This is a genomic window from Hydrogenophaga intermedia (assembly GCF_000723405.1).
GTDB lineage: Bacteria > Pseudomonadota > Gammaproteobacteria > Burkholderiales > Burkholderiaceae_C > Hydrogenophaga > Hydrogenophaga intermedia.
The window spans coordinates 222,610-275,688 of sequence record NZ_CCAE010000001.1; the positions used below are offsets into that span (position 1 = coordinate 222,610).

Annotated in this window: 54 protein-coding genes and 2 tRNA genes (1 of these 56 only partly in view); 23 read left to right on the forward strand and 33 right to left on the reverse strand. The window is 68.8% G+C overall.

Annotated elements, in window-relative coordinates; all coding sequences use genetic code 11:
* The 4 genes from BN948_RS01135 to yaaA form a co-directional block, all read right to left on the reverse strand.
* Nucleotides 1–166, reverse strand: the 5' end (the start) of a protein-coding gene (locus BN948_RS01135) for an RNA recognition motif domain-containing protein (RefSeq protein WP_272945530.1). 197 nt of this gene lie to the left of the window's left edge; the window shows 166 of its 363 coding nt (coding positions 1–166); the start codon lies at nucleotides 164–166; the stop codon falls past the left edge of the window.
* A gap of 172 nt (nucleotides 167–338) precedes the next feature.
* Entirely contained in the window at nucleotides 339–1,190 is an 852-nt protein-coding gene (gene queF / locus BN948_RS01140; protein WP_009517394.1) for an NADPH-dependent 7-cyano-7-deazaguanine reductase QueF, read from the reverse strand.
* Nucleotides 1,187–2,077 carry a 2OG-Fe(II) oxygenase gene (locus BN948_RS01145; RefSeq protein ID WP_009517393.1) on the reverse strand — a complete coding sequence of 297 codons (891 nt, stop codon included), beginning with the start codon at nucleotides 2,075–2,077 and terminating at the stop codon, nucleotides 1,187–1,189. The genes queF and BN948_RS01145 overlap by 4 nt, the downstream gene beginning before the upstream one ends.
* Nucleotides 2,078–2,091: 14 nt before the next feature.
* Nucleotides 2,092–2,868: a peroxide stress protein YaaA gene (yaaA, locus tag BN948_RS01150; RefSeq protein WP_009517392.1), complete on the reverse strand. Its 777-nt coding sequence runs from the start codon at nucleotides 2,866–2,868 to the stop codon at nucleotides 2,092–2,094.
* Nucleotides 2,869–3,028: 160 nt separating this feature from the next.
* Between yaaA and BN948_RS01155 the strand changes: the two genes are divergently transcribed.
* The 4 genes from BN948_RS01155 (at nucleotide 3,029) to BN948_RS01170 (ending at nucleotide 8,817) form a co-directional block, all read left to right on the forward strand.
* Entirely contained in the window at nucleotides 3,029–3,646 is a 618-nt protein-coding gene (locus BN948_RS01155) for a VOC family protein (protein WP_009517391.1), read from the forward strand.
* A 238-nt stretch (nucleotides 3,647–3,884) separates the two neighbouring features.
* Complete coding sequence (locus BN948_RS01160; protein WP_009517390.1) at nucleotides 3,885–5,624, forward strand: FAD-dependent oxidoreductase; 1,740 nt, start codon at nucleotides 3,885–3,887, stop codon at nucleotides 5,622–5,624.
* Entirely contained in the window at nucleotides 5,621–5,806 is a 186-nt protein-coding gene (locus tag BN948_RS01165) for a DUF2783 domain-containing protein (RefSeq protein WP_009517389.1), read from the forward strand. The genes BN948_RS01160 and BN948_RS01165 overlap by 4 nt, the downstream gene beginning before the upstream one ends.
* Before the next feature lie 107 nt (nucleotides 5,807–5,913).
* A complete protein-coding gene (locus BN948_RS01170) occupies nucleotides 5,914–8,817 on the forward strand; it encodes a valine--tRNA ligase (protein ID WP_009517388.1) in 2,904 nt (967 codons plus the stop codon).
* 3 nt (nucleotides 8,818–8,820) lie between these two features.
* On the opposite strand, the gene BN948_RS01175 is transcribed toward BN948_RS01170, so the two are convergent.
* From BN948_RS01175 to cysM, 4 genes are read right to left on the reverse strand one after another with little or no spacing between them, the layout of a single operon-like run.
* Nucleotides 8,821–9,879: an NAD(P)-dependent oxidoreductase gene (locus BN948_RS01175; RefSeq protein WP_009517387.1), complete on the reverse strand. Its 1,059-nt coding sequence runs from the start codon at nucleotides 9,877–9,879 to the stop codon at nucleotides 8,821–8,823.
* On the reverse strand, nucleotides 9,879–10,109 hold the full coding sequence (locus BN948_RS01180; protein ID WP_009517386.1) for a sulfurtransferase TusA family protein: 231 nt from the start codon (nucleotides 10,107–10,109) through the stop codon (nucleotides 9,879–9,881). The genes BN948_RS01175 and BN948_RS01180 overlap by 1 nt, the downstream gene beginning before the upstream one ends.
* Before the next feature lie 33 nt (nucleotides 10,110–10,142).
* Entirely contained in the window at nucleotides 10,143–10,688 is a 546-nt protein-coding gene (locus BN948_RS01185) for an NUDIX hydrolase (RefSeq protein WP_009517385.1), read from the reverse strand.
* Nucleotides 10,689–10,692: 4 nt separating this feature from the next.
* The gene (gene cysM, locus BN948_RS01190) at nucleotides 10,693–11,595 is read right to left on the reverse strand and encodes a cysteine synthase CysM (RefSeq protein WP_009517384.1); all 903 of its coding nucleotides are present in this window, start codon (nucleotides 11,593–11,595) and stop codon (nucleotides 10,693–10,695) included.
* 35 nt (nucleotides 11,596–11,630) lie between these two features.
* Here cysM and BN948_RS01195 point away from each other — a divergent pair.
* Nucleotides 11,631–11,715 (forward strand) — tRNA-Leu (locus BN948_RS01195).
* A gap of 64 nt (nucleotides 11,716–11,779) precedes the next feature.
* On the opposite strand, the gene BN948_RS01200 is transcribed toward BN948_RS01195, so the two are convergent.
* Nucleotides 11,780–12,700 (reverse strand): SDR family oxidoreductase, encoded by a 921-nt coding sequence (locus tag BN948_RS01200; RefSeq protein WP_009517383.1) that lies wholly within the window; start codon nucleotides 12,698–12,700, stop codon nucleotides 11,780–11,782.
* An 85-nt stretch (nucleotides 12,701–12,785) separates the two neighbouring features.
* On the opposite strand from BN948_RS01200, the gene BN948_RS01205 reads away from it, so the two are divergent.
* Nucleotides 12,786–13,817: a CDP-6-deoxy-delta-3,4-glucoseen reductase gene (locus tag BN948_RS01205; protein WP_009517382.1), complete on the forward strand. Its 1,032-nt coding sequence runs from the start codon at nucleotides 12,786–12,788 to the stop codon at nucleotides 13,815–13,817.
* Nucleotides 13,818–13,846: 29 nt separating this feature from the next.
* Nucleotides 13,847–14,818: a tripartite tricarboxylate transporter substrate binding protein gene (locus BN948_RS01210; protein ID WP_009517381.1), complete on the forward strand. Its 972-nt coding sequence runs from the start codon at nucleotides 13,847–13,849 to the stop codon at nucleotides 14,816–14,818.
* A gap of 65 nt (nucleotides 14,819–14,883) precedes the next feature.
* Here the strand turns inward: BN948_RS01210 and BN948_RS01215 are convergent, their stop codons facing one another.
* Genes BN948_RS01215 through BN948_RS01235 form a run of 5 tightly spaced genes read right to left on the reverse strand, consistent with a single transcriptional unit; the run spans nucleotide 14,884 to nucleotide 18,924 of the window.
* A complete protein-coding gene (locus BN948_RS01215) occupies nucleotides 14,884–15,480 on the reverse strand; it encodes an SCO family protein (protein ID WP_009517380.1) in 597 nt (198 codons plus the stop codon).
* Nucleotides 15,474–16,376, reverse strand: a complete 903-nt coding sequence (gene cyoE, locus BN948_RS01220; RefSeq protein ID WP_009517379.1) for a heme o synthase — start codon at nucleotides 16,374–16,376, stop codon at nucleotides 15,474–15,476. The genes BN948_RS01215 and cyoE overlap by 7 nt, the downstream gene beginning before the upstream one ends.
* Nucleotides 16,373–17,527, reverse strand: a complete 1,155-nt coding sequence (locus BN948_RS01225) for a COX15/CtaA family protein (protein WP_009517378.1) — start codon at nucleotides 17,525–17,527, stop codon at nucleotides 16,373–16,375. Before BN948_RS01225 ends, cyoE begins: the two co-directional genes overlap by 4 nt.
* 1 nt (nucleotide 17,528) lies before the next feature.
* The gene (locus tag BN948_RS01230; RefSeq protein WP_009517377.1) at nucleotides 17,529–18,206 is read right to left on the reverse strand and encodes an SCO family protein; all 678 of its coding nucleotides are present in this window, start codon (nucleotides 18,204–18,206) and stop codon (nucleotides 17,529–17,531) included.
* Nucleotides 18,187–18,924, reverse strand: a complete 738-nt coding sequence (locus BN948_RS01235) for an SURF1 family protein (protein WP_009517376.1) — start codon at nucleotides 18,922–18,924, stop codon at nucleotides 18,187–18,189. The genes BN948_RS01230 and BN948_RS01235 overlap by 20 nt, the downstream gene beginning before the upstream one ends.
* A gap of 89 nt (nucleotides 18,925–19,013) precedes the next feature.
* Between BN948_RS01235 and BN948_RS01240 the strand changes: the two genes are divergently transcribed.
* On the forward strand, nucleotides 19,014–19,259 hold the full coding sequence (locus BN948_RS01240; RefSeq protein ID WP_009517375.1) for a twin transmembrane helix small protein: 246 nt from the start codon (nucleotides 19,014–19,016) through the stop codon (nucleotides 19,257–19,259).
* Nucleotides 19,260–19,335: 76 nt separating this feature from the next.
* On the opposite strand, the gene BN948_RS01245 is transcribed toward BN948_RS01240, so the two are convergent.
* The 7 genes from BN948_RS01245 to BN948_RS01270 form a co-directional block, all read right to left on the reverse strand.
* Entirely contained in the window at nucleotides 19,336–20,217 is an 882-nt protein-coding gene (locus tag BN948_RS01245) for a cytochrome c oxidase subunit 3 (protein ID WP_009517374.1), read from the reverse strand.
* 64 nt (nucleotides 20,218–20,281) lie between these two features.
* On the reverse strand, nucleotides 20,282–20,482 hold the full coding sequence (locus BN948_RS01250; RefSeq protein WP_009517373.1) for a DUF2970 domain-containing protein: 201 nt from the start codon (nucleotides 20,480–20,482) through the stop codon (nucleotides 20,282–20,284).
* Nucleotides 20,483–20,487: 5 nt separating this feature from the next.
* Nucleotides 20,488–21,087, reverse strand: coding sequence for a cytochrome c oxidase assembly protein (locus BN948_RS01255; protein ID WP_009517372.1), 600 nt, complete (start codon nucleotides 21,085–21,087; stop codon nucleotides 20,488–20,490).
* Between the two features lie 16 nt (nucleotides 21,088–21,103).
* Entirely contained in the window at nucleotides 21,104–21,214 is a 111-nt protein-coding gene (locus tag BN948_RS27120; RefSeq protein ID WP_009517371.1) for a cytochrome oxidase small assembly protein, read from the reverse strand.
* Nucleotides 21,215–21,233: 19 nt separating this feature from the next.
* Nucleotides 21,234–22,859 (reverse strand): cytochrome c oxidase subunit I, encoded by a 1,626-nt coding sequence (ctaD, locus tag BN948_RS01260; RefSeq protein ID WP_009517370.1) that lies wholly within the window; start codon nucleotides 22,857–22,859, stop codon nucleotides 21,234–21,236.
* A gap of 39 nt (nucleotides 22,860–22,898) precedes the next feature.
* Nucleotides 22,899–24,176: a cytochrome c oxidase subunit II gene (coxB, locus tag BN948_RS01265; RefSeq protein WP_009517369.1), complete on the reverse strand. Its 1,278-nt coding sequence runs from the start codon at nucleotides 24,174–24,176 to the stop codon at nucleotides 22,899–22,901.
* Between the two features lie 96 nt (nucleotides 24,177–24,272).
* Nucleotides 24,273–25,184: a class I SAM-dependent methyltransferase gene (locus BN948_RS01270; protein ID WP_050980632.1), complete on the reverse strand. Its 912-nt coding sequence runs from the start codon at nucleotides 25,182–25,184 to the stop codon at nucleotides 24,273–24,275.
* A gap of 249 nt (nucleotides 25,185–25,433) precedes the next feature.
* Between BN948_RS01270 and BN948_RS01275 the strand changes: the two genes are divergently transcribed.
* The 3 genes from BN948_RS01275 (at nucleotide 25,434) to BN948_RS01285 (ending at nucleotide 26,947) form a co-directional block, all read left to right on the forward strand.
* On the forward strand, nucleotides 25,434–25,973 hold the full coding sequence (locus BN948_RS01275) for a ComF family protein (protein ID WP_236953868.1): 540 nt from the start codon (nucleotides 25,434–25,436) through the stop codon (nucleotides 25,971–25,973).
* Nucleotides 25,974–26,000: 27 nt separating this feature from the next.
* On the forward strand, nucleotides 26,001–26,474 hold the full coding sequence (gene trmL / locus BN948_RS01280; protein ID WP_009517365.1) for a tRNA (uridine(34)/cytosine(34)/5-carboxymethylaminomethyluridine(34)-2'-O)-methyltransferase TrmL: 474 nt from the start codon (nucleotides 26,001–26,003) through the stop codon (nucleotides 26,472–26,474).
* A gap of 65 nt (nucleotides 26,475–26,539) precedes the next feature.
* Nucleotides 26,540–26,947 carry a hypothetical protein gene (locus BN948_RS01285; RefSeq protein ID WP_035620022.1) on the forward strand — a complete coding sequence of 136 codons (408 nt, stop codon included), beginning with the start codon at nucleotides 26,540–26,542 and terminating at the stop codon, nucleotides 26,945–26,947.
* A 9-nt stretch (nucleotides 26,948–26,956) separates the two neighbouring features.
* Here BN948_RS01285 and BN948_RS01290 read toward each other — a convergent pair whose 3' ends face one another.
* From BN948_RS01290 to BN948_RS01300, 3 genes are read right to left on the reverse strand one after another with little or no spacing between them, the layout of a single operon-like run.
* On the reverse strand, nucleotides 26,957–27,412 hold the full coding sequence (locus tag BN948_RS01290; protein WP_009517363.1) for a MaoC family dehydratase: 456 nt from the start codon (nucleotides 27,410–27,412) through the stop codon (nucleotides 26,957–26,959).
* Between the two features lie 56 nt (nucleotides 27,413–27,468).
* The gene (locus BN948_RS01295) at nucleotides 27,469–28,077 is read right to left on the reverse strand and encodes a ParA family protein (protein WP_009517362.1); all 609 of its coding nucleotides are present in this window, start codon (nucleotides 28,075–28,077) and stop codon (nucleotides 27,469–27,471) included.
* A gap of 50 nt (nucleotides 28,078–28,127) precedes the next feature.
* Complete coding sequence (locus BN948_RS01300) at nucleotides 28,128–28,892, reverse strand: sulfite exporter TauE/SafE family protein (RefSeq protein ID WP_009517361.1); 765 nt, start codon at nucleotides 28,890–28,892, stop codon at nucleotides 28,128–28,130.
* A 16-nt stretch (nucleotides 28,893–28,908) separates the two neighbouring features.
* Here BN948_RS01300 and BN948_RS01305 point away from each other — a divergent pair, with 16 nt between their 5' ends.
* Nucleotides 28,909–29,547 carry a trimeric intracellular cation channel family protein gene (locus BN948_RS01305; RefSeq protein WP_009517360.1) on the forward strand — a complete coding sequence of 213 codons (639 nt, stop codon included), beginning with the start codon at nucleotides 28,909–28,911 and terminating at the stop codon, nucleotides 29,545–29,547.
* A gap of 20 nt (nucleotides 29,548–29,567) precedes the next feature.
* Entirely contained in the window at nucleotides 29,568–30,002 is a 435-nt protein-coding gene (locus tag BN948_RS01310; RefSeq protein WP_009517359.1) for a DUF1841 family protein, read from the forward strand.
* 51 nt (nucleotides 30,003–30,053) lie between these two features.
* On the opposite strand, the gene BN948_RS01315 is transcribed toward BN948_RS01310, so the two are convergent.
* On the reverse strand, nucleotides 30,054–30,722 hold the full coding sequence (locus BN948_RS01315) for a c-type cytochrome (RefSeq protein WP_009517358.1): 669 nt from the start codon (nucleotides 30,720–30,722) through the stop codon (nucleotides 30,054–30,056).
* A 127-nt stretch (nucleotides 30,723–30,849) separates the two neighbouring features.
* On the opposite strand from BN948_RS01315, the gene BN948_RS01320 reads away from it, so the two are divergent.
* The 6 genes from BN948_RS01320 to BN948_RS01345 all read left to right on the forward strand — a co-directional run bounded on the left by BN948_RS01320 (nucleotide 30,850) and on the right by BN948_RS01345 (nucleotide 39,851).
* Complete coding sequence (locus BN948_RS01320) at nucleotides 30,850–31,692, forward strand: AAA family ATPase (RefSeq protein ID WP_009517357.1); 843 nt, start codon at nucleotides 30,850–30,852, stop codon at nucleotides 31,690–31,692.
* A 1-nt stretch (nucleotide 31,693) separates the two neighbouring features.
* Nucleotides 31,694–32,287: a GNAT family N-acetyltransferase gene (locus BN948_RS01325; RefSeq protein ID WP_009517356.1), complete on the forward strand. Its 594-nt coding sequence runs from the start codon at nucleotides 31,694–31,696 to the stop codon at nucleotides 32,285–32,287.
* Nucleotides 32,288–32,303: 16 nt separating this feature from the next.
* Nucleotides 32,304–33,491 carry a vWA domain-containing protein gene (locus tag BN948_RS01330; RefSeq protein ID WP_009517355.1) on the forward strand — a complete coding sequence of 396 codons (1,188 nt, stop codon included), beginning with the start codon at nucleotides 32,304–32,306 and terminating at the stop codon, nucleotides 33,489–33,491.
* A gap of 106 nt (nucleotides 33,492–33,597) precedes the next feature.
* A complete protein-coding gene (locus BN948_RS01335) occupies nucleotides 33,598–35,580 on the forward strand; it encodes an autotransporter assembly complex protein TamA (RefSeq protein WP_162182736.1) in 1,983 nt (660 codons plus the stop codon).
* A 7-nt stretch (nucleotides 35,581–35,587) separates the two neighbouring features.
* Entirely contained in the window at nucleotides 35,588–39,721 is a 4,134-nt protein-coding gene (locus BN948_RS01340) for a translocation/assembly module TamB domain-containing protein (RefSeq protein ID WP_009517353.1), read from the forward strand.
* A gap of 55 nt (nucleotides 39,722–39,776) precedes the next feature.
* Nucleotides 39,777–39,851, forward strand: a tRNA-Arg gene (locus BN948_RS01345).
* A 34-nt stretch (nucleotides 39,852–39,885) separates the two neighbouring features.
* Here BN948_RS01345 and BN948_RS01350 read toward each other — a convergent pair.
* Nucleotides 39,886–41,076, reverse strand: coding sequence for an ATP-binding protein (locus BN948_RS01350; RefSeq protein WP_009517352.1), 1,191 nt, complete (start codon nucleotides 41,074–41,076; stop codon nucleotides 39,886–39,888).
* Nucleotides 41,077–41,265: 189 nt separating this feature from the next.
* On the opposite strand from BN948_RS01350, the gene BN948_RS01355 reads away from it, so the two are divergent.
* Nucleotides 41,266–41,694, forward strand: coding sequence for a VOC family protein (locus BN948_RS01355; protein ID WP_009517350.1), 429 nt, complete (start codon nucleotides 41,266–41,268; stop codon nucleotides 41,692–41,694).
* 85 nt (nucleotides 41,695–41,779) lie between these two features.
* Here BN948_RS01355 and BN948_RS01360 read toward each other — a convergent pair whose 3' ends face one another.
* From BN948_RS01360 to BN948_RS01370, 3 genes are all read right to left on the reverse strand, one after another.
* A complete protein-coding gene (locus tag BN948_RS01360) occupies nucleotides 41,780–43,033 on the reverse strand; it encodes a nucleoside recognition domain-containing protein (RefSeq protein ID WP_009517750.1) in 1,254 nt (417 codons plus the stop codon).
* A 36-nt stretch (nucleotides 43,034–43,069) separates the two neighbouring features.
* Complete coding sequence (locus tag BN948_RS01365) at nucleotides 43,070–43,531, reverse strand: twin-arginine translocation signal domain-containing protein (protein WP_009517751.1); 462 nt, start codon at nucleotides 43,529–43,531, stop codon at nucleotides 43,070–43,072.
* A 64-nt stretch (nucleotides 43,532–43,595) separates the two neighbouring features.
* Nucleotides 43,596–45,203 (reverse strand): ABC transporter permease, encoded by a 1,608-nt coding sequence (locus tag BN948_RS01370; protein ID WP_009517752.1) that lies wholly within the window; start codon nucleotides 45,201–45,203, stop codon nucleotides 43,596–43,598.
* 88 nt (nucleotides 45,204–45,291) lie between these two features.
* Between BN948_RS01370 and BN948_RS01375 the strand changes: the two genes are divergently transcribed.
* A complete protein-coding gene (locus tag BN948_RS01375; protein ID WP_050980642.1) occupies nucleotides 45,292–46,404 on the forward strand; it encodes an ABC transporter ATP-binding protein in 1,113 nt (370 codons plus the stop codon).
* Here the strand turns inward: BN948_RS01375 and BN948_RS01380 are convergent.
* The 3 genes from BN948_RS01380 to BN948_RS01390 all read right to left on the reverse strand — a co-directional run bounded on the left by BN948_RS01380 (nucleotide 46,366) and on the right by BN948_RS01390 (nucleotide 48,632).
* The gene (locus BN948_RS01380) at nucleotides 46,366–47,661 is read right to left on the reverse strand and encodes a PepSY-associated TM helix domain-containing protein (RefSeq protein ID WP_009517754.1); all 1,296 of its coding nucleotides are present in this window, start codon (nucleotides 47,659–47,661) and stop codon (nucleotides 46,366–46,368) included. The genes BN948_RS01375 and BN948_RS01380 overlap by 39 nt on opposite strands.
* A 22-nt stretch (nucleotides 47,662–47,683) precedes the next feature.
* Complete coding sequence (locus BN948_RS01385; protein WP_009517755.1) at nucleotides 47,684–48,178, reverse strand: copper chaperone PCu(A)C; 495 nt, start codon at nucleotides 48,176–48,178, stop codon at nucleotides 47,684–47,686.
* 67 nt (nucleotides 48,179–48,245) lie between these two features.
* A complete protein-coding gene (locus BN948_RS01390; RefSeq protein ID WP_009517756.1) occupies nucleotides 48,246–48,632 on the reverse strand; it encodes a DUF2946 domain-containing protein in 387 nt (128 codons plus the stop codon).
* Nucleotides 48,633–48,741: 109 nt separating this feature from the next.
* Here BN948_RS01390 and BN948_RS01395 point away from each other — a divergent pair, with 109 nt between their 5' ends.
* Nucleotides 48,742–49,386, forward strand: coding sequence for a glutathione S-transferase (locus tag BN948_RS01395; protein ID WP_009517757.1), 645 nt, complete (start codon nucleotides 48,742–48,744; stop codon nucleotides 49,384–49,386).
* 16 nt (nucleotides 49,387–49,402) lie between these two features.
* Here BN948_RS01395 and BN948_RS01400 read toward each other — a convergent pair whose 3' ends face one another.
* The gene (locus BN948_RS01400; RefSeq protein ID WP_009517758.1) at nucleotides 49,403–51,565 is read right to left on the reverse strand and encodes a PQQ-dependent dehydrogenase, methanol/ethanol family; all 2,163 of its coding nucleotides are present in this window, start codon (nucleotides 51,563–51,565) and stop codon (nucleotides 49,403–49,405) included.
* Between the two features lie 243 nt (nucleotides 51,566–51,808).
* Between BN948_RS01400 and BN948_RS01405 the strand changes: the two genes are divergently transcribed.
* On the forward strand, nucleotides 51,809–53,005 hold the full coding sequence (locus tag BN948_RS01405; protein WP_035620025.1) for a helix-turn-helix domain-containing protein: 1,197 nt from the start codon (nucleotides 51,809–51,811) through the stop codon (nucleotides 53,003–53,005).
* The last annotated feature ends 74 nt before the right edge of the window (nucleotides 53,006–53,079 follow it).

The window sequence follows — 53,079 nt, forward strand, 5'->3', positions numbered from 1 at the left end:
TGGCGGAGGCCACGTTGCCGAATTCGGAGAAGTTGTGACGAAGCGAGTCGTCGTTGACGGAGTAGGGCAGGTTGCCCACGTACAGTTTGCTGCTCATGACTGAGCCTTTCAGAGAAGCGGGCCGGCCTGCAATGGCACAAGCGCCGCGAGAGAGGGTGGTTGCCACGTGAAAGTGGGCCACCTGAGAAGACCGCCAACCCGCGAGGGACCGAACGGTCAGTGATCGGCCACGCGAGGTGGCGAAGCGGGCGATCCTACGCGGGATGCCCCGAATCACCTAAGGGTTTCGGTGAATCCACGATCGGACTGACCAGCGGTAGCACCGCCCGCCACGGTGTTCACTGTCGCGCGGTGCGCACATTGGCCGGCGGCTGCTGCGGGTGACTGCTGCGCCAGGGGTTGATGTCGAGCCCGCCACGGCGCGTGTAGCGCGCGTAAACGCTCAGCTTCGCGGGCTTGCAGCGCGTCCACACGTCCATGTAGATGCGCTCCACGCACTGCTCGTGGAATTCGTTGTGGTTGCGAAAGCTCACCAGGTACTGCAACAGGCCCGCCTGGTCGATCTGCGGGCCGCTGTACGTGATCTGCACGCTGCCCCAGTCGGGCTGGCCGGTGACGAGGCAGTTGCTCTTGAGCAGGTGGCTCACCAGGGTTTCGTTCACCGGCTGCTCATCGAAGGCGGCGGTGAGCAGCTCGGGCGCGGGCTGGTAGCGCGTGCACTCCACGTCGAGCCGGTCCAGGCTCAGGCCGTCGAGTTCGTGAATGGGTTCGGCGTCGAAGCGCTCGGGCGACAGCAGCTTCACGCCCACGCCCGCCTGCACCGGCCCGCCGTGCCACACCGCCGTGCCGAGGTCGGCGCGCAGCCGCGCCTGCACCGCCTCGGCGCTGTCGAAAGCCGAGTTGTTGAAGCTGTTGAGGTAGAGCTTGAAGGACTTGCTCTCCACGATGTGCGTGCTCTCGCAGGGCACGGTGATGTGCGCGATGGCCACCTGCGGCTTGCCGCGCGGGTTCAGCCAGGACAGCTCGTAGGCGGTCCACAGGTCGCAGCCCATGAAGGGCACGCTGCCGACGATGCCGATCTCGCGCCGCTTGGCCTCGCGCGGCAAGGGGAAGATGAGCGAGGGGTCGTAGCGATCGACGTAGGCCGAGGCCTTGCCGAGCTGGGATTGTTCGGGGGTGTTGGCGTTCATTGGAATTCGCGTTCGCGCAACCATTTGGTGGCGACCCACTTCTCGCCCTCGAGCACCGGCGCGCCGCCGTGCAGGCTGCGCGTGGTGGGGTGCGGGCGGTCGTAGCTGAAAAAGACGGCGGAGCCTTTCACGGGCGCGACCTCCAGCCCCACGTCGGGGAAGGTGGTGCCGCCGCCGCGCGCGGGCTCATTGAGGTACATCACCAGCGTGGCCACGCGCTGGCCGCCGCGCTTGAGGATGGTGGGCGTGCCGGCTTCCTTGGGGTCGAAGTAGTCGTAGTGCGGCTTGTACTCGGCACCCGGGCGGTAGTGCAGCACCTGCAGGCCCTCGCCGTTTTCCACCGGCCAGCCCACCAGCCGCGCGATGCGCCGTTCCACCGCCGTCACCTCGGGCGTCTGCCCGCGCGTGAAGAACATGCCGCTGCTGGTGCGGTCGGCGTTGAGTTCCTCGCCGCCAGTGGCCGTCTGCACCGTGAGCGAGCGCGCGAGCTTGGGTTTGGCCGATTCGATGATCGCATCGCACTCCTCGGCGCTGAGCAGGTTGCCCAGCACTACCACGCGCGGATGGTTCATGTGCGTGATGATGTCCACCCAGCGGTCGCCCGCGTCGATGCGGCGCGGCGAGCCCGAGGTGTCGATGACGGGCACGGCGGAGCCCTGGCCCAGCGCGCCCTGCACGGCCTCGCGCACCTCGGGAGCGGCTTGCGAGAGCGCGTCGGGCGAGACGGTGGACAGGTGCTCCAGCAGCGTCTGTTCGAGCGCGGCCTCGGCCACACCAGCGTTCCAGCCGGCGTCGAGCATGGACTTGAGCACGGACTCGGGCGTGCAGCCGGCGCTGGCCTGTTCGATGATCCAGCGGCGCAATTCAGGCGTGACGGTCTGGGACATGGCGCTCTCCCCTGTCAGGGCTTGGCCTCGCGCCGGAACACCAGGCGATCGGGTCCGGAGGCGTCGGCGGTAAAACGGTAGCCTTCCAGGTCGAAGGCCTTGAGTTGTTCGGGCGTGCTGGCGCGGTGCTGTACGGCCCAGCGCACCATGAGCCCGCGCGCGCGCTTGGCCATGAAGCTGATGACCTTGTAACCCGCGGGCTTGCGTTCCTCGAACGCGCAAGTCACCACACGCGGGCGCAGCGCCTTCAGGTCCACGGCCTTGAAGTACTCCTCGCTGGCCAGGTTGATGACCACGGGGCTCTTGTCGGCCAGGGCGCGCTCGTTGAGGTAGTCGGCGATGCGGCTGCCCCAGAAGGCGTAGAGGCTGGCGCCAGCTTTCGTCTTCAGGCGCGTGCCCATTTCCAGCCGGTAGGGCTGCATCCAGTCGAGCGGGCGCAGCACGCCGTACAGGCCGCTGAGGATGCACAGATGCGCCTGCAGCCAGTCGAGTTCCTCGGCCGACAGGGTTTTGGCGTCCAGCCCGCCGTAGACGTCGCCGTCGAAGGCCAATACCGCCTGCTTGGAATTCTTTGCCGTGAACTTGGGGCTCCAGGCCTCGTAGCGCGCGGCGTTGAGCGAGGCGAGCTTGTCCGACAGGTCCATGAGGGTGCCGATCTGCTGCGGCGTCTTGCGCTTGAGCACATCGATCAACTCGACCGATTGCTCGACGAACAGCGGCTGCGTGTGCGCCTTCACATGGGGGGGCGTCTCGTAATCGAGCGCCTTGGCGGGCGAGATCAGGAATAGCATGGATGAACGGTGGAACCGGGCCGGGCCGATGGAGACCGCAATTATCGCGAAGCCCTACCCGGGCACCCCACCTCAAGGCCTTCGGCACCACCCGGCGAATTACGTTTGGAGAAATGCGTTTCGCTATGGTAAATTTCAGAGACCGTTCAAGGAGACAGCCATGACGTCCGTGAAACCCCAGGCCGGCCTGCCCGCGCCGGCCCCGATCCAGCAGTTGCATCACTACGCCTACCGCGCCCGCGACGCGGAGGAAACGCGGCATTTCTACGAGGACATCCTGGGCCTGCCGCTGTACCACATCATCCAGAGCGACTACGTGCCGAGCACGGGTGAGTACTGCCCGTACACGCACTTCTTCTTCCGCCTGCAGGACGGCTCGTTCATCGCTTTTTTCGACCTGGGCGACGACGAAGCGGCGCTGCCGAGCCCGAACACGCCGAAGTGGGTGAACCACATCAGTTTCCGGGTGAACACCACCGGTGAGCTGGAGAACACGAAGGCGCGCCTTGAGGCGCACGGGATCGAGGTGCTGGGGGTGACGGACCACCACATCTTCAAGAGCATTTACTTCTTCGACCCGAACGGGATCCGTCTGGAGTTGACGGCTCAGTTGGCTGACGAGTTCCAGATGCTGCAGGAGAGCAAGACGGCGCATGCGCGGCTGGGTGAATGGAACGCACGCAAGGAGCAGTGGCGCAAGGAGCGAGCCGAGGGCAAGGGTGCTGCGCCGCTGAAGCCGCAGCAGAACGATCGGCCGGAGGTGGGGGCGAAGGTCTAGGCGCTCCCGGGTTTTCTCCGGCGGCACCGGGCACTTGAGCGGTCCGCACGCCAAGGTGTTGGCAGCTCGCGGACGCTGGGTGCCTTGTGTAGCGAAATAAAGGAGGAGGACCGGGCAAAGCCCGGTCCGGGGGACATTCGCGGAACAAGGCACCCAGTGGCCGCGAGCCAGCGAGGTGTCACGAGCGAAATGAAGCGCGACGAACGAAACGACAACCGATGACAACGAGGACCGGAAGATGTCGCTGAACACATACAAGGACGTGGCCCACACCAACGGCTACGAGTTCACCCAGGGCGGCGGCTACGAACTGCCCAGCTACCCCTTCGTTCCCCCGCCTGAAATCGGCGGCAAGACACCCGCGAAACACCCCATCGTCATCGTCGGCGGCGGCATCACCGGCCTCACCCTCGCCTGCTCCCTCGCCCGTCTGGGCGTCAAGGCCATCCTGCTCGATGAGGACGACACCGTCGGCGTCAAGGGCGCCTCCTCTCGCGGCATCTGCTACACGCAGAAGTCGCTCGAGATCTTCGAACGCCTGGGCGTGTACGAACACATCGCCGCCAAAGGCACGCAATGGAGCGTGGGCCGCACCTTCGCCGGCGACGACGAGGTCTACAGCTTCGACCTGCGCCAGCAAGGCAGCTTCAACCTCAGCCAGCAGCCGCCCTTCATCAACATCCAGCAGTTCTACATCGAGGCTTTCCTGGTCGACCGCATCCGGCAACTCGGCCATGTGGAACTGCGCTGGCGCAACCGGCTCACCGGCTTCGAGCAGAACGAGCGCACCGCCACGCTCACCGTGGAAACGCCCGCGGGCGACTACCGCATCGAGGCCGAGCACGTCATCGACGCCACCGGCAGCAACAGCCCCTTGCGCAAGTGGCTGAACGTGCCTTTCGACAGCAAACGCGGCGACGACCGCTGGTGCATCGCCGACGTGCGCTTCAGCACCCGCCCGCCAACCGAGCGCCACACCTGGATCGAAGCGCCCTTCAACGAGAACCGCGCCGTCTGGCAGCACCTGATGGCCGACGACGTCTGGCGCATCGACTACCAGATGGCGCCCAACGCCGACCCGGCCCACGTGAGCCGCGAGGACGTGGTGCGCGAGCGCCTGGCGCGCCAGTTCGGCGCTGGTGTGGAGGTGGAGATCGTGTGGGTGGGCCCCTACGCCTACCGCAGCGAGTGCGTGCACAGCATGCGCAGCGGCCGCGTGTACTTCATGGGCGACTCGGCCAAGGTGGTCAGCCCCTTTGGCGCTCGCGGTGGCAACACCGGCGTGGCCGACGCCGACAACCTGGCCTGGAAGCTCGCCGCCGTGCAACGTGGCCAGGCCGCGCCCGCGCTGCTCGACAGCTACGAGGACGAGCGCCTGGAAGCCGCGCGCGAGAACGTGCGCGTCACCAACCGCACCGCGCGCTTCCTGCGCCCAGCCGACGGCATCGAGCGCGTGTACCGCGACGCCGCCATCGCCCTGGCCAAGCGCCACCCGTTCGCACGCGCCCTGGTCAACACCGGTCGCATGGCCGTGGCCAACCCGTACACGCGTTCGCGCATCTGCCAATACACGCCGGGCAGCGCAGCCGGTCAGTCGGTGCAGAACGTCGAATTCCGCTGGGCCAACGGCCGAACCGGGCGAATGAACCAGTTGCTGGACTGGGCCGGTGGCGATCTGCTCTTGCTGTGCTTCGGGGCGTTGAGCGCCGCCGCACTGCGCCGCCTGCGCGAGGTGCTGGCCACCACGCCGCTGCGCGCGTTGCAGGTGCCGGCCGGCCGCGAGTCGGCCCAGGCCGACGAGCACGTTCGGGATCCGAAAGGCCACCTGCGCGGTGCCTGTGGCCTGCCCGCAGGCGACGAACCCGCCTGGGCCCTGGTGCGCCCCGACGGATACCTCGCCGCCAGCGGCGACACCATCGACGGCCGTCTGGTGCAGGCCATCGGCCTCACCCTCGGTCTCACCGGAGTGCACGCATGATCACCACCCCCAACTGGCAGGACGCCGACACCTTCTACGAACAACTGCTCGACGCGCAAGTGAACCTGTCGCCCGAGCAGCAACAGGCCTTCTGCGCGCGCCTGGTCCTGCTGCTGGCCAACCAGGTGGGCGACGCCGCCGTGTTGACCGAGTGCATCCAGGCGGCCCGCGAGGCCGGCTGAGCACACCCCGACGACCCATGTCCCAGGGGGCGCCGGGCTAAAATGCCCGCTTCCCCCGTCATCTCCAACGGCATCCCACGGGATGCCGTTGCCATTACTGGCACCCCATGACCGACACCGTGCAGCAACCCGGCCTGGCCTCGCTGGCCAAGTCCTTCGAACCCGCCCCCATCGAAGCCCGCTGGGGCCCCTGGTGGGAGCAGCGCGGCGTCGGCAAGGCCGGGTTCCGCGGCACGGGCGAGGCCAAGGCCGGCGCACCCGCGTTCAGCATCCAGCTGCCGCCGCCGAACGTGACCGGCACCCTGCACATGGGCCACGCGTTCAACCAGACCATCATGGACAGCCTGACGCGCTACCACCGCATGATGGGCGCGAACACCCTGTGGGTCCCGGGCACCGACCACGCCGGCATTGCCACGCAGATCGTCGTCGAGCGGCAACTGCAAGAACAGAAGATCAGCCGTCACGACCTCGGCCGCGAGGCCTTCACGAAGAAGGTCTGGGAGTGGAAGGAGAAAAGCGGCAACACGATCACCACGCAAATGCGCCGCATGGGCGACACCGTGGATTGGTCGCGCGAGTACTTCACCATGGACGACAAGCTCTCGTCGGTGGTCACCGAGACCTTCGTGCGCCTGTACGAGCAGGGCCTCATCTACCGCGGCAAACGCCTGGTCAACTGGGACCCGGTGCTCAAATCGGCGGTGAGCGACCTCGAGGTCGAGTCGGTCGAGTCCGAAGGCAAGATGCACTACATCTGCTACCCGTTTGTGGACGGGCCGCAGATGATCGATGGCCAGTTGACGCGCGGCATGACCATCGCCACCACGCGCCCCGAGACCATGCTGGCCGACGGCGCCCTGGCCGTGCACCCCGAGGACGATCGTTACCGCCACCTCGTCGGCAAATATGTCGATCTGCCGCTGTGCGACCGCCAGATCCCCATCATCGCGGACGACTTCGTGGACCGCGAGTTCGGCTCGGGCTGCGTGAAGATCACCGGCGCGCACGACTTCAACGACTACGCCTGCGCGCTGCGGCACAACATCCCGCTTATCACCATCTTCACGCTGGACGCGAAGGTGAACGAGAACGGCCCCAAGGCCTACCAAGGCCTGGACCGCTTCGACGCCCGCAAGGCCGTGGTGGCCGACCTGGAGACCCAGGGCTTCCTGCTGGAAGTGAAGCCGCACAAGCTCATGCTGCCGATCTGCGCGCGCACCGGCCAGGTGGTGGAGCCCATGCTCACGGACCAGTGGTTCGTGGCCATGACGAAAGTCAGCGACAAGGATCCGACGGGCAAGAGCATTGCGCAGAAGGCGATCGATGCGGTCGATTCGGGTGAAGTGAAGTTCGTGCCCGAGAACTGGGTCAACACCTACGACCAGTGGATGAAGAACATCCAGGACTGGTGCATCAGCCGCCAACTCTGGTGGGGCCACCAGATCCCCGCCTGGTACGACGAGGACGGCAAGATCTACGTGGCGCGCAACGAGGCCGACGCCAAAGCCCAGGCACCGGGCAAGACGCTCACTCGCGACCCCGATGTGCTCGACACCTGGTACTCGTCTGCGCTCGTGCCCTTCAGCACCATGGGCTGGCCGGATCAGAAGAGCGGCCCCACCGAGGACTACGACGTCTACCTGCCCAGCAGCGTGCTGGTCACAGGCTACGACATCATTTTCTTCTGGGTCGCGCGCATGATCATGATGACGACCCACTTCACCGGTCGCGTGCCCTTCCGCCACGTCTACATCCACGGTCTGGTGCGTGACGCGCAGGGGCGCAAGATGAGCAAGAGCGAAGGCAACGTGCTCGACCCGGTTGACCTGATCGACGGCATCGCGCTGGCGCCGCTGCTGGACAAGCGCACCACCGGCCTGCGCAAGCCCGAGACCGCGCCGCGCGTGCGCAAGGACACCGAGAAGGAGTTCCCCGAGGGCATTCCCGCCTACGGCGCCGACGCGCTGCGCTTCACCTTCGCCGCGCTGGCCTCGCTGGGCCGCAGCATCAACTTCGACAGCAAGCGCTGCGAGGGCTACCGCAACTTCTGCAACAAGCTCTGGAACGCCACGCGTTTCGTGCTGATGAACTGCGAAGGGCAGGACTGCGGGCTGCAGGAGCACACCAAGGAAGAGTGCGCCGTCGGCCAGCCCTTCCACGGCTACCTGAGCTTCAGCCAGGCAGACCGCTGGATTTCGTCGACCCTGCAGCGCACCGAGGCCAGCGTGGCCCAGGGCTTCGCCGAGTACCGCCTCGACAACGTCGCCAACGCCCTCTACGACTTCGTGTGGAACGAGTTCTGCGACTGGTACCTGGAGATCGCCAAGGTGCAGATCCAGACCGGCGACGCCGCACAGCAGCGCGCCACGCGCCGCACGCTTATCCGCACGCTGGAGGCCATCCAGCGCCTGGCGCACCCCATCATTCCCTTCATCACCGAAGAGCTGTGGCAGAAGGTGGCGCCAGTGGCCGGCCGCGCGGGCGAGTCGGTGGCCCTGGCCGCCTACCCCGTGAGCCAGCCCGAGCGCGTCGACGAGGCCGCCGAGGCGCACGTCGTTCGTCTGAAGAAGCTGGTGGACGCCTGCCGCACGCTGCGCGGCGAGATGGGCGTGTCCCCGGCACAGCGCCTGCCGCTGTACACCGTGGGCGACGCCGAGTTCCTGCGCGCTGCCGCGCCGGTGCTGCAGGCCCTGGCCAAGCTGGCCGAAGTGCGCGTGTTCGACGACGAGGCCGCCTGGGCCCAGGCCGCGGGCGCGGCACCGGTGGCCGTGGTGGGCGAGGCGCGCCTGTGCCTGTTCATGGAAATCGACGTGGCGGCCGAGAAGGCTCGCCTGGGCAAGGAAGCCGCGCGCCTGCAGGGCGAGATCACCAAGGCCCAGGGCAAGCTCGGCAACGAGGGCTTCGTGGCGCGCGCGCCAGCGGCGGTGATCGATCAGGAGAAGCAGCGCCTGGCCGACTTCGGCGCCACGCTGGAAAAAGTGCAGGCCCAGCTCGCGCGACTGGGCTGAGGCTCAGTCTCTGGAGAGGGCCGCGAGCGAGGCCCATTGTGAAGGTGAGGCCGACTGCGGCGGGTCGCCCGACTCCGGGAAGCCCAGGCTGTCGAGCATCGCGAAATCGCTGCTGCCGGGCTCGCGGCGGGCATCGTCGGGCGACAGCGTTTCGTGGATGCGGTGCGCCAGGTACCAACTGGCGCGCAGCTTGGCCTCGCGCGTGTGCGAGCCCAGACGCGGCGTGAGGTGCAGGTTGGGAATGCCGTACAGTGGCGAGCCCGGCGCTGCGAACTGCGCGTTCGCGCCGTCGAGCAGGCAGGCGTCGATGCGGCCGTCGCACAAGGCCAGTGCCAAGGCCTCGGGCTCGAACAGCGCGCTGCGGCTCACGCCGACCCAGAGCTGGCCGGTCTTGCAGTGGTTGAGCAGGCGCTCGTTGATCCAGCCCTTGAAACGCGAGGCGTAGACCATCTGCAGCGAGATGGCGTCGGAGCGCTCGAGCAGTTCCTGCAGGGGCACGGGCTCCACGTGCAGCTTGTCCCACAGCTCGGCGGCGTGGTGCACGGCCGGGTCGTAGCCCAGCACGCGCACGCCCAGGCTGCGCAGCATCGGCGCCAGCGTGTGCGCCACAGGCGCCAGGCCCAACAAGCCCACGGTGCTGCCCGCGAGTTCGCGGCCCATGCGCACCTGGCCCAGCTTGCGGCCCAGCAAGGCGCTCACCATGCCCCGGCGGTAGAGCATGAGCAGCCCGTAGAGAAGGTATTCGGCGTTGGAGCGCACCGTGGCGCTGCGCGCCTGCAGCACGCGCACGTGGCGCTGCGCGCAGGCGTTGAGGTCGGTGTTGTCGCTGGAGATCTGCATGCGCGCGACCATCATCAGGTTCGGCGCATGGTCGAGGAATTCCTGGGAGACCACCACGTGGGGTGGCAGCACCACCGCGCGGGCGTCGGCCAGCGCGCGGCGCAACTCGGCCGGGTCGTCGGCCAGCTCGGGCAGGTAGACCACGTCATGGCGTTCCTGCAGCCACGCCAGGGCTTCGGGCACCAGCGGATCAACGAGCAGGACGTCCATGGGGGTGGGCATCAGCGGCGCTTGAGCACCGAGATGAAATCGCCGCCCGCCGTTTCCTGGTGGACGAGCAGGTTGCCGGTCTGCTTGGCGAAGGCCTGGAAATCGCGCACCGAGCCGGCGTCGGTGGCCACCACCTTGAGCGTCTGGCCGCTGTGCATCTCGGCGAGGGCTTTCTTGGCCTTCAGGATGGGCAGCGGGCAGTTCAGGCCCCGGGCGTCGAGTTCTCGGTCAGCGGCGATCATGGAAGCAGGGCTCCGTGAGGGAAACGGCGCATTTTAGGCTGCGTCGGCCTTTGGTGTGTCGTCAAGGAATTGGGGCTGATGGCCCTGTGACAAAAGCCACTGGGCCAGGGCCAGTCCCGTCCCGGCTCGCCAACAGCGCACCGCCGCTGGCGCCAGCAGCCGGTACTCCGACAGCTCGGGTGAGAGGCGCACCATGCCCCGACAGCGGGCGTGGTAGCTGATGATGACCTGGTTCATGCGCTGGAAGTCGTGCACGGCCACCAGGCTCAGGGACTCGGTCTCCAGCGAGGTTTCCTCGGCGATCTCGCGACGGATGCCGTCCTCGGGCGTTTCGCCGGCTTCCATGAAACCGGTGATCAGGCCGAAGAAGCGACCCGGCCAGGCGGCGTTGCGAGCCAGCAGGATCTGCCCATCGAGCTCGACGATGGCCGCGAGCACCGGCGTGGGGTTGTTCCAGTGGGTGTAGTCGCAGGCCGGGCAGCGCAGGCGCCGCTTGTCGCCGCCGTCCTCGGCCTGCACGATCTCGCGCAGCGCGGTGGCGCACTGCGGGCAATAGCGGAATGCGCCGTCGCCGCTCACGGGCTCAGGCGGGGAAGACGCCGGTGGACAAATACCGGTCGCCGCGGTCGCAGACCACGAAGACGATGGTGGCGTTCTCCACCTGGCGCGAGACCTGCAAGGCCGTCCAGAGCGCACCGGCAGCGGAGATGCCGCCGAAGATGCCTTCCTCGCGCGCCATGCGCCGGGCCATGTCCTCGGCATCGGCCTGCGACACGTAGATCATCTCGTCGACCGCCTTGGGGTCGTAGATCTTGGGCAGGTACTCCTCGGGCCACTTGCGGATGCCGGGGATGCGCGAGCCCTCACTGGGCTGCGCGCCGACGATGCGCACGGCCGGGTTCTTTTCCTTGAGAAAGCGCGAGACACCGGTGATGGTGCCGGTGGTGCCCATGGCGCTGACGAAGTGGGTGATGCGCCCGCCGGTCTGTTCCCACAACTCGGGGCCGGTGGTCTCGTAGTGGATGCGCGGATTGTCCGGGTTGGCGAACTGGTCGAGCACGAGGCCCTTGCCCTCGGCCTGCATCTTGTCGGCCAGGTCGCGCGCGGATTCCATGCCACCGCTCTTGGGCGTGAGGATGAGTTCGGCCCCGAAGGCCTTCATGGTCTGGGCGCGCTCGATGGAGAGGTCCTCCGGCATGATGAGCACCATGCGGTAGCCCTTGATCGCCGCGGCCATGGCCAGGGCGATGCCGGTGTTGCCGGAGGTGGCTTCGATCAGCGTGTCGCCGGGCTTGATTTCGCCACGCTCTTCGGCCCGGCGGATCATGGACAGCGCGGGCCGGTCTTTCACCGAACCGGCTGGGTTGTTGCCTTCGAGCTTGGCCAGGATGACGTTGCCGCGCGGGCCGTTCTCGGCAGCGCCGATGCGCTGCAGCGCCACCAGGGGCGTGCGGCCGATGGCATCTTCGATGGTGGGGTATTGCATGGCGCCACTGTGCCATAATCCGCGCCCTTGCTCGGGCCGAAGTGGCGGAATCGGTAGACGCAGCGGATTCAAAATCCGCCGCCGCAAGGTGTGCCGGTTCGAGTCCGGCCTTCGGCACCACCCTGGCAAGACCTTTCACAACAACCCGCCTCGCGCGGGCTTTTTTGTTGGCCCGAGGGCGATCTCAGGCGCGCAGGCCGTCGGCCACGCGGGGGTAGCGCAGCCGCAAGCCCAGTTCGGTCTTCATGCGCTCATTGCGCAGCCGGCGCGATTCGCTCATGAAGCTCAGCAGCACCAGGGGCAACTGGTCGTTCGCGGTGTCGCGCGGCACACGCGGCGGCCGGGGCAGGCCGTAGAGATCGGCCGCGAGGTCGAAGTAATCGCCCATCTTCAGCTCGCTGTCGTCCACCACGTTGACCACGCGCTGCGCTCGGCCGCGCCACAGGGCGAGTGCGCAAGCGCGCGCCAGGTCATCGGCGTGAATGTGGCTGGTGTAAACGTCGTCCTCGGCGCGCAGCACGGGCGTGCCGCGTTGCAGGCGCTCGCGCGGCGTGCCGCCTTCGCGGTCGTTGGCGTAGATGCCGGGGATGCGCAGCACGCTGCTGCGCACGCCCAGGGCGCGGCCGAGCCAGCGCACGCGGTCTTCGGCGTCCACGCGACGCGAGGCGCGTGGCGTGCGCGGTTGCGCGGGCTGGCATTCGCTGGTCCAGGCGCCGTCGCGGTCGCCATAAACGCCGGTGGTAGAGCCGTAGACCAGCGCCAGCGGCGGCGTACGCTGCGCCAGCGCCTGCACCAGCGCGCGCGTGCGTGGGTCGACGCGCCAGTCGGCCATGTCCTGCGAAGGTGGCGGCGCCAGGTGCAGCACGCGCGTGGCCACCCCGGCCAGGCGGCGCAGGCTCCGCGGCTCGTCAAGATTGCCCTGCAGTGGCACGAGCCCGGCCGCACGCAGGGCGGGCGCCCGGTCGGGGGTGGAGGTGAGCGCCAGCAGGCGCGCCCGCCGCCCCGCGCCCAGTGCGCCGGCCGTTCGCAGGCCCACGTCGCCACAGCCCACGATCAGCACCCGTTCACGGCGAAAGCGTGCGGGCAAGGCGCCAAGGAAACTCATGCCAAACGGGTTTTTGCGACAATGCGCGGTTGCTTTGAACGGGGCGCGCCAGTGGAGCGAGCCCCTCGACAGAAAGACGGCGAGTATGACATTCACGATCTCGGTGCAACCCAGCGGGCGCATCTTCACCGCCAACCCCGAAGAGGCCATCCTCGCCGCGGGCATTCGCCAAGGCATCGGCCTGCCCTATGGCTGCAAGGACGGGGCCTGCGGCTCCTGCAAATGCAAGCTGGTGTCGGGCACGGTGGTGCACGGGCCGCACCAGGCCAAGGCCCTGTCGGCCGACGAGGAAGCGGCGGGCTACGTGCTCACCTGCTGCGGCGTGGCGCACACCGACGTGGTCATCGAATCGCGCCAGGTCACCGAGCTCGGCGCCTTCCCCATCAAGAAGATGCCCGCGCGCGTCAACAGCCTCACGCGCGCCTCGCACGACGTGATGGTGCTGCGCCTGCAACTGCCCGCCAGCGACACCTTCCAGTACCGCGCGGGCCAGTACGTGGAGTTCATCCTGCGCGACGGCGACCGCCGCAGCTACTCCATGGCCAACGCGCCACACACGCAGGCCGAGGCCCCGGGGCTGGAGCTGCACCTGCGCCACATGCCCGGCGGCAAGTTCACCGACCAGGTCTTCTCCACCATGAAGGAGAAGGACATCCTGCGTATCGAAGGCCCCTTCGGCAGCTTCTTCCTGCGCGAGGACAGCGACAAGCCCATGGTCCTGCTCGCCTCGGGCACGGGCTTCGCGCCCATCAAGGCCATCGTGGAGCACATGCGCTTCAAGGGCATCACCCGCCCGGCCACGCTGTACTGGGGCGGCCGCCGCCCGGCCGATCTGTACCAGAGCGACTGGATCGAGGCGCAACTGGCCGCCATGCCGAACCTGAAGTACGTGCCCGTGGTGTCCGACGCCTTGCCCGAGGACGCCTGGACCGGCCGCACAGGCTTCGTGCACCACGCCGTGCTGCAGGACCACGCCGACCTCAGCGGCTTCGAGGTCTACGCCTGTGGTGCGCCCATCGTGGTCGAATCGGCCAAGCGCGACTACGTGGCGAAGGCCGGCCTGCCGGAGGAGTTCTTCTTCGCCGACTCGTTCACGAGTGCCGCCGATAAAGTGTGATCATCGCAACCCACAACAGGAGACAAGACATGATTTCCCGCCGCAACGCCTTCGCACTCGCCGCCGCCGGCACCGCCGCGCTCGCCCTGCCCGCTTGGGCGCAGGCCCGCACCACGCGCATCGTGGTGCCCTTCGCGGCCGGCGGTCCCATCGACGTGACCGCGCGCATCCTGGCTGACGCGGTGAAGGACTCGCTGGGCACGGTGATCGTGGAGAACCGCCCGGGCGCGGGCGGCAACATCGGCGTGAGCCAGGTGGCCAAGGCTGCGCCCGATGGCCTCACACTGGGTATTGCCACCACCGCTTCGCACGGCATCAACCCTTGGCTGTTCAAGCAACTGCCGTACGACCCGGCGAAGGATTTCGCGCCGGTCACGCAAATGCTGCGGGTACCCAACGTTCTGGTGATGAACGCCGACGCAGCCAAACGCCTGAACATCAACAGCCTGCCGGACCTGATCCGCTATGGCAAGACCAACCCGGGCAAGCTCAACTACGGCTCGGGCGGCAGCGGCAGCGCCGGCCACTTGGCGGGCGAGCTGTTCAAGAACCAGGCCGGCGTGTTCGCGGTGCACATCCCCTACAACGGCGGCAACCCGGCGCAATTGGGCCTGCTGTCCGGCCAGGTCGATTTCAACTTCGACAACCTGGCCACGGCGGCCGCCAACATCCGCGCGGGCAAGCTCAAGGCCCTGGCCGTCACCACCACGCAGCGCAGCAGCGTGATGCCCGATGTGCCCACGGTGGCCGAGACCCTGCCCGGCTTCGAGATCGACACCTGGTGGGGCCTGGTGGCGCCGGCCGGCACGCCCGCGGACGTGGTGGCCAAGCTCAATGCGGCGTTCACCGCGGCCCTGCAGTCGCAGGATGTGAAGAGCAAGTTCGCCACACTCATGGCCGAGCCCGCGCCAAGCACACCGCAGGCGTTCGGCGACTTCATGAACCGCGAGCGCACCAAGTACGAGCGCATGGTCAAGCTCAGCGGTGCGACCGTGGGCTGAACCGCCGGCATCAATCGCACAAAGGGCGCCCTCGGGCGCCCTTTCTCTTTTAAGAGGACTGCGACTCAGCCCTGCAGAAGTATCTTGAGGTCGTCCGCCAGCGACTGCGCTCCGCTGCCGTAGCGGTGGTACAGGCGGATGCGGCCCTGCGGGTCGTACACGTAGCTGCCGGCGGAATGGTCCATCGTGTAGCTCGTGGGCGTCTTGCCTTCGACTTTCTTGTAGTAGACCTTGAAGCTCTTGGCCACGGCTTCCAGCTCGCCCGGCGCGGCGTACAGCGCCAGGAAGCTCGGGTCGAAGTTCGTCACGTACTGCTTCATCACCTCGGGGGTGTCGCGCTCCGGGTCGACGCTGAGAAAGAGTCCCTGGACACGGTCGCCATCGGGGCCAAGCAGTCGCTTGGCCTCGGCCATCTCCGTCATGGAGGTCGGGCACACGTCGGGGCACTGGGTGAAGCCGAAGAAGATCACCACGGCCTTGCCCTGGAAATCGGCCAGGGTGCGCTTTTGGCCGTTGTGGTCGGTGAGCGAGAAACCGGTGGCGTAGTCGGCACCGGTGATGTCGATGGCCTTGAAGGCCTGTGGCGAATCCGAGCACGCGCTCAGCGCGAGGGCGCTGGCGGCGGCCACGAGCAGGCGGCGGCGCGAGAAGGTGTTCACCATGGCAGGTAGTGGTCGATGAGCAGCGCCGCGAACAGCAGCGACAGGTGGATCAGCGAGAAGCGGAAGGTCTTTCGAGCCAGCGCATCGGAATAGTTCCGCCACAGCGCGAACGCGTAGCCGCAGAAGCCGATGCCCAGCAGCAGCGCGCTCACCAGGTAGAACCAACTGCTCATGCGCAGCATGAAGGGCAGCAGCGTGGCCGCCAGCAGCACGAAGGTGTAGAGCAGGATCTGCAGGCGAGTGAATTCGGAGCCGTGCGTGACCGGCAGCATGGGCAGGCCGGACTTGCGGTAGTCCTCCACGCGGTAGAGCGCCAGCGCCCAGAAGTGCGGGGGCGTCCAGAGGAAGATGATGAGGAACAGGATCAGCGCCTCGGGCGCGACCGTGCCCGTCATCGCGGCCCAGCCCAGCACCGGCGGCATGGCGCCCGAGGCGCCGCCGATCACGATGTTCTGCGGCGTCAGCGGCTTGAGGATGACGGTGTAGACGACCGCATAGCCCACGAACGTGGCGAAGGTGAGCCACATGGTGAGCGGGTTCACCCAGAACCACAGGATGGCCGAGCCGATCGCGCACAGCGCGGCCGAGAACGTGAGCGTCTGCCAGTTGGTGAGCTCGCCCTTGGCCGTGGGGCGCCAGGCGGTGCGCTTCATCTTCGCGTCGATGTGCTGCTCGACCACGCAGTTGAACGCGGCGGCCGCGCCGGCCACCAGCCAGATGCCGAAGCAGGCGATGGCCGCGAGTTGCACTTGCGGCCAGCTCGGCAGCCCTGGCACCGCCAGCACCATGCCAATGAGCGCGCAGAAGACGATGAGCTGGATCACGCGCGGCTTGGTCAACGCATGGAACTGGCGCCAGGTGGAGGGCATGGGCAAGGGATGCGCGTTGGTGCTCATTGCGCGGCCCCTTCAAGGCGCCACTGGGTGGTCGTCGCACGACGCCCGCGCGTGGCCGCGATGGCGCCCGTGAAAGCAATGACCAGTGCGGCAGCGCCGCCGGTGTGGCTGACAGCCGCGAGCAGGGGCCAGTCGAGCACCACGTTGCTCAGCCCCGTCAGGAACTGCCACGCGCACAGTGCGATCAGCACGCGGGCGAAGCGCTCCAGCCCCGGTACGCGCCACAGCGCCCAGGCCAGCGCGAGCAGCACGGCGAAGACAGCGTAGGCCGTGAGGCGATGCACGTAGTGGATGGCCGTGAGCGCCGGGAAGGTGATGGCCTCACCCGCGTGGTTGGCGCCGAGCTCGCGCCAGAGCGTGAAGCCTTCGCTCAGGTTCATGGACGGCCACCAGCTCCCCTGGCAGGTGGGGAAGTCGCGGCAGGCCAGCACGGCGTAATTGGTGCTGACCCAGCCCCCCAGCGCGATCTGCAGCCACACCAGCGCAAAGGCCAGCAGCAGCGCCCAGCGCTGCGCGGTGCCGATGGACACCGGCCCCGCGCTGGCGGGATCGCCCAGACGGTAAGCCACCGACTGCGCCCGCAGCAGCGCCAGCAGCACCAAGCCGCCGAGCAGGTGCAAGGTGACGATGGCGGGGAAGAGCTTCATGGTCACCGTGAGCGCGCCGAAAGCGCCCTGCAGGCAGACCCAGACCAGCGTGACCACGGGCCAGACCCAATGCACGTGCAGGCGCCGGCGCTCGATCCAGCTGCCCACGGCCAGCACGATGATCAGCACCCCCACGCCAGTGGCGAGGTAGCGGTGGATCATCTCAATCCAGGCCTTGGAAAAAGTGACGGGCCCGGTGGGCATGGCCGACTGCGCGGCCGAAATGTCGGCATGCGCGCCGAACGGGCTCGCGGCGCCGTAGCAGCCCGGCCAGTCGGGGCAGCCCAGGCCGGAGTCGGTGAGGCGCGTGAAGGCACCGAAGAGCACCAGGTCGAAGGTGAGGAACAGCGTGACCAGGGTGAGCACGCGCAAGCGCTGCGCGGGGCTGGCCTCGCGGTGCTTGAGCCAGATCCACGCGAGCGGGCCGATCGCGATCACGATGCCCAGCAGCATCATGCGCGTGATCGGCGCGAGATCGACCAGGGATGGGGTGGCGGCGTCCATCTCAGTGTTCCCGACCCGCCTTGTCCCAGGACGATGAGGCACGCAGCAGGCGGTCGAGGTCGCGCTTGGCGCGCGCGGCGTCGATGTCGGCAGGGAAACGCATCATCCAGTGGCCCTGGGGGTCGACCACGTAGAGGTGATCCTCGAGGCGGTGGCCTGCGGCCGGTTTAAGCCATTGGGCCAGCGCCGCGGCATCGACGTGCAGCACCGTGGCCGCCGCCGTGGCCGCGCGCAGCGGCTCACGCAGCTCGGTCGCACCGGTGCGCAGCCAGACCCAGTCGAGGCGGTCCTTCTCGCGACCCAGGGTTTCGCGCAACTGGCGCTGCAGGTACAGGTGTTTCTCGCAGGCGGCATCGCAGGCGCTGTCGGCCACGCTCACCAGCAGCCACTGGCCCTGCAGCGACGCCAGCGGCACCACCCGCCCCTGCGCATCGGTGGCGTCGATCGCGGGCAGCGTCGGCTGCGAAGTGACGAGCTCGCCGTAGTTGCGCCGGCCCTCCGGCCGGATCACGTAATAGGTGAAGTAAGAGGCAATGACGGGCGCCGCGCACACGAGCAGGATGGCGAACATCTTCCAGCGGCCGCTGCGCGTGGCTGCGACGCGCTCGGCGTTGCCGCGATCGGGCGTGGGCAGGCTGTGCACCGTCAGCGTCAGGGGTTCATCGGGCGTCTGGGCCATGGAGGCGGGCGCGTTGGCGGCGGGGTTGAATGATCTGGAACCAGAGGTACAGGCCCGCGACCAGCGCGCACAGCGCGAACCACTGGAAGGCGTAGCCATGGTGCTTCTGCACGTCGGTGGCCGGCAGCGGCCAATGGCGGCGCAAGGGGCCTTCGTCGTCACCCGTTTGCTGCACCGATAGATCCAGCAGCGCGATACCGGTTTCCAGCCGGTAGGTGACAGGGTCGATATTTTGCCGGATGGGCCCGGTACCGGCCTCCCCGAACTGGTAAAGGCGCCCGGGGGGCGGGGCCAAGCGCCCCTGCACGGTCACCTCACCCGAGGGCGTGGCCACCTCAGGCATGCGCAGGCGGTCGTTGAAGTCGCGCGGTACCCAACCGCGCTGCACGAGCACCGCGCGGTCGCTGCCACTCAGGCGCAGCGGCGTGACCAGGAAAAACCCCACGCGACCGTCCATCTGGCGGTTGTCGAGAAAGACGTTGTGTTGCGCGAGCCAATGCCCTTGCAGCCGCACCGGCCGGTACGCGCCCGAGGCCGGGTCGGTCTGCGCGAGCAGCTCGTGGTTGTCCCAGGCGGGCAGCTGGGCGCGTGAACGGATCGACGCCTCCAGCGCGGTCTTCTGCGCCGCGCGGTCCAGTTGCCACAGACCGAGTGAGGCGGTGGCCGCCACGGTCAGCGCGGTCGCCACGCTGGCGACGATGAAACGGGAGCGGCTCATTGGCGCGCGCCTCTGGGGGGCTGCGCGGCGCTCATGCGCCGGCTCCGACGCGGTTGCGTCCGACAGTGTCTCGCGGCAGGGCCCGGATAATGCGAGCCATGAAGTACTTCGTGATCGTGGCTTTCGTGGCCATCATCGGCAGCCTGGCCGCGGCGCTGGTGTTCATGATGCGCGGCGGCGTGCACGACGACAAAGACGGTGAAGCGCCGCGCAAACGCCAGATGGCGCGCGCATTGGCGTTTCGCGTGGGCTTTTCCGTCCTGCTGTTTGTGCTGGTGCTGGTGGCGTATTTCATGGGCTGGATCCAGCCGACCGGGTTGCCGCTGGGGCGCTGAGTGCACCACGTGGGCATCGAAAGAAAAAAGCGCCTCACGGCGCTTTTTTCATGGGGCGAACGTCCCTGGTGGGGCATCACATCCAGTAGACGAGGATGTACAGGCCCAGCCACACCACGTCCACGAAGTGCCAGTACCAGGCCGCGCCTTCGAAGCCGAAGTGGCGCTCGGCGGTGAAGTGGCCCTTGTGCAGGCGCAGCGTGATGAAGAACAGCATCAGCATGCCCACCAGCACGTGGAAACCGTGGAAGCCCGTGAGCATGAAGAAGGTGGAGCCGAAGATACCCGAGCTCAGCTTGAGGTTCAGGTCGGCGTAGGCGTGCGCGTATTCGTAGCCTTGCACGAACAGGAACACGAGGCCGAGCAGCACCGTGACCCACATGAACCCGATGGTCTTGGCGCGTTGGCCAGCCTGCAGGGCGTGGTGAGCGATGGTGAGCGTGACGCCGGAGGTGAGCAGCAGCGCCGTGTTGATCGTGGGAAGCCAGAACGGGCCCATGGTCTGGAACGGCTCGACGATGCCACCCGGCGAAGCGGTGGCACCGGCCTGCATGCTGGGCCAGACAGCCGAGAAGTTGGGCCAGATGAGCGAGTTCTCGAAGCTGCCGAGGTTGGGTAGCGCGTGCGCGCGCGCCCACCACAGGGCGGTGAAGAAGGCGCCGAAGAACATCACCTCGGAGAAGATGAACCAGCTCATGCTCCAGCGGAACGAGAGGTCGATCTTGCGGCCGTACATGCCGGTCTCGCTTTCGTGCACGGCGTCGCGGAACCACTGGAACAGCACGAACAGCCAGAACACCAGGCCGAAGGCCACGGAGTACGCGCCCCACTGCACGCCGTTGACCCATTGGCCGGCGCCAAGGATCACGAAGAAAAGGCCGATGGCGGCCATGACCGGATGGCGCGACGGCCCGGGGACGAAGTAGTACGGCGTGGAGCCATGGGATGCTGCGGACATGCTGCTCACTCCTGTTGTGCTGTCGCTGTCGATTTCAATGAATTCGTTGTTCGGGTCGCCGCCCTCAACCGGCGACCCAGTTCACCAGCGCGATGAGCGCGCCGACGAAGATGAAGGCCATCACGATCCCCACCGCCACCAGATGCAGCGGATTGAGCCGTTTGATGTCCTTTTCGTACTCGGCCCGCTGACGCACGCCGAGAAAGCCCCAGAGCACGGCCTTGACCGTGCTCAGCAGAGAACCGGAACGCGAAGGCTTGGTCATGGCGTTCACGCGCCACCCTGCGCCGATGCGGCAGGGGCCAAGGCGGCCGACTCGGGGGCCGGCGGCGTCTTGCCACCCACCTCGAAGAAGGTGTACGACAACGTGATCGTGTGGACGTCCTTGGGCAGGCGCGGGTCGATCACGAAGGCCACCGGCCACTCCTTCTTCTCACCAGCCGCGAGCGTGTACTGCGTGAAGCAGAAGCACTCGAGCTTGTTGAAGTGCGCCGCCGACTGTTTGGGGGCGTAGCTGGGAATGGCCTGCGCGGCCATGCTGCGGTTCTGGATGTTCTGGAACTCGTACATCACCGTGGTGAGCTCGCCGGGATGAACCTGGAGCGAACGCACCGCGGGCTTGAAGTGCCAGGGGCCGCGCACGTTGGTGTCGAACTCGACCGTGATGGTGCGGCTGAGGTCCACCTGCGTATTGGCGGGCAGCTTGGCCGCGCCGGGGATGCGCGTTTCCGACACCGCCAGCACGTTGATGCCCAGCGCGTCGCAGATGTGGCGGTAAATGGGCACCAGCGCGTAGCCGAACGCGAACATGCCCAGCGCGATCACGCAGAGCTTGCCCACGATCTTGAGGTTTTCCTGGCGCAGACCCATAGCCGGCTCCGACCCTTCAGCCGTTCAAAAGAACAAACTTGGCGACGAAGCCAAAGAAGAACACCGCCGCCACGGAGGCCAGGATCAGGCCCAGGCGGACGTTGCTCTTTTTCTGTTCAGGCGTCATGGCTTGGCGTGCCCGGTGTTCAGCCGATCACCTTGGTGGCGGTGGCGTCGAGCTTGGGCGGGTTCTCGAAGGTGTGGAACGGCGCCGGTGACGGCACTTCCCACTCCAGACCTTCGGCCGCTTCCCAGGGCTTCTGCGAGGCCTTCTCGCCCTTGCCCTGCATGGCGGGGAGCACAACGGCGATGAAGAAGTACACCTGCGCGAGACCGAAGCCGAAGGCGCCGATGGACGCGATCATGTTGAAGTCCGCGAACTGCATCGGGTAGTCAGCGTAGCGGCGGGGCATGCCGGCCAGGCCCAGGAAGTGCATCGGGAAGAAGGTGACGTTGAACGAAATCATCGACCACCAGAAGTGAATCTTGCCGCGCGTTTCGCTGTACATCACGCCCGTCCACTTGGGCAGCCAGTAGTAGATGCCGGCGAACATGGCGAACAGCGAGCCGGCCACCAGCACGTAGTGGAAGTGCGCCACCACGTAGTAGGTGTCCTGCATCTGGATGTCGATCGGCGCGACCGACAGGATCAGGCCGGTGAACCCGCCCATGGTGAACACGAAGATGAAGCCCACGGCCCACAGCATCGGGGTCTCGAAGGTCATCTCACCCTTCCACATGGTCGCGATCCAGTTGAAGATCTTCACGCCCGTGGGCACCGCGATCAGCATCGTGGAGTACATGAAGAAGAGCTGGCCCGTCACCGGCATGCCGGTGGTGAACATGTGGTGCGCCCACACGACGAAGGACAGGATGGCGATGGAACCCGTGGCGTAGACCATGGAGGCGTAGCCGAACAGCTTCTTGCGCGCGAAGGCGGGCACCACCTGGCTCACGATGCCGAAGGCCGGCAGGATCATGATGTAGACCTCGGGGTGGCCGAAGAACCAGAAGATGTGCTGGTACATCACCGGGTCGCCGCCGCCAGCGGGGTTGAAGAAGCTGGTGCCGAAGTGGCGGTCGGTCAGCGTCATGGTGATGGCGCCGGCCAGCACGGGCATCACGGCGATCAGCAGGTAGGCGGTGATGAGCCAGGTCCAGCAGAACATGGACATCTTCATCAGCGTCATGCCGGGCGCGCGCATGTTCAGGATGGTCACGATGATGTTGATCGAGCCCATGATCGACGAGGCGCCCATGATGTGCATCGCGAAGATGCCGGCGTCCATCGACGGGCCCATCTGCAGCGTCAGCGGCGCGTAGAGCGTCCAGCCCGCGGCGGGCGCGCCACCGGGCATGAAGAACGAGCCCACGAGCATGAGGGCCGCGGGAATCAGCAGCCAGAAGCTGAGGTTGTTCATCCGCGCGAAGGCCATGTCGGACGCGCCGATCTGCAGCGGGATCATCCAGTTCGCGAAGCCCACGAAGGCCGGCATGATGGCGCCGAACACCATGATCAGGCCGTGCATGGTGGTGAGCTGGTTGAACAGCTCGGGGTTCACCAGTTGCAGACCGGGCTGGAACAGCTCGGCGCGGATGCCCAGGGCGAGAACGCCCCCGACCATCAGCATGGTGAACGAAAACAGCAGGTACAGGGTACCGATGTCCTTGTGGTTGGTGGCGAACACCCAGCGGCGCCAGCCCGTGGGGGCATGGTGGTCGTGGTCGTGGTCGTGGCCGTGCGCGTCGTGGTGGTCAAGCACTGCACTCATGTCTGTTCCTCAGGTTCTCGATCTCGATGCGCGGGCGGATCACTTACGCGCGGCCTGCACTTCGGCGGGCTGCACGATCTGCTCGGTCTTGTTGCTCCAACTGTTCTTGGCGTAGGTCATCACTGCCGCCAGTTCGGTATCGGACAGCTGCTTCCACGCTGGCATTGCACCGTTGTTCTGGCCATTGAGCAGCACGTGGGTCATCTTGCCCTTGTCGGCGTCGAGCACCACGGGCGAGCCGTCCAGCGCTTTGATGGGACCGGCGCCCTTGCCGTTGGCCTGGTGGCAGGCAGCGCAATTGGCGGCATACACGGATTCGCCGCGCTTGACAAGGTCGGCCAGCGTCCACACTTTGCTCGGATCGTCGGCGGCGGCCGCAATGGCCTTGTACTTCTCGCCCACCCAGGCGGTGTATTCCTCGGCCGACACCACCTTCACGTGGATCGGCATGTAAGCGTGTTCCTTGCCGCACAGCTCGGCGCACTGGCCGTAGAAATCGCCGGTTTTCTCGGCGCGGAACCAGGTGTCGCGCACGAAGCCGGGGATGGCGTCCTGCTTGACGCCGAAGGCCGGCACCATCCAGGCGTGGATCACGTCGTTGGCGGTGGTGATGATGCGGATCTTCTTGCCCACGGGCACCACGAGCGGGTTGTCCACCTTGAGCAGGTAGTCGTCGGTGGCCTCGGGCTTGCCGCTGTTGGACATGACGCGGTGCGAGGTGTCGAGCGTGGAGAGGAAGTCGATGCCCTCGCCTTCGCCTTTGATGTACTCGTAGCCCCACTTCCACTGCATGCCCACCGCCTTGATGGTGAGGTCGGCGTTGGTGGTGTCCTTCTGCGCGACCAACACCTTCGTGGCGGGCAACGCCATGCCGATGACGATCAGCAGGGGGACGATGGTCCAGCCCAGTTCCACCCAGATCGGCTCTGGCAGCGCCTGAGACTTGTGGCCCACCGATTTGCGGTGCTTGACGATCGAATAGAACATGACGCCGAAGACGATCACGAAGATCACGGCGCAGATGCCCATCATGAACCAGTGCAGCCAATGCTGCTCCTCGGCGATCTTGGTGACTGGCGGCGCAAAGTTGAGCTGGTTGACCGCGGGCCCGCCCGGCAGATCATTGACCTTTTGAGCGGCCACCGAGGTCCAGACCCCGGCGCTCAGCAGTGCCAGTCCCGCCGCGTTGCGCGCTGCACGTAGGGCTTGCAGCGTCTTCGTCGTCTTACTCACTTGTTGCGCCTCAAATAGAAATATCGACTGAGCCAGAATGACGCACCATCCGAAGGCGACGCGCCGGCACAGGGAAATGCCCATCGACTCAAACCGCGGGATTGTAGCCGCCGCCATAGGGCCGCCATGCGGCAAGCCGCGAGCCCCACTCGGGTTCTGTCGGGCGCCCGGGCGCGCGGCTCAGCCACGGCGCTGGCGCAACTGATTGCGCAGCGCGTCCAGCGGCACCGTGGTGGCGTCGCCCCGCGCGGGCCGGGGCGCGGCCTTGAAGGCGTGTCCGTAGACGATCTCGATGGTCAGACGCAGGCGGCCATCGGCCGCGCGCGAGCCGTGAGCCTCGATCGCCGCCAGCATGCGCTCGTACCAGGCACGGCCCCGACAGGCCGCGAATCGACCGACCGACAGGTTGCGCCCGAAACCCCGCAGTTCCTCGACGAGGCCCGCCGCGCTGCCATAAGTCAATTCCAGCCGCTCCATGTCCATCACGGGCTCGGCGAAACCGCCGTGCACGAGCATGTCACCCCAGTCGTGCATGTCGGTGAAGTCGTGCGCCGGCGCGGGCCAGCCCTCGGCGGCCCAGACGGCGCGCAACTCCCGCAGGCTGTCCGGCCCCAGGCAGGCGAACATCAGGAAACCGCCGGTGGCGATGTGCGAGTGCCAGCGGGCGATCAGGCGTTGCGGCTGCGGCTCCGCGTGCAGGCCCATGTTGGCCCAGAGCATCTGCACCGGGCGCTGCGGATCGGCGGTGAGCGCCTCCACCCAGCGCGAGCGTCGCAGGGGGTTCCACGAGCGGGGCGCGGGCTCCCGCGTGGCCGCCAGCGTGCCCGCCAGGTCGTGAGACCATACCTGACATTCGGCCTGCGGCAAGGCCGCGCGCAGCCGCGCATGCGCTTGCAGACCGCCGAGCACGGGCTCCCAATGCAACCAACTGGTGGGTGGCTCGCGAAACCATTGCAAGCGCTCCAGCATGCGGCCCGCCACCTCTTCGTGCAGCCACGGGCTGCCCTGGCGCGGCAGGCCCTGCCAGCGAGCGCAGGCCACGGCGTCGAGGCCGGGAACGGCATCGGAGGTGTCGGAAGGGGAAGAATTCAAGGCGGTGGGCCGGCACGAACCGGCCACGGTATCGACAGAGATCGCTCAGTATATTGAGCCCGCATGGGGCGATTCAGCGCGTGGAGCAAGGGCCTGGCGTGGCCCAGTCAATGCCGGGTGTGTGGTCAGTGGCCAGCCAGACCGCTGTGCACCGCCTGCCGCCAACGCTTCGCCCCGGTGCGCCCGCGCTGCCCGCACTGCGCTGCGCCCCTCGATGGCGCGTCGCCCTGCCCCTGCCTGACGCAGCCCGTGGAGCCCGCACTCACCGCCTGCGCGGTGGGGGTGGACTACGCCTACCCCTGGGACCGGCTGATCGCCCGCTTCAAGTTCCAGGGAGAGCCGGGCTGGGCGCAGCCCTTCGCCAAGCTGATGCTCGACGCGCCGGGTGCCATCGCCCTGCTCGACGGCGCCGACTGGATCGCCCCCGTGCCGCTGACGCCGGCTCGCCTGGCCGAACGCGGCCATCACCCGCCCTGGGAACTCGCCAAGGCGATCGCCCGGCTGCATCCACGCCCCCTGAGGGCGGACATCCTGACCCGCTTGAGTGACGGCCCCGCCCAGCACCGGCTGGCCCGCCAGGAGCGCCTGCGCAACCTGCGGGGCGCGTTCACCGCGCCCATCGAGAGCCTGTCGCGGCTGCGCGACGCCCGGGTGCTGCTGGTGGACGACGTGACCACCACCGGCGCCACCCTGGCCGCCGCCGCCCAAGCCCTGCGCGCCGCGGGCGCTGCCCGGGTGGACGCCCTGGTGTTCGCACGCACGCCAGCACCCCGCGAACGGGTGGATTGAGGCCGCCACTATCATGCGCCGCCCACCATGTTCAACGTCGTCCTCGTCCACCCTGAAATTCCGCCGAACACGGGCAACGTGATCCGCCTGTGCGCGAACACTGGCTGCACGCTGCACCTGATCGAGCCGCTGGGCTTTTCCATGGACGACAAGCTGATGCGGCGCGCCGGGCTGGACTACCACGAGTACGCCGACGTGCGCCGCCACGTCGACTGGGTTGCCTTTCTGCAACAGGCCAGCCCCGCGCCGGAGCGGCTGTTCGCCCTGACCACGCGCGGCCAGCGGGGCGTGCACGACATCTCCTGGCAAGCCGGCGACTGGCTGGTGTTTGGCGCCGAATCCTGCGGCCTGCCCCAGGACGTGAGGGAGTCCATCGACCCCGGGCACTGGCTGCGCCTGCCCATGCGGCCGGGTCAGCGCAGCCTGAACCTGTCCAATGCCGTGGCCATCACCGTGTTCGAGGCCTGGCGCCAGAACGGGTTTCAAGGTGGGTTTGCGTGATCCTTATCACACGATGAACCCCTGTGACATCCCCCATTTGGGGCAACTGATCCACCATGCGCCCCATGCAGACCACGATCAGTCCCCATCCCCACCGGCTGACCGCCACCGGCTCCGGCCGGAGTGCGCACCCCGAAGCGGGCGTGGTGCTCGCGTTCATCGCGCGCTGGCTCGGTGGCGCCATCCAGCCGCAGCCGCGCCCGCGACGCACGCCCCACCTGCGTGACATCGTCACCATCCGCCAGCACCTGTTGGGCACCATCGCAGACTGCGTGACTACCGTACCGGCCCTGCGCCTGCGCCGCCAGATCGAACAGGCGCGCAGCCCTCAGGAACTCTGGCTTTTGCGCAATGACGCCTTCCAGATCATCGCCCAGCGCCACAGCCAGCATGTGGCGGCCGAGCGCATCGACGCCCTGCGCCAGCTGTTCGAGGACTGGCTCGACCCCAAGCAGCTCGCCCGCATCCGCTGAGCGTCTGGCTCAGGGGTAGTGGCGCACCAGAGATTCGGCCAGGCAGACCGGCTTCTCGCCGCCTTCCCGCTCGATCGTGACCGCCCAGGTCATCTGCCGCCCACCGTTGTCGATGGGCTCGCAGGCCTGCAGAGTCATGTGCGCGCGCAGGCGGCTACCCACCGGCACCGGCGACGTGAAGCGCACCCGGTTCAGCCCGTAGTTCACCCCCATACGCGAGGCGCGCACCTGCATCGCCGACGCGAAGAACACCGGCAGCAGCGACAGCGTTAGGAAGCCGTGCGCGATCGGCGCGCCGAACGGCCCCGCCTCGGCCCGCTCCACGTCCACATGGATCCATTGGTGGTCCCCGGTGGCTTCGGCGAAGCGGTTCACCTGCTCCTGCGTGATGGTGACCCAGTCGCTGGTGGCCACCGCCTGGCCCACCAAGGCGTCGATTTCTTCAAGGGTGTCGAACGTGCGCATCGGCGCACTCTACAAAGCTCCGCCCCGACGCCATGTCGGGCGCGCGACAAGGCGACTCAGTGATCCAGCCACTGGCAGATGCCTTGCCACTGCAGCAGGTCCTTCTCCACGCGCCAGGGCGCCACGTCGAATAACGTGAGGCCGCGCGCCGCAAGATGGATGTAGTTCTGCGTGTCGCGCAGGTAACCCAGCACCGGCAGATCCAGCCCGGCCACGAACTCGGCCAGCTTGTCGGCCGCGATGGTGCGCGGATCGACCCGCATGCCCACGATGCCCACGGCGGCGCGGCGCGTCTCGGTCAGTTCATCGAGGAAGTCGCGCGTGGCGTAGATGTCGAAGATGCTGGGCTGCAGGGGCACGATGACCTTGTTGGCCATCTTCAGCACGTCCTTGAAGCGCTTGCCGTGCAGGCCGGCGGGCGTGTCCAGCACCACGTGGGTGACGTCCTTGGGCGGGCGCGCGATCTGGTCGTGCGAAATTTCCCAGGTCTGGATAGGCCGCGCCGTGGGCGGGCGCAGACGCAGCCACAGGGCCGAGGACTGCTGGCGGTCCGCGTCGCCGAGCATGACGCCGTGGCCCTGGCTGGCGAAGTAACCGGCCACATTGGTCGACAGCGTGGTCTTGCCGACGCCCCCCTTCGGATTTGCAACCACCACGATCGGCATGTCGTCTCCTTGAGTTCGGCCGCCGGGGGCCGGTACTGGCACAGGTAACGCTATGTTAGCCCGAGGCTGTCCCACACCAGTTTGCAGCCCGTGAGGAACATGCCCAGGTGAATCAGCCTGTAGAACAGCACGGGGCGGATGCGGTGCGCGATGCGAACCCCGATCCACACCCCCACCGGCGCCAGAGGCAGCAGCACCAGCGACGTGGCCATGTTTCGCAGGTCGATCAGTCCCAGCCAGGCGTAGGGCACCCACTTGGCCATGTTCACGAAGAAGAAGAAGAAGGCCATGGTGCCGGTGAAGAGCACCGGCGGCAGGCGCATCGGAATCACGTAGGCGTTGATGGGTGGCCCGCCCGCATGCGCCACGAAACTGGTGAACCCGGACGTGGCGGTGAGGATGGCACCGACCCAACGCGGCGGCGGTGTGCTGTCGGGCTTGGGCGGAAACAGCAGGCGCTGGGCGAGGAACACAAGCGTGAAGCCGCCCACGATGCCCGCGACCAGATGCGCGTCGAGCGAACGGAACAGCAACGTGCCGATGACCACCCCCACCAGACCCCAGGGCAGCAGAAACTTCAGCAGTTGCCGGTCGACGTTTTTGCGAAAGGCCGCCATGCCCAGCAGGTCCATCACCAGCAGCACCGGCATCAGGATGGCCGCGGCCTGCGGCACCGTCACGGCCAGCGCCATCAGCGGCACCGCCAGCGAGCCGAAGCCGGCGCCGAAGCCACTTTTGCTGATGCCCAGCAGCAGCACCGCCGGCAAGGCGACGAAGTAGAAGTACGGGTCGGTGATGATGGGCAGCGAGGACACGCAAGACAATCCGGCGATGCAAAACGTGACATTGTGGGGGGAAACCCTCAGGCTCCTGGTGGAGCTGGCCGCCACGGTGGCCTTCGCGCTCTCGGGCATCCTGGCCGGCGCGCGCCAGCGGCTGGACGCCGTGGGCGTGGTGGTGGTCGCCTTTCTCGCGGCCTTCGGCGGCGGCACGCTGCGCGACCTGCTGCTCGACGAGCGCCCCTTCTTCTGGGTGCGCCACGTGGAGCTGCTGTGGGGCGTGCTGGGCCTGAGCGTGCTGGCGATGCTGTTCCTGCGCACGCGCCATTTCCAGGTCACCGAGCGCGCCATGCAATGGCCTGACGCCCTGGGCCTGGGCCTGTTTGCCGCCACCGGCGCGCACCAGGCGCTGCTGCAGGAGATGCCGGCGCTGGTGGCCGTACTCATGGGCATCGTCACCGGCGTGGCCGGCGGCGTGCTGCGCGACGTGGTCTGCAACCAGATCCCCAGCGCCTTCAGCGACCACCGGCCCTATGCGGTGTGCGCCTTCGTGGGCGGCTGGGTCTACGTGGGCCTGTGGGCCGTTGCGGCGCCCGGCTGGCTGGCGCTGGTGGCCTGCGTGGGGGTCACGGCGGGGCTTCGTGGCCTGGCGCTGTGGCGCAATTGGCAACTCCCGCCGTGGCGGCTTTGAGCAGGCAGGACAATCGCCCCATGTTCAATCCCTCCCAAGCCGACGTGCGCCGCTTCTTCTGCGGCGCGTTCGCCAAGCGGCGCGACGCGGCGCCACTGGACGCGCTGGAAACACTGGCCGCGCAGTGGATCGCCGAGCACCCCGAGTACCACGCCGAACTGGGCGATGCCGAGGCCGCCGTGGCGCGTCTGAGCCAGCCCGACGCGGCGCGCGAGAACCCCTTCCTTCACCTGTCCATGCACCTGTCCATCAGCGAGCAGTGCAGCATCGACCAGCCCCCCGGCATCCGCCAGGCAGTGGAACTCCTCACCGCGCGCCGGGGCGACCTGCACACCGCGCACCACGAGGTGATGGAGTGCCTGGGCACCATGCTGTGGGAAAGCCAGCGCGCCGGGCGCCCGCCCGATGGCCAGGCCTACATCGACGCCGTGCGGCGCCGGGCAACACAGGACTGAAACAAAAAAGCCGCTCATGGAGCGGCTTTTTCACCAAGGCGAAGCGCCGGATCAGCGGAAGCGCGACTGCGGCACGGTCTGCAGTTCGCCTTTGACGGTGCTCAGGTACTTGGCGATGGCGCGCATCTCGGCCGGGGTGTACTGCTTGGCGATGCCGGCCATGATGCCGTTGCTGCGGCCGATCACGTGGTTGCCTTCCACCGTGTAGGACTTGAGCGCCACGAAGAGGTAGTCGGCGTGCTGGCCGCCGATCTTGGGGTAGCTCGGGTCGATGGGCTTGCTGAAGTTGGCGCCGTGGCAGGACACGCAGGCGCCCTTGGTCAGCAGCGCGGCGACGTCGGCACTCGCGGTGGCCGCCGTCTCCGGCGCGGCCGGGCCGGCCTGGCCCGCATAGAACGCGGCCAGATCGGCCATGTCTTGCTCGGTGAGCGAGCCGGCGATGCCGCGCATGGACGGGTGCTTGCGGTCACCCTTCTGGTAGGCCTTGAGGGCCGACACGATGTAGGGCGCCGACTGGCCCGAGATCATGGGCACCTTGTGGATCTCGGGGAAGCTGTTCTGGTAGCCCTTGATGCCATGGCAGCCGATGCACATCTCGGCCTTCTTGTGGCCGGCTTCCACGTCACCGGTGACGCCCTGCGCCTGGGCCGATGTGGCAGCAACGAACAGCGTCGCAGCGGCGACAAGGGTACGGGCGAGCGGGTTCAGCAGTGGGGTCATTTTGCTAGCACAATGAAGAACGGCCGGGAAAGATCAACCGCGAATTATATGAGCGGTCGTCGCGCCCCCCGCCACATCCCGAGTCCCGCGCGCGGACAGCCCGCGCCGCCATCCCGAGGTCGCCTTCATGAAATTCCAGGGTTCCCAGAACTACGTCGCCACGCAAGACCTGATGCTGGCGGTCAACGCCGCCATCACCCTCAAGCGCCCGCTGCTGGTCAAGGGCGAGCCCGGCACCGGCAAGACCATGCTGGCCGAGGAAGTGGCCCAGGCGCTGGACATGCCCCTGCTGCAGTGGCACATCAAGAGCACCACCAAGGCCCAGCAGGGCCTGTACGAGTACGACGCAGTCAGCCGCCTGCGCGACTCGCAGCTCGGCGACGAACGGGTCAAGGACATCCACAACTACATCGTCAAGGGCGTGCTGTGGCAGGCCTTCACGGCCGAGCAGCCGGTGGCCCTGCTGATCGACGAGATCGACAAGGCCGACATCGAATTCCCGAACGACCTGCTGCGCGAACTCGACCGCATGGAGTTCTACTGCTACGAGACGCACGAACTCATCAAGGCCAAGCACCGCCCGCTGGTCTTCATCACCTCCAACAACGAGAAGGAGCTGCCCGACGCCTTCCTGCGCCGTTGCTTCTTCCACTACATCAAGTTCCCCGACGCCGAGACGATGCACAAGATCGTCGACGTGCACTTCCCCAAGCTCAAGCAGGATCTGCTCAAGGTCGCGATGAAGACCTTCTACGACGTGCGCAACCTGCCCGGCCTCAAGAAGAAGCCCAGCACCAGCGAGCTGCTGGACTGGCTCAAGCTGCTGATGGCCGAGGACATCCCGCTGGAAGCGCTGCAGAGCGCCGACGACAAGGTGTCCATTCCGCCATTGGTGGGCGCGCTGCTCAAGAACGAGCAGGACACCACGCTGTTCGAGAAGCTGGTGTTCATGAACCAGCGGAACCGCTGACATGGCCTTCGTCGAGCCGGTCGTCCTGAACGAGCGCGGCGTGCGGCTGGAACCGCTGGAGCTGCGCCACGAGCCGGGACTGCGCGCGGCCGCGGCCGATGGCGAGCTGTGGAAGCTGCGGATCACCTCCGTGCCCGAGCCGGATCAGACGCGCGAGTACATCGAGGCCGCGCTGCGCATGCGCGAGGACGGCCAGCGCTTCGCCTTCGCGGTGATCGACGAGGCCAGCGACGCGGTGCTGGGCAGCACCAGCTACCACGACATCCTGCCGACTGTGAAGCGCGTGGAGATCGGCTACACGTGGTACGCCAGGCGCGCGCAGCGCAGCCACGTCAACACCACCTGCAAGCTGCTGATGATGGGCCACGCCTTCGACACGCTGGGCTGCCACGTGGTGGGCTGGCGCACCGACAACTACAACTTCGCGTCGCAACAGGCCATCGAACGCCTGGGCGCGAAGAAGGACGGCGTCATTCGCGGCCACGCCCTGCGCCGCGACGGCACCATCCGCGACACCGTGATGTACAGCATGCGATCGGGCGAATGGCCCGAGGCGCGTGCGCAGTTGCTGTACCTGCGGGCGCGGCACGACTGAACCCGGGGAGATCGCCATGCTGATCGACTTCTTCTACACCTTGCGCTCGGCCAAGCTGCCCGTGTCGGTGAAGGAGTACCTCACCCTGCTGGAGGCCCTCAAGGCCGACGTGGTCGGGCCCGCCAACCCCGACGCCTGCAGCATGGACGACTTCTACTTCCTCGCGCGCACCGCGCTGGTGAAGGACGAGAAGCACTTCGACAAGTTCGACCGCGCCTTCGCCGCCTACTTCAAGGGCGTGGAGATGATCGCGGACTTCACCAAGCCCATCCCCGCCGACTGGCTGCGCCAGGAGATGGAGCGCATCCTGTCCGAGGAGCAAAAGGCGAACGCGCCGAAGATGGACTGGGACGAGCTCATGGAGACATTGCGCAAGCGCCTGGAAGAGCAGAAGGAGCGCCACGAGGGCGGCAGCCGCTGGATCGGCACCGGCGGCACTTCGCCCTTCGGCAACGGCGGCGTCAACCCCCAGGGCGTGCGCATCGGCGGCAAGGGCGGTGGCAAGAGCGGCGTGAAGGTCTGGGAGCAGCGCAGCTACCGCGATTACGACGACACGCAGGAACTGGGCACGCGCAACATCAAGGTGGCCCTGCGCCGGCTGCGCAAGTTCGCGCGCGAGGGCAACGACCTGGAACTGGACCTGCCCGACACCATCCGAAGCACCGCCGCCAACGCCGGCTACCTGGACATCAAGATGATCCCGGAGCGGCACAACAACGTGAAGGTGCTGCTGCTCATGGACGTGGGCGGCACCATGGACGAGCACATCCAGCGCGTCGAGGAGCTGTTCTCGGCCGTCAAGAGCGAGTTCAAGCATCTCGAGTTCTATTACTTCCACAACTGCGTCTACGACTTCATGTGGAAGAACAACCGCCGCCGCTACGCCGAGAAATTCCCGACCTGGGACATCATCCGCAAGTACAACAAGGACTACAAACTCATCTTCGTGGGCGACGCTACGATGAGCCCCTACGAGATCCTGCAGCCCGGTGGCAGCGTGGAATACAACAACGAGGAAGCCGGCGCCGAGTGGCTGCAGCGCCTCACCCACACGTTTCCGAAGTTTGCGTGGATCAACCCGGAACCCCAGGGCGTCTGGCAGTATCGACAGAGCATCAGCATCATCCAGCAGCTCATGGGGCAACGCATGTTCCCGCTCACCTTGAAGGGCTTGGAAGACACGATGCGCATGCTGTCGAAATAATCGGCGAATGCGTTTCCTGTCTCCGGTCCGCCATTGCCGGGCCGCGTGGCGGCTTGCTTTCCTGCTTGCGTGTGGCAGCGCCCCCGCGTGGGCGCAGGTCGACGGGGTGGCGCCGTCGGCACCGCCCCAACCAGCGGCGCCGGCCGCTCCCGCCGCCCCGCCGGACACCCGGCCCGCGCCGAAGCCGATCCCTGACGCGACCGACGACGACGAGTCCCGTGCCCTCGACGCCGAAGCCCGTCGCACCGCCCGGGCCGCGCGTCCGCCGGTCACGACACGCTTCCTCATCGAGCTCGACGCTCCCGAGGAGTTGCACGACTTCCTCCTGCGCCATCTCAATATCCAGCGCTTTCGCGAGCAGCGCAGCCTCGACGCGGCCGAGCTCGAGCGCCTGCTGAGCGAGTTGCCCGTCAATGCGCGCGAGCTGCTGGCCACGCGCGGCTACTTCGCGCCCAGCATCGAGATCGGCGAGACCCTGCCGCCCACCCCGGCCGCCGTGGCGTCCGCCGGGGAAGGCCCGGTGCCGTTGGGCCGCATTCCCGTGCGCGTCGAGCCGGGGCCGCCCACCACCGTGCAAAGCGTGCAGATCAGCTTCCTGGGCGACATCGCCAACGACGTCGATGTACAAGCGCAGCGCGAGGCCATCCAGCGCGAGGCCGCGCTGCTGACCGGTCAACGCTTCACACAGGACCAATGGGACCGCACCAAGTCCGCCGCCCTGCGCCGGCTGACCGCCGAGCGCTACCCCGGCGGGCGCATCAGCAGCAGCCTGGCCGACGTGGACGGCGCGTCCTCCAGTGCGCGGCTCTACGTGGAACTGGACTCCGGCGCGCGCCGGCGCTTCGGCGCGATCGAGATCGATGGCGCGCAGCGCTACGACGCCGAGATGAGCGCGCGCATCGTGCGCCTCACCGGCCTCACGCCCGGCAGCGACTACGACCTCTCCAAACTGCAGCAGGCCCAGCAGCGCCTGCTCGACAGCGGCTACTACGACGCCGCCTTCGTCTATGTGGAGCCCGGCGCGGGCGGCGAGCCGCTGCCGGTGAAGGTGCAATTGCGCGAAGCCTTGCGGCAGAAGCTGGTGCTGGGCATCGGCGCCAGCACCGACAACGGCGCGCGCCTGTCGCTGGAGCACATCCACAATCGCCTGCCGGGCATCGGCTGGCGCGCCCTGTCCACGCTGCGCTTCGAGCGACAGGACAGCCTGGCCAGCACCGACTGGTCCTCGCCGCTGAACAATGAAGGCTGGCGCTGGATCTCGCTGCTGCAGATGGCGCGCCTGGACAACAACCAGGTGGAGACCACCAGCCAGCGGGCCCGCTTCGGGCAGGCGCAGGAGGGCGTGGAGTACGACCGCAGCATCTACCTGCAGTACGACCGCGCGCGCACCCTGACCGACAGCGAGCGCCTGAGTGGCATCCGGGGGCGCATCGAATCCTCCCTCACGGCCAACTACGCCTGGGCACGCGAGCGCTTCGACGACCCGATCTCGCCCAACCGCGGCCACGCCCTGGCGGTTGAACTGGGCGCCGGCACCACCCTCGGCATCACCCGCAAACCGTTCGGGCGCACGCAGGCGCGCTGGCTCGGCTACTTCCCGCTCGACCGCGAGGCCGAACTGCCCTCCACCGTGCCGGGCGAACGCCCTACCGCGCGCCCGCCCACGCGCCTGGGCCGCCTGGCGCTGCGGCTCGAAGGCGGCGCCGTCATCGCCGAAGACAGTACCCCCGTGCCCGACACGCAGCTCTTCTACGCCGGCGGGGACACCTCCGTGCGTGGCTACGGCCTGCGCGACATCGGCGTGGTGCAGCCCGATGGCAGCGTGCTCGCCGGGCGCTACAAGGCGGTGGTGAGCCTGGAATGGCAGCGCCCGGTCTGGGGCGACGGCGTGTCGCGCTCGCCCTTCGAGCATGTGCTCTTCGTCGACGGCGGTGCGGTGGCCAACCGGGTGCAGAACCTCGACTTCCAGTGGGGCGTGGGCACCGGCCTGCGCTACAACAGCCCGGTGGGACCGCTGCAGGTGGACCTGGCCTACGGCCTGGAGGTGCGCAAGCTGCGTCTGCACTTGAGCGTGGGCTTCGTGTTCTGAGGCGGCCATGGACGAACCCAGGCCCGCTCCCGCCCCGCTGCCCCCGCCCGTGGCACCGCCACCCGCGCGCCGCTGGCCGGGCGTGACCGGCGGCATCGGCCGCGCCCTCATGTGGATCTTCGGACCGCTCGCGGGCGCGCTGCTGGCGGGCGGCCTGTTGCTGGGCGCCTGGGCCGCCAGCGAAGGCTCGCTGTCACAAGCCCTGAACTGGGGCCTGGCCTGGCAGGCCGAGAACGCGCCCGAAGCCGGAGAGCTCAGCGTCGATGGCGTCGAGGGCAGCCTGATCGGCGGCGGCCGGCTGCGCACACTCACCTGGGACCAGAGCGGCCTGGTCGTGCAGGCCGAGGGCGCTCGCCTGACGCTGGGCGGGCTGTTCTGGCTCGGCCTCTTGCGCGGCGACCTGCTGGTGAGCGAACTGCACGCCGACCGCCTGCGCATCATCGACCAACGCCCGCCCACCCCGACCTCCCCCGGTGAACCGCTGCAATCGCTGGTGCTGCCGGTGGACATCGAGGCCACGGTCTCGGTGGACGAGTTGCTGCTGCCCGGCCAGGAACCCCTGGCGCTGCGCGGTTTGCAAGCGCGCTACCGCTATGGCCGCGCCGAACCCGGGCTGGGCACCGAGGACGCGCACACCTTGCTGCTGCGCTCCCTGCAATGGGCCGAGGGCCGCTACACCGCGCAAGCCACCCTGGGTGCGCAAGACCCCATGCCGCTGCGCCTGCAGGCCGAGGGCGAACTCAGCGCCGAAGTACCCGAAGGCGGCCGCCTGGACCTGCGCGCGCGCGCGACCGCACAGGGCACGCTGGCCGGCACCGACGCCGCGCTCGATCTGGTCGCGCAGATCGAACCCGTGGGCCGCGCCGAGGCCACGCCCACCCTGGCCGGCACCGCGCGCCTGCGGCCCTGGGCCCCACAGCCCCTGGCCGAGGCCGACCTGCGCCTGTTCCGCCTCAACCTGGCGCTGCTGTGGCCGCAAGCGCCCACCACCGCGCTCACCGGCACCGCGCAGGCCCGCCCCGACGGCACCGACTGGCGCGCGCGTCTGGCCCTGAACAACGAATCGTCCGGTCCGGTGGACAAGCGCCGCCTGCCGCTCGAATCCATCGAAGCCGAGGTGCTGCAGAGCGGCGAACGCTGGACGCTGGAGCGCCTGAGCGCCACTGTGGCCGGTGGGCGCGTGCAGGCCCAAGGCCAGCGCGACCCGCCCGCGCCGGGCGCCGCCTCCGCCCTGGGCGACTGGCAGGGCAGCCTGCGCGCCAGCGGCCTGAACCCCGCGCTGGCCTGGAGCGCGCTGGCACCGGCCGCGCTGGACGCCCGCCTGGACGCCCGCGCCGTGGACCCGAACGCTGCCCGTCCGGCCATCGACATCGACGCCCGCGTGGCGCCCGCCGGCCGCCAGCCCCGGCGCAGCGCGGCCGAGGCCTGGCGCCTGCGCGAGGTGCTGCTGCAGGGCCGCTGGCAGCCCGGCGACACGCCCGGCCACGGCCTGTTCACCGTGCGCAAGGCACACATCGACGCGCTCGACGGCCTGGTGGACGCCAAGGGCCGCGTCGACACCGCGCGCCCGCTGATCGAAGGCGAAGCCAGCGTCGCGCTGCCCGGTCTGCGTGCCCGCTGGAACGGCCTGCTCGCGCAGGCACAGGGTCAGGGCGACCTCGACCTGGCCCTGGCCGATGGCGAGCGACTGCTGGCGTGGCTGCGTGCACTGGCCGACGCGCCCGTGCTGGGCGAGTTCGTGAAGCCCGCCCTGGCACCGCTGATCGACTGGCGGGCAGAGGGCCAGGCCCAGGTCCGCCTGCGCTGGCAGGGCGGACTGGCTGCCTTCGGCTTTCCCGGTCCGCAGGCGCGCGCCGCCGCGCCGCGGCTGGACCTCGCGCTGGGCACCGAGCGGCTGCAACTGGAACGCACCGGCGATTCGCCGCTGAAGCTGGACCTGGGCAGCACGCGCCTGAGCGTTCAAGGCCCGCCCGAGGCCCTGGCCGTGGCGCTGCGCACGCGCGTCGAATCCTCCGGCTGGCGCGCCGAGCTGGATACGGCGGGCGAACTCGGCTTCATCGGTCAGCCCCTGGACGCCCGACGCGGCCAACTGGCCCTGAACCGGCTCAGCCTGTCGGCCACGCCTTCCGGCAAGGCCAACGGCAACGGCAACGGCAACGGCAACGGCAATGGCACTGGCAACACAACCACCGGTGAGAACGGCGCCGCCGTGTCATGGGCGATGAGCAGCCAGTCGCCCCTGCGCGCGCGCTGGCAACCGCGCGGCGACGCCATCGACGCCGAGCTGGACGGCGCCAGTCTGCAAGTGCAGCCGCGCCGCGCCGGTGGCGCGGCGCTCGCGCCCGTCAACATCACCTGGGACCAACTCATCTGGCGCGGCGGTGCGCTGCAGACGCGCGGACGCATCGACGGCCTGCCCCTGGCCTGGGCCGACGCGCTCACCATCAGCGAGACCCGGCCCACCGGCGCCCTGGCGGAAGCGGGTCTGGGCGGCGACCTGGTGTTCGACGGCCGCTGGGACCTGAGCCTGCCCGCGCAGGCCAGCGAGCCACCGCGCCTGAGCGCGCAGTTGCAGCGGCGCGGCGGCGACCTCGCCGTCCAGACCCTCGGCGCCTTCGACGACCCGCGCGCCAACGCCTACCGCGTGCAGGCCGGCGTGAAGACCGCCGAACTCGAGTTGCGCACCGAAGGCCGGCGCGTCGCCGCCAGCCTGCGCTGGGACAGCGAGCGCTTCGGCACGGCCAGCGCCGACTTCACCAGCGAACTGGGCCCGCCCGACGCCACGCACGGCGCCTGGCACTGGCCCGAGTACGCACCGCTGTCGGGCCGCGTGCGCGCCAGCCTGCCCGAGGTGGGCGTGTGGAGCGTGCTGGCGCCACCCGGCTGGCGCGTGCGCGGCGCCCTGAACGCCGAGGTCAACGTCGCCGGCACGCGCGCCGCGCCGCAACTCAGCGGCCTGCTGGAGGCCAAGGACCTGGCCCTGCGCTCGCTCGTCGACGGCATCGTCTTTCGCGGCGGCGAGCTGCGCGCCACGCTCGCGGGCGAGCGCATCGTCATCGACCGCTTCTACCTGGAAGGCCGGGGCGGCGCCGAACGCGGCGGCGTGCTGCAAGGCACGGGCAGCGCCGAGTGGCGCCGCGTGCAGCGCGACGGCGCCACCGTGCGCGAGCCGGTGATCGCCATCGACGTCAGCGCCGACAAGCTGCGCGCCTCCTCGCGCCCCGACCGGCGCGTCACCGTCAGCGGCCAGGTGCGCGCGCGCCTGGAAGGCGCGGCCCTGCAACTGCGCGGCAACCTGCGCGCCGACGAAGCCCTCATCGTGCTGCCCGACGAAGCGGCGCCCAGCCTGGGCGACGACGTGGTGGTGCGAGGCACCGAATACCCCATCGACCGGCGCGGCGGCGTGCCCGTCATCCCCGACGTGCGCATCACCGTCGACCTCGGCCCTTCCTTCGAACTGCGCGGCCAGGGCCTGCAGACCCGGCTGGAGGGCCAACTGGAGATCCGCACCAACCCGCCGGACCCCGCGCCACGCGTCGTCGGCGAGGTGCGCACCGTGCGCGGCACCTACCGCGCCTACGGCCAGCAGCTCGCCATCGAAACCGGCGTGCTGCGCTTCAACGGCGCCTACGACAACCCCGCGCTCGAGATCGACGCGGTGCGCCCCAACACCACCCAGCGCGTGGGTGTGCAGATCACCGGCACCGCGCAGGCGCCGCGCGTGCGCCTGTTCTCCGACCCCGAAATGCCCGACAGCGAGAAGCTCGCCTGGCTGGTGCTGGGCCGCCCCGCCAGCGGTGCCGGCGCCGAAGCCGCCGTGCTGCAGCAGGCCGCGCTGGCCCTGCTGGCCGGCAGCGACGGCGGCCCGCTGGATGGCGGCCTGGCGCAGGCCCTGGGCCTGGACACGCTCAGCTTCACCGGCACCAGCTCCAGCAGCACCGGCAACGGCACCGAGAGCTCGGCCGCCGTCATGCTGGGCAAGCAGATTGCGGACAACCTGTACCTGAGCTACGAGCGCAGCCTGGCGGGCACGCTGAGCACCGTGTCCATGTTCTACGACGTCTCGCGCCGCGTCACGGTGCGCGCGCGGGCGGGCAGCGAAAACGCGATCGACCTGATCTTCACGCTGCGCTACGACTAGGCCGTGCGCCCGACGGGGCGCGAGAAGCCCCACCGATACAATCGCCGCTCCCCGCGCCGCCGTAGTTCAATGGATAGAACGAGCGCCTCCTAAGCGCTAGATGCAGGTTCGATTCCTGCCGGGGGCGCCACCCCTCTTCCCCGGCAAGGCGCGCTTCGCGAGCCTCACTCGCGCCAATCTTCGCCCGGCATGATGCGCTTCATGAACTCGTCGAACATGGGCACGGTGAACGCCGTGTCCCCGTGGTTCGGGCTCCAGACCATGCCCTTCGTGATGAGGGCGCTGCGCGTAGGCGCCAGCGACGAGACCTTGGCGCCGTAGCAGGCGGCGATGTCGCCCGAGCGGTGCGGCCCCGCACCCAGTTCCGCCATCGCACGCAGGTAGCGTTTTTCCTTGGGCGTGCAGCGGTCGAACCGCACCCGGAAGAAGCTCTCGTCCAGCGCCGCAATGGCCTGGGTAGAGGCCTCGGCCACGTCGCGCCGCCTAATGGGCGATGCGCTGGCCGCCAGCCAGGTGTGGCTGCCCCATTCCTGCAGGAAGTACGCATAGCCCTCCGTCAGGGCCAGGATGCGCTCGACGGCGTCGCCATCAATGGTGGCGCCTTCGTTCTCGATCGGGCGGCCAATGGCCTGCCGGGCCGCCTCGTCGGGCAAAGGTCCGATTTCGGGGAATTCGAAGAGGCGTTCCGCGTACGACTTGGCGTTGCCCATCTGGCCACGCAATTGCGGCAGCCCCGCACCCACCAGGATGACCGGCAGTTGCCTCTGCTCCGTCCTGTGCATGGCCGTGATCAGCGCGGCCAGTTGTTCCTCTTCAACGTACTGAAGCTCATCGATGAACAGGGCTACCGCCGTGCCGGCCGCTTTCGCTGCCAGACCCACCTGCTCGAACAAGGCCTGCAGGTCGTGCTCGAGGTCGCCGTTGTCGGCCAGGCCCGGTTCGGGGTCGAAGTCGTAGCCGACTTCGATGTCCTGGTACGTCACCTTGAGCTTGCTGGCAAAACCGGCCAGCGCGCGAAGCCCCCTCACCGCATGGTTCTTGGCGGTTTCGAGCCGGCTCAACCGCAACAGGGCCTGCCGCAGTTGTGGCGCCAGGATCGCGGGCAAGGAGCGCCCCTCGGGCGCCTCGATCCGCACGGTGTGGATGCCCGAGGCTTCTGCATCCTGCCGGATGCGGTCCAGCAGCACGGTCTTGCCGACCCCCCGAAGCCCCACCAGCATGGCGCTTTTGGCCGGGCGTCCGAGGCGGGTGCGCTCCAGGCTGACCCGCAAGGATTCGCGCAACTCGTCGCGCCCCGCGAGTTCTGGAGGGGGCGTGCCCGCGCCGGGCGCAAAAGGGTTTCTGATGGGGTCCATGGGTCGTTTATAGCAAAGTTTGGAAAGTTATTGAAATTCGATAACTTTCCAAACTTCACTTGATATGACCGTTCAGCGCACAGCATTTAACTCCTTGTCGAAACACTGGCTCCTCGTTCGTCGTGCACGTGAAGCCACCCCACGCCCTGTGCCGGGCCTTCACCTTCATCCACCCTCCGGAGACCCCGCATGACCTCGCTCAGCCCCTACCTCTCCTACAACGGCAACTGCGCCGAAGCCATGAAGTTCTACGCCAAGCTGTTCGGCGCGAAGCTCGAAGCGCTCATGACCTATGGCGACCTGAAGGACCAGATGCCCTGCCCGCCCGGCGGCGAGAACATGGTCATGCACGCCTACCTGGTGCACCCAGGCTTCACCCTCATGGCCGGCGACACGCCGCCTGGCATGGAATTCAAGGGCATCGAAGGCGCGATGATGGCCATCACCTTCGACACGACGGCCGAGGCCGAGCGCGTGTTCAAGGCGCTCAGCGAAGGCGGCAAGGTCACCATGGCACTCGAAGAAACCTTCTGGGCCAAGACCTTCGGCATGGTCACCGACCGCTTCGGCACACCCTGGGGCATCAACGGCGGGCCGAAGGAAATGCCGAAGGGCTGACGATCCGCCGCCGGGCCGCCCCAAGGCGGATCAGCCCCCTCGGGGGGCAGCGACCCGCGCAGCGGCGGAGCGTGGGGGTCATGGATCAGCGCAGCATCGCGTAGCCGATGCCGATGGCGGCGATGAGCCCCACCACGTCGGCAAACAGCGCGCACACCAGCGCGTAGCGCGTGCGCTGCACGCCGATGCTGCCGAAGTACACCGCGAGCACGTAGAACGTGGTCTCGGTGGAGCCCTGCACGATGGCGGCCAGGCGCCCGGCGAAGGAGTCCACGCCGTGCGCCTGCATCACGTCAATCATGAGCCCGCGCGCGCCCGCGCCCGAGAAAATCTTCATCAGGCCCACGGGCAGCGCGGGCAGGAAGTCGGTGTTGAACCCCAGCGCCGACACCAGCGCGCCGATGCCCGCGAGCAGGAAGTCCATGCAGCCCGCCGCGCGGAACAGGCCGATGGCGACCAGGATGGCGATCAGGTACGGCACGATCTGTATGGCCACGCCGAAGCCGTCCTTCGCGCCTTCGATGAAGGCGTCGTACACGTTCACGCGGCGCACCGCGCCCGCGACGATGAACAGCATCACCACGCCCAGGATCACCGCCGCTCCGGTGGTGCCGGCAATGCGCGCGGCCTGATCGGCCGGCAGGCGGGCCAGCGCCGTAACGGCGGCGGCCAGCAAACCGCCCACGGCCAGCACCGGCAACAGAAACCGCGCGCGCCACAGCGGCAGGCGCTGGCACACCGCCACGGCCAGCACGCCCGCCAGCAGCGCGATGAAGGTGACCAGCAGCGTGGGCAGGAAGATGTCGGCGGCGTTGAACTCCGCGCCCAGGCCCTGCTTGAGCGCCACGCTCTGGCGGATGGCGATGACCGAGGTGGGAATCAGCGTGAGCCCCGCCGTGTTGAGCACCACGAACATGATCTGCGCGTGGCTGGCGGTGCCGGCGGGTTCGGTGTTGAGGGTCTGCAGCTCGCGCATGGCCTTGAGGCCCAGCGGCGTGGCGGCGTTGTCCAGGCCCAGCAGATTGGCCGAGATGTTCATGGTCATGGCGCCCTGTGCGGGGTGGCCTTGTGGCACCTCGGGGAACAGGCGGCGCAGCAGCGGGCCGGCCAGGCGCGCGAGCAGCTCGATCATGCCGGCGCGCTCGCCCACGCGCATGAGGCCCAGCCACAGCGCCATCACCCCGGCCAGGCCGAGCGAGATCTCGAAGCCGGAGCGTGCGCCGTCGAACAGCGCGGTGAGCAGTGCAGGGAGGATGCCGTCCTCGCCCAGGGCCCAGCGCACCAGGGCGGTGGCGAAGGCCACCGTGAAGAGACCGATCCAGGCCCAGTTCATCGCCATGGGGGGCGATGGTAGGGCCTGCGGCGCCCTCCCCCGCTACACCTGCAGTTGCCCCTCGGTCAGCGTGTCGAGCTGGAAGCGCCCGCTGCGGTCCCACAGCCACGTGTCGATGTAGCTGGTGCGACTGCCCGGCGAGGGGAACGGCGCGGCGTCGCGCACCAGGCGCTCGATCTGCGTCACCACCTCGGGCGCGTGGCTGGGCGCGCGCAGCCACTTGAAAGAGCCCACGCGGCCGCTGCCCTCGACCACCACCTCCAGCACGCCGATGGCGTAGAGCATGGCGGGCAGGCGCCCCTGGTAGATGCGGTCGGGGTAGCGGCGGTAGAGGTGGCTGGCCGCCGCGCGGCGGTAGGCCGGGTCGGCCGCAGGGGCCTGGCGGCCCGGCATGGGCAGCGAGGGAAAGGAGCAGCCGGCCATGAGCGCGGCGGCACCGGTGGCGGCGCCCAGGGCCAGGAGTTGGCGCCGGTCAATCAGGGGGGGAGGGGGTGTGCGATCCATGCGCGGGATTGAAGCAGCGCGCGTGCAGCCGCACAAGGGCCGCAACAAGAACTTACGTGGCGTGTCAGCGCTGGCGGAGCGTGCGGCTGAGCAGGATCACGGGGATCAATCCCACCAGCACCAGTGCCAGCGCGGGCAACGCGGCCTCGCCCAGGCGCTCGTCGCGCGCCAGGTTGTAGGTGACCACGGCCAGGGTGTCGCTGTTGAAGGGCCGCAGCACCAGCGTGGCGGGCAACTCCTTCATCACGTCCACGAACACCAGCAGCGCCGCCGCCGCCGTGGCGCGCTTGAGCAGCGGCCAGTGCACGCGCGCGGCCAGCGCCGTGCCGGTGGTGCCCAACATGCGGGCGGAGTCGTCCAGGCTGCCCGGAATGCGCGCGTAACCCGCCTGCACCGACTGCAGGGCCACCGCAGAGAAGCGCACCAGGTAGGCCCACACAATACCCAGCGCCGTGGCCGTGACCCAGTAGCCCACGCCGGCGTCGGGCCAGCGTTCCTGCACCCAGCCCACTGGCAGCAGCAGGCCCACCACGATGACCGCGCCCGGGATGGCGTAGCCCAGACTCACGAGCTGCGAGACGCCGCGCGTGAGTCCCGAGGGTCGCGCACGCGCCGCGAAACCCAGCGCCAGGGCAATCAGCACCGCCAGCGCCGCCGCCAGGCCCGCCAGCCGCACGCTGTTGAGCGCCCACTGCTGGAACTGGCCCCAGGGCAGCACGTCCCAACCGCCGATCAGCGGGTGCAGCATGAACAGCACCGGCAGCACGAAGCCGAAGAGCACGGGCAGCGCGCACACCAGCACCGCCAGCGCAGCACGCGCACCGTGCAGCCGAACGGGTTGCGCCTCGGCGCTGCCGGCGCGCTGGCCACGCAGCGTGGCGAAGCGCATGCGCCGCTGCGCACGCTGCTCCACCCACAACAAGGCGGCCACGGTCAGCAGCAGCAGCGTGGCCAGTTGCGCGGCGGCCAAGCGGTTGTCCATCACCAGCCAGGCCTTGTAGACGCCGGCGGTGAAGGTCTGGATGCCGAAGTAGCTGGCGACGCCGAAGTCGGCCAGGGTTTCCATGAGCGCGAGCGCCACCCCGGCCGCCACGGCCGGGCGCGCCAACGGCAGCGCCACGGTGCGGATGCGCCGGGCCAGCGGCGCGCCCAGCAGGCGCGCGGCCTCCATCAGTTGCGCGGCGCGCTCGGCCAGCGCGGTGCGCGCGAGCAGGTAGACGTAGGGGTAGAGCGTGAAGGTGAAGACCCAGACCGCGCCGCTGGTGCTGCGCACCTCGGGCAGCAGGCGCCCGCTCAGGCCGAAGCTGGTGCGCATCCAGTTCTGCAGCGGGCCGCTGAACTGCAGGAAGTCGGTGTAGGCGTAGGCCACCACGTAGGCCGGCATGGCCAGCGGCAACAGCAGCGCCCATTCGAAGGCGCGGCGGCCAGGAAAGTCGAACAGCGTGACCGCGCTGGCGGTGAGAACGCCCACCAGCGCCACGCCGATCGCCACGCTCACGCACAGCACCAGCGAGGTGAGCGTGTAGTCGGGCAACACGGTCTGCGCCATCTGCAGCAGCACGTCCCGCGCGGCGGCGTCGAAGCCGAACCAGGACGCGGCGAGCGCGAACACCGGCAACACCAGCACGGCGGCCAGCGACAACAAGAGCACCTGAGCGGGCCAGCGCGGCATGGAATGGGGATTTCGTTATGGGCGCGGTGGCTCAGGCCTTCAACCGCATCAACGCAAATGAGAATTGTAGATATCTACAATGTCCCGCATGTTCCTGCAGGTCTCGCAACTCCAGGTGCGCTACGCCGGCGCGCCCCACCCGGCCGTCGACGGCGTGAGCTTCGGCCTGGCGGCGGGCGAGATCGGCGTGCTCATCGGCCCCTCGGGCTGCGGCAAGACCACGCTGCTGCGCGCCGTGGCCGGCCTGGAGCGCGCGCAGGGCGGCGAGATCGTGCTCGATGGCGAGACGGTGAGCAGCCCGGGCCTGCACGTGCCGCCCGAGCGGCGGCGCATCGGCATGGTGTTCCAGGACTACGCCCTGTTCCCGCACCTGGACGTGGCGGCCAACGTGGGCTTCGGCATCCACCAGTTGCCGCGCGCGCAGCGCGAGGCGCGCGTGGGCGAGGTGTTGCGCCTCGTCGGTCTGGAGCACCTGCGCGCGCGCCATCCGCACGAACTCTCCGGCGGCCAGCAGCAGCGCGTGGCCCTGGCCCGTGCGCTGGCGCCCAACCCGCGCCTGCTGCTGCTGGACGAGCCCTTCTCCAACCTCGACGTGGACCTGCGCGAGCGGCTCGCGCACGAGGTGCGCGGCATCCTGAAAGCCGCCAACGCCACGGCGCTGTTCGTCACGCACGACCAGTTGGAGGCCTTCGCCATCGGCGACCGCATCGGCGTGATGCACGAGGGCCGGCTGCACCAGTGGGACGAGGCCTACGCGCTCTACCACCGCCCGGCCACGCGCTTCGTGGCCGAGTTCATCGGCCACGGCGTGTTCGCGCCCGCGCAGATCCTGCACCACGATGGCCAGGTGGCCGTGCAGACGCCGCTGGGCCCACTGCAGGACATGGACGAATGCCCGCTGCCCAGCGCCTACGAGGCCGGGCTGTGCGACGTGCTGCTGCGCGCCGACGACATCGTGCACGACGACGACGCGCCGGTGAAGGCGCAGATCGTGCGCAAGGCGTTCCGGGGCTCGGAGTTCCTCTACACCCTGCGTCTGGCCAGCGGCGAGACGCTGATGACGCATGTGCCCTCGCACCACAACCACGCGGTGGGCGAGTGGATCGGCATACGCGCCGAGGTGGACCACGTGGTCACCTTCGAGCGCAACGGCGCGGCCTCCTCACCTCCCGCGCCGGGCGTGCCGCTCACGCCGGGCTGACGGCCCCGTTCGCACGCGTCCTGGCCTGCGGAGCCACCACATCGCCACGCCCGCCACGCACAGCGCCACCACGGCCAGGCAGGCGGCCAGGTTGAGCAGCGCGTTCCACAACCCCATGTCGCCCTGGTGCAGGGCGATCACCACGGCCATGGTCTTGGCCATGGCGCCGTAGTCGGCGAAGCCGATGTCGACCAGCACACGCCCGCTGTAGCGGTCCACGTGCACAGTGCGGTCGCCCGTGGGCTGGCCGAGGTCGCCGCTCATGGTGTTGGCGGAAATGGTGTACACGCCACGTTCGTCGCGCGGCGGCGCGATCTGGTGCTGGCCGCTGAAGCCGATGCGTTGGGCGAAGGCCGCGACGCTGTCCAGGTCCACCGGCGCGCCGGCGGCCAGGCCATCAGCGCCTTCAGCCGACCCTGATGCCGGCAGCGGCGTCTGCGCCAGACCCCAGGGCACCTCCTGCAGGCCGGCGGTGTTGAGCGCCGCATGGGGCTCGTGGGACAGTGGGACGGCGCGTGACTGCTCGATGGGAAAACTGCCCCAGGCCTGCAGCCACTTCCCGCCCGTGATGCCGGTCCAGGTGAGGCCGCTGAGCAGAAACACCACCAGCACCCCGCCCGTGCACAGGCCCAGACTGCCGTGCAGCGACCGCCACCAGCCCAGGCCGCGTGCACGCCCGTCGGGCCACAAGCGCGAGCGCCAGGTCAGGCCTCCACGCGGCCACCACAGCACCAGGCCGGTGATCAGCATCATCAGCGCGGCCCAGGCGGCGATCTCGATCAGGCGGTCGCCGAGATCACCGATGAGCAGCGTGCCATGGATGCGTTGCGCCCAGGCGAAGGGCGTGTTCTCTTTGTCCACCCAGTGCAGCACCGTGGCGCGGTAGGGGTCGACGGCGGCCGCGAGCGTCTGGCCGTCGCGCTCAATGACGAACCAGGCGGCTCGGTCGTCCGCGCGCGGCGCCACGTAGGTGCGCAGCCGGCCATCGGGCACCTCCGACATCGCGGCGAGCGCCTGGGCGCTCACCGGCTGCACGGTGGGCAAAGGCACCACGCGCGGGTCGGCCCCCAGGCGGGTCTGGAAGCCGGTGTAGAAGACCATCACGGCGCCGGTGAGGGCGAGCGTGAGCAGAAAGGGCATCACCAGCAGGCCGGCGATGGCGTGCCAGCGCCAGGCCACTTGGTGGAGCTTGGAACGCAGGTCGACGCGGACGCGCGCGGGCGCGTCCGCGCCCGGGGCGTCGGGCGAGAAGGACATGGGAAGGCCTCGCGGGTGCGGCTCAGTGCTTGCCGTGGCCACCACCGTGGGCGCCACCGCCGGCCGGTGCGGCGGGCGCGCCACCCAGGGCGCGGGCCGTGGCCTTCACGTCCTGCGTCTGGCGTTGACCGTCGGCGCCTTCGAACACCAGCGTGAGCGGCACGGTGTCGCCGGCCTTCACGGGCGCTTTCAGGTCCATCAGCATCACGTGGTAGCCACCGGGCTTGAGCTCCACGGTCTGGCCCGCGGCCAGTGGCAGCGCGGTGACGGCGCGCATGCGCATCACGTCGCCATCGAGCTTCATCTCGTGCACCTCGACGATGCCGGCAGCGGGCGAGCGCACCTCGACCAGTCGCGTGGCCTGCGGTGCGGTGAGCTTCATGAAGGCACCGGTGGCGGACTGCGCGCCGACGGTGGCGCGGGCCCAGGCGTCCTGCACCTTCACAGAGGGCACGGGATTTTGGGCCCAGGTGGTGGCGGCGATGGCGATGGAAGAGGCGATGAACAAGTGTTTCATGGGGAATCCGGATCTGAAAGGCGAGGAGCGCGGCGCAGGCCTGGGGCCACGGCCACGAGCGAACGGCTCAGATCCCCCGGGGCGGGGCACGTGCGTGGGCGTGGGTGCTGGGCGCGGCGTCCCAGCCGAGCTGGGCCTGGGCCAAGGGCAGCGGCTGCGGGCCCGCGTCGGGCAGGGCCAGCGCATGGGCCGGCGGCTGGCCGGCCGCGCCGCCAGCGATGACGCCCCAGGGGCAGGTCATGGCGGTGTCGCTCGCATGGCCATCGGCACCGTCGCCGGCATCGGCGCGCACCCAGGTGATGCCGCTGGCGCTGCAGATCTGCACCCAGTGGCCCGCGTCGGCGCCACGGGCCTGCAGCGCGGCCTGCGACAACGCGGGCGCGAACGCGCCGAAGCAGACCGCCAGGAGGGCGATCCACGCGGTGCCACGGCGCAGCCAGCGGTGCAGGAACATGGGGCGGGATTCTACGGGTGGGGGTCTCGCCGGTGACGCCGGGGGCCTTGCGCCGCCCGCGCACCGGGTCCACGATCGCCCGTTTCGAACGACCACCGGAGACAGTCCCATGCTCAAGCTCTGCGGCTTCGCGGCCAGCAATTACTACAACAAGGTGCGGCTCGCGCTGCTGGAAAAAGGCATCCCCTTCGAGGAAGAGCTGGCCTGGATCGGCGAGACCGACAAGTCCTGCAGCCCCTTGGGCAAGGTGCCGTACCTCAAGACGGACCAGGGCGCGCTGTCGGAATCGACGGTGATCCTGGAGTACCTGGAAGACGCCTACCCGCACCCGCCCCTGCTGCCGGCCGACGCCTTCGCCGCCGCCAAGGTGCGCGAGCTGGTGCGCTACCTGGAGCTGCACCTGGAGCTGGTGGCGCGCAACCTCTACCCCGAGGCCTTCTTCGGCGGCAAGGTGAGCGACAGCGCGAAGGAAAAGATCGCGCCGCAGCTCGAGAAGAACATCGCCGGCTTCGCCAGGCTGACCACCTTCTCGCCCTTCCTCGCGGGCGACGAATTCACCCTGGCCGACTGCGCGGGCGCGGTGCACCTGCCGCTGGTGAGCAGCGCCACCAAGATCATCTACGGCCGCGACTTCCTGGCCGACCTGCCGGTGCGCGACTACCTCAAGCGCCTGGGCGAGCGGCCCACGGTGCAGAAGCTCAACGCGGACCGCAAGGCGAACACCGAGCTGATGCTCAGCCGCGCGAAGGGCTGAGCATCAGCGGGGGCGTTCACTTCTTCGGACGTATCGCGTCCGCGGTCCCCTGGATGAAGGCCTTGATCTTCTGCACGTCGTCCGCGCTGAGCTTGCCCGTGAAGTCGGGCATGCCGCGCGCCATGGCCGGGCCCTTGAAGACGAACTTGTCCAGGTTCTCGATGAAGGCCGAGTCCATGTAGCCCAGGTTGGGGATGTTGCCGCCGCGGTCCACGCCCGGCACGCCGTGGCAGAAGACGCAGTTGCTCACGTACAGCGCGGTGCCCTCGGGCACGTGGGCCGGGTCGTACTTCACGCCCTGCACGAGCTGGCTCATGCGGTAGGCCACGAACTCCGGTGCAGGCGCCTTGCCGCCCACCGCGAAGGTGTAGACCGTGCCCGGGCCCTGGCGGTCGGTGGCGCGCGCCGCGATGCCGTAGACCCCGCCCCAGCCCACGGCAATGGACACGTACTGCTTGCCGTCGACGAGGTAGGTCATGGGCGCGGCCACCACGCCGGTGCCGGTGGGCGTCTCCCACAGCTTCTCGCCGCTGCTGGCGTTGTAGGCCACGAAGCGGCCATCGGCCGTGCCCTGGAACACCAGGTTGCCCGCGGTGGTGAGCGTGCCGCCGTTCCAGGGCGAGACGTGCTCCACCGTCCAGCGCGGCGCCTGCTTCACCGGGTCCCAGGCCACCAGGCGGCCGAAGGGCTTGCTGGTGGGCGGCTCCACGTTGGCGAACATGGCCATGTTCCAGCCCATGCCGCTGTGCGGCTCACCGGGGCGCACGGCGTTGAACTTCCAGTCCTTGTTGTCGACGAGTGAAATCGGCACACCCTGCACCGGCATGTACACCAGCCCGGTCTTGGGATTGAAGGACATGGAGTGCCAGTTGCGCGCGCCGTAGGCGCTGGGGATGATCTCGCGAGGGCGATCCGCCACGCGCGCGATGTCGGTCTCGATGGGGCGGCCGTTCTTGTCGTAGCCGGTGGCCCAGTTCACGTCGACGAAGTTCTTGGCCGAGATGAACTTGCCGTTGGTGCGGTCGATGATGAAGAAGAAGCCGTTCTTGGGCGCGTGCATCACCACCTTGCGCTTCTTGCCGTCCAGCGTCAGGTCGGCCAGGATCATGGGCTGCGTGGAGGTGTAGTCCCAGTTGTCGCCGGGCGTTTCCTGGTAGTGCCACACGTACTTCCCGGTGTCGGGGTTGAGCGCGACGATGGACGCGAGGTACAGGTTGTCGCCGCCGGCCGGGCTGCGCTTCTTGTGCGCCCACGGCGAACCATTGCCGGTGCCGATGTAGAGCAGGTTGAGGTCGGGGTCGAACGCCATGGCGTCCCAGGCCGTGCCGCCGCCACCGGCCTCCCACCACTTGCCGGCCGGGTCCCAGGTCTTGGCGGCCTTGGCCATGGACTCGTCCTCGAAGGGTTTGGACGGGTCGCCCGGCACGGTGAACCAGCGCCACTTCTGCTCGCCGGTCTTGGCGTCGTAGGCCGTGACGTAGCCGCGCACGCCGTACTCCGCGCCGCCGTTGCCGATGATGACCTTGCCCTTGACCACGCGCGGCGCGCCGGTGATGGTGTAGCTGAACTTGCGGTCGATGATGGTGTCCTTCTCCCACCGCTTCTGGCCGGTGGCCGCGTCCAGCGCGATCAGGCGGCCGTCGTACGACGCCACGAACACCTGGCCTTCGTGCAGGGCCACGCCGCGGTTGACGACGTCGCAGCAGCCCTTGAAACCGCCCTCGCGCGGCACCTGCGGGTCGTACGTCCAGATGCGCTTGCCAGTGCGCACGTCGATGGCGTGCACGATGCTCCAGGAGGCGGTGACGTACATGATCCCGTCCACCACCAGCGGCGTGGCCTCCACGCCGCGGTTGGACTCCAGGTTGTAGGACCAGACCAGGCCCAGGTCCTTCACGTTGCCGGCGTTGAGCTGGTCGAGCTTCGAGTGCCGCGTCTCGGCGTAGTCCAGGCCGTGGCTGGGCCAGTCGGGCGTGGCGCGGGCATTGCTGCGCACGAAGGCGCCATCGACCTTCTTCGTGACCGCGCCGATGTGCGCGGCCGATCCCTTGACCGGCGACGCCTGCTGGGCCAACGCACCAGGCGCGGTGGCCAGCAGCAGCACCAGGCCGAGGGACAAGCCGAGCGACAAGCCGAACGCCCTGGGGGCGGCGCGCGCGGCGAGCGAATGGGTGTTCATGTTGTCTCCTGTTGTGCCGTTCCGGGCCGGCGTGTGGGGTCGTCGGTGCGCTCGCGCATCCCCCCGGAACACGGATGCCATGGGGGCCATGTTCCGCAGCCGGCCATCGCGCAGCACCCCCGGGATTTCCCTCAAGTGTTTTGTTCCACGGTGGAACAGAGTGGCGCGTGGCGCAGGGATTTCCCGCAGCGCGATGGTTTTGCGCGCGTTCGATACTGCCCTCGACGCACCCGGAGCTTGCCCATGGCCGAACCCGCCCGCCCCCTGTTCTTCCAGACCGCCGAGCAGCGCACGGCGCTGGCGCGCCAGCGCTTCTTCGACGAAGGCGAGCGCCCCACGGGGCTGGTGAACGAGGCCGTCATCCAGTCGTGGATGCGCTGCACCGCCGCGCGCCGCGACGCACGCCAGGCCGTGAGCTTCGACCCGGTGACGCGCAGCCGCATGCACGCCTGCCTGACGCGCAACCAGCAGCTGCTGGCGGCCGGCAACGAGGACCTGCAGCAACTCGCCGCGGCGCTGCTGGGCACCAGCTGCCGCGTGCTGCTCACCGACGGCCAGGGCGTGGTCATCCACGCCAGCGCGCCGCTGGGCACGGCGCCGCAGCCCCTGCTGGACGCGGGCAGCCGCGTGGGCGTGAACCTGGCCGAGGGCGAGATCGGCACCACGGCGCCTGGCATCGTGGCGCGCGTGGCCAGCGCCTGCACCGTGCACGGCGCCGAGCACTTCCACGAGATGCTGCAGACCCTGCACTGCGCAGCCGCACCCATCCGCGACGTGCACGGCCGCCTGGCCGGCGTGCTCGACCTGTCCATCGAAGGCTCGCCCTTCGGCTTCGACGCGGCGGGCCTGGTGGCGCTGTACGCCAGCACCATCGAGAACCGGCTGCTGCGCCTGCAATCACCCGCGCACCTGGTGCTGCAGTTCCAGGCCAGTCCGCGCGTGCTGGGCACGCCGCTGGAAGGCCTGGCAGGCGTGGACGTCAACGGCCAGCTCGCCTGGCTCAACCCGGTGGCGCAGCGGCTAACTGGCGCGAACGCGCTGGCCCACCCGCCGGTGGACGAGGTCTTCGGGCTGGCCTTCGGGGATCTGCTGGCGCTGCACCGCGCCCGGGAGCCACAGGCACTGCGCCTGCCCAACGGGCTCACGGTCTGGGTGCGGGCGCACATCGGCAGCGCCGACGGTGTGGACTTCAATCGCGCGGTGGCCACGGGCGCGCCATCGGTTCAGGCAGATGAGGTCACACCGCAAGCGCCGAGCACCGACGTGGCGCCCTCCTCCACGCTGGACGATCACCGCGACCGCGTGATCACGGAAACGCTGGCGGCCTGCGGGGGCAACATCGCGCGCGCCGCGCGGCAGTTGGGGGTGTCGCGCGGGCTGCTGTACCGGCGGCTGCGCGCCCCGCCCGGGGCGGCGCCCGCCTCGGCCGACGCGCACTGAACGCTCGCACGGAACGCCCTTAACGCGCGGCGTTGAGTTCGGCCTGCACCCCCGCACGCCAACGACCGTTGCCG

Bases quoted from the DNA above. Each gene is read 5' to 3' on its own strand.
- ctaD (WP_009517370.1), bottom strand. From the start codon at position 22,859: ATGAGTGCAGTGCTTGACCACCACGACGCGCACGGCCACGACCACGAC.
- BN948_RS01360 (WP_009517750.1), bottom strand. From the start codon at position 43,033: ATGGCGATGAACTGGGCCTGGATCGGTCTCTTCACGGTGGCCTTCGCC.
- BN948_RS01405 (WP_035620025.1), top strand. From the start codon at position 51,809: ATGGCCGAACCCGCCCGCCCCCTGTTCTTCCAGACCGCCGAGCAGCGC.
- BN948_RS01320 (WP_009517357.1), top strand. From the start codon at position 30,850: ATGAAATTCCAGGGTTCCCAGAACTACGTCGCCACGCAAGACCTGATG.
- BN948_RS01230 (WP_009517377.1), bottom strand. From the start codon at position 18,206: ATGGCCCAGACGCCCGATGAACCCCTGACGCTGACGGTGCACAGCCTG.
- BN948_RS01200 (WP_009517383.1), bottom strand. From the start codon at position 12,700: ATGAGTTTCCTTGGCGCCTTGCCCGCACGCTTTCGCCGTGAACGGGTG.
- BN948_RS01330 (WP_009517355.1), top strand. From the start codon at position 32,304: ATGCTGATCGACTTCTTCTACACCTTGCGCTCGGCCAAGCTGCCCGTG.
- BN948_RS01295 (WP_009517362.1), bottom strand. From the start codon at position 28,077: ATGCCGATCGTGGTGGTTGCAAATCCGAAGGGGGGCGTCGGCAAGACC.
- trmL (WP_009517365.1), top strand. From the start codon at position 26,001: ATGTTCAACGTCGTCCTCGTCCACCCTGAAATTCCGCCGAACACGGGC.
- BN948_RS01355 (WP_009517350.1), top strand. From the start codon at position 41,266: ATGACCTCGCTCAGCCCCTACCTCTCCTACAACGGCAACTGCGCCGAA.
- BN948_RS01390 (WP_009517756.1), bottom strand. From the start codon at position 48,632: ATGTTCCTGCACCGCTGGCTGCGCCGTGGCACCGCGTGGATCGCCCTC.
- BN948_RS01315 (WP_009517358.1), bottom strand. From the start codon at position 30,722: ATGACCCCACTGCTGAACCCGCTCGCCCGTACCCTTGTCGCCGCTGCG.
- BN948_RS01380 (WP_009517754.1), bottom strand. From the start codon at position 47,661: ATGTCCTTCTCGCCCGACGCCCCGGGCGCGGACGCGCCCGCGCGCGTC.
- BN948_RS01310 (WP_009517359.1), top strand. From the start codon at position 29,568: ATGTTCAATCCCTCCCAAGCCGACGTGCGCCGCTTCTTCTGCGGCGCG.
- BN948_RS01305 (WP_009517360.1), top strand. From the start codon at position 28,909: ATGCAAAACGTGACATTGTGGGGGGAAACCCTCAGGCTCCTGGTGGAG.
- BN948_RS01250 (WP_009517373.1), bottom strand. From the start codon at position 20,482: ATGACCAAGCCTTCGCGTTCCGGTTCTCTGCTGAGCACGGTCAAGGCC.
- BN948_RS01285 (WP_035620022.1), top strand. From the start codon at position 26,540: ATGCAGACCACGATCAGTCCCCATCCCCACCGGCTGACCGCCACCGGC.
- BN948_RS01160 (WP_009517390.1), top strand. From the start codon at position 3,885: ATGTCGCTGAACACATACAAGGACGTGGCCCACACCAACGGCTACGAG.
- BN948_RS01215 (WP_009517380.1), bottom strand. From the start codon at position 15,480: ATGGTGAACACCTTCTCGCGCCGCCGCCTGCTCGTGGCCGCCGCCAGC.
- BN948_RS01180 (WP_009517386.1), bottom strand. From the start codon at position 10,109: ATGATCGCCGCTGACCGAGAACTCGACGCCCGGGGCCTGAACTGCCCG.
- BN948_RS01365 (WP_009517751.1), bottom strand. From the start codon at position 43,531: ATGGATCGCACACCCCCTCCCCCCCTGATTGACCGGCGCCAACTCCTG.
- cysM (WP_009517384.1), bottom strand. From the start codon at position 11,595: ATGCAATACCCCACCATCGAAGATGCCATCGGCCGCACGCCCCTGGTG.
- BN948_RS01165 (WP_009517389.1), top strand. From the start codon at position 5,621: ATGATCACCACCCCCAACTGGCAGGACGCCGACACCTTCTACGAACAA.
- BN948_RS01245 (WP_009517374.1), bottom strand. From the start codon at position 20,217: ATGTCCGCAGCATCCCATGGCTCCACGCCGTACTACTTCGTCCCCGGG.
- BN948_RS01235 (WP_009517376.1), bottom strand. From the start codon at position 18,924: ATGAGCCGCTCCCGTTTCATCGTCGCCAGCGTGGCGACCGCGCTGACC.
- BN948_RS01290 (WP_009517363.1), bottom strand. From the start codon at position 27,412: ATGCGCACGTTCGACACCCTTGAAGAAATCGACGCCTTGGTGGGCCAG.
- BN948_RS01375 (WP_050980642.1), top strand. From the start codon at position 45,292: ATGTTCCTGCAGGTCTCGCAACTCCAGGTGCGCTACGCCGGCGCGCCC.
- queF (WP_009517394.1), bottom strand. From the start codon at position 1,190: ATGAACGCCAACACCCCCGAACAATCCCAGCTCGGCAAGGCCTCGGCC.
- BN948_RS01400 (WP_009517758.1), bottom strand. From the start codon at position 51,565: ATGAACACCCATTCGCTCGCCGCGCGCGCCGCCCCCAGGGCGTTCGGC.
- BN948_RS01170 (WP_009517388.1), top strand. From the start codon at position 5,914: ATGACCGACACCGTGCAGCAACCCGGCCTGGCCTCGCTGGCCAAGTCC.
- BN948_RS01205 (WP_009517382.1), top strand. From the start codon at position 12,786: ATGACATTCACGATCTCGGTGCAACCCAGCGGGCGCATCTTCACCGCC.
- coxB (WP_009517369.1), bottom strand. From the start codon at position 24,176: ATGGGCATTTCCCTGTGCCGGCGCGTCGCCTTCGGATGGTGCGTCATT.
- BN948_RS01175 (WP_009517387.1), bottom strand. From the start codon at position 9,879: ATGCCCACCCCCATGGACGTCCTGCTCGTTGATCCGCTGGTGCCCGAA.
- BN948_RS01385 (WP_009517755.1), bottom strand. From the start codon at position 48,178: ATGAAACACTTGTTCATCGCCTCTTCCATCGCCATCGCCGCCACCACC.
- yaaA (WP_009517392.1), bottom strand. From the start codon at position 2,868: ATGCTATTCCTGATCTCGCCCGCCAAGGCGCTCGATTACGAGACGCCC.
- BN948_RS01240 (WP_009517375.1), top strand. From the start codon at position 19,014: ATGCGAGCCATGAAGTACTTCGTGATCGTGGCTTTCGTGGCCATCATC.
- BN948_RS01255 (WP_009517372.1), bottom strand. From the start codon at position 21,087: ATGGGTCTGCGCCAGGAAAACCTCAAGATCGTGGGCAAGCTCTGCGTG.
- BN948_RS01225 (WP_009517378.1), bottom strand. From the start codon at position 17,527: ATGGACGCCGCCACCCCATCCCTGGTCGATCTCGCGCCGATCACGCGC.
- BN948_RS01210 (WP_009517381.1), top strand. From the start codon at position 13,847: ATGATTTCCCGCCGCAACGCCTTCGCACTCGCCGCCGCCGGCACCGCC.
- cyoE (WP_009517379.1), bottom strand. From the start codon at position 16,376: ATGAGCACCAACGCGCATCCCTTGCCCATGCCCTCCACCTGGCGCCAG.
- BN948_RS01370 (WP_009517752.1), bottom strand. From the start codon at position 45,203: ATGCCGCGCTGGCCCGCTCAGGTGCTCTTGTTGTCGCTGGCCGCCGTG.
- BN948_RS01145 (WP_009517393.1), bottom strand. From the start codon at position 2,077: ATGTCCCAGACCGTCACGCCTGAATTGCGCCGCTGGATCATCGAACAG.
- BN948_RS27120 (WP_009517371.1), bottom strand. From the start codon at position 21,214: ATGACGCCTGAACAGAAAAAGAGCAACGTCCGCCTGGGCCTGATCCTG.
- BN948_RS01395 (WP_009517757.1), top strand. From the start codon at position 48,742: ATGCTCAAGCTCTGCGGCTTCGCGGCCAGCAATTACTACAACAAGGTG.
- BN948_RS01325 (WP_009517356.1), top strand. From the start codon at position 31,694: ATGGCCTTCGTCGAGCCGGTCGTCCTGAACGAGCGCGGCGTGCGGCTG.
- BN948_RS01350 (WP_009517352.1), bottom strand. From the start codon at position 41,076: ATGGACCCCATCAGAAACCCTTTTGCGCCCGGCGCGGGCACGCCCCCT.
- BN948_RS01340 (WP_009517353.1), top strand. From the start codon at position 35,588: ATGGACGAACCCAGGCCCGCTCCCGCCCCGCTGCCCCCGCCCGTGGCA.
- BN948_RS01155 (WP_009517391.1), top strand. From the start codon at position 3,029: ATGACGTCCGTGAAACCCCAGGCCGGCCTGCCCGCGCCGGCCCCGATC.